Raw genomic sequence first — 55,677 nt, 5'->3', positions numbered from 1 at the left:
GTTCCGCCACAAGGATTTCCGGCTGCTTTGGTCAGCGACGCTGGTCTCGAACTTCGGAGGATTGGTGCAATCCGTCGGCGCCGCGTGGATGATGACCCAGCTGACGGATTCCCCGACGCTGATCGCGCTGGTCCAAGCCTCAAACACCTTGCCGATCATGCTGTTCGCGCTGGCCTCGGGGGCATTGGCGGATAACTTCGATCGCCGGACGCTGCTGCTTGGCGCGCAGATCTTTATGGCAAGCGTGTCGATCCTGCTGGCAATCCTGACATGGCAAGGTTTGACCACGCCGCTGCTGCTGCTGTCGCTGACCTTCCTGATCGGGGTCGGACAAGCCCTTTACAACCCTCCATGGCAAGCCAGCATGGGCGATCTGGTTCCACGCGAAGACCTGCCTGCCGCCGTGACGATGAACTCGGTCGGCTTCAACCTCATGCGCAGCGTTGGTCCGGCAGCGGGCGGGATCATCACTGCCGCCTTTGGCGCCGCCGCAGCCTTTGCCGTCAATGCATTCAGCTATTTGCCCTTGCTTGGCGCATTGGTCAGTTGGCATCCGAAAACGCCCGAGCGGTTGACCACCCGTGAACCCTTTGTCTCTGCCGTGGGCGCGGGCCTGCGTTACGTCTTGCTGTCCCCCAACCTTGTGCGGGTCCTGTCACGCGGAGCACTGTTCGGCTTTTCGGCCATCGCAATTCTGGCACTGCTGCCGCTGGTCGCGAAATCCCACCCCGAGGGCGGCTCGATGTTGTTCGGCCTGCTGCTGGGTTGCTATGGGCTGGGCGCGATTGTCGGGGCGGTCGTGAACCCCCGCATCCGCGAGCGCATGAACAACGAATACATCGTGCGTCTGGCATTCTTGGGCTTCGCGCTGGCTTCGCTGGTGCTGGCCTTCACCGACCACATCTGGCTGCACGCGCTGGCTATGCTGCCCGCAGGCGCAAGCTGGGTTCTGGCGTTGTCGCTATTCAACGTCACCGTCCAGCTTTCCACGCCGCGTTGGGTCGTGGCACGGGCACTGGCGCTTTATCAGACCGCGACCTTCGGCGGCATGGCAGCGGGTAGTTGGTTCTGGGGCGAAATCGCTTCGATCCGCAATATCGACACAGCCTTGGCCTGCGCCGCCATTCCGCTGATCCTGGGCGTCATCGTCGGCTATTGGTTCCGCGTCCCAGAGTTCGGCACACTTGATCTGGACCCGGTGAACCGCTTCCGCGAGCCGCAACTCAAGCTGGATCTGCGCGGTCGGTCGGGACCGATCATGGTCCTGATCGACTACCAGATCGCACAAAGCGACGTCCCCGAATTCCTGCGCGTGATGGCGCAACGACGCGACATCCGCCGCCGCGACGGAGCAAGAAACTGGGCCCTGCTGCGCGACCTCGAACATCCGGAACTCTGGTCGGAAAGCTACCATATCGCGACTTGGGACGAATATGTGCGCCACAACCTGCGCCGCACCAAAGCCGATTTCGAAAGCTACGAAAGGCTGCACAAACTGCATCGCGGCGACAAACCGCCCGTCGTGCATCGCATGATCGAACGCCATTCGGTCGATGCCAGCGATGACCTGCCGATCATCGGCAAGCTGGAACTGCCGTGACACAGCGACAACCCTTTGGCATGAATGGCTTTACCGAATCCGGGACGGCGATTAGCCTGCAGCCATGCGAAGATATCTGCTTCACCGATTGATTGCCTTGGGGCTCAGCCTGGCTGTAGCCTCGGTGCTGATTTTTTCGGTGGTCGAACTGGTTCCGGGCGATCCGGCCAGCTACATGCTCGGCACCGGAGCCCAGCCCGAGACTGTCGCAGCGCTTCGCCAGCAAATGGGTTTGGACCTACCTTTGCCGCTGCGCTACCTGCATTGGGTCGGCGGCGTCCTGACCGGAGACCTTGGCCATAGCTTCACCTACAAGACACCCGTCGCGGGCATGATTCTGGACCGCGTCCAAGTGTCCTTGCCTTTGGCCGTGATGGCACTTGCGTTATCGGTGGCGATTGCCCTGCCCATCGGCATGTTCGCGGCTGCGCGCCTTGGGCGCCCGGGTGACACCATCATGATGGGCGCAACCCAGATCGGGATCTCGTTGCCGAATTTCTGGTTCGCGATGCTGCTGGTGCTGCTTTTCGCGGTCCGCTTGCGCCTGCTGCCTGCTGGCGGCTTTCCCGGCTGGGATCATCCTTTGGCCGCATTGAAATCGCTGATCCTGCCTGCGATCGCCTTGGCGCTGCCACAGGCGGCGATCCTTGCGCGGGTGCTGCGCTCTGCTTTGGCCGAGACTTTAGGGCAGGACTATATCCGCACGGCCCGCGCCAAAGGCCTGAGCCGAAGTCAGGCCCTGCGCCGCCATGCCCTGCGCAATGCGCTTATTCCGGTTGTGACCATTCTTGGAATGCAGTTTTCTTTCCTTCTGGCAGGAGCAATCATTATCGAGAACGTATTCTACCTGCCCGGCCTTGGCCGACTGATTTTTCAGGCAATCACCCAGCGCGATCTGATCGTGGTCCAAAGCGCCGTCCTTGTGCTCGTCGCGGCCGTCATCCTTGTCACATTTCTTGTCGATCTGACCTATGCCGCAATCGACCCAAGGCTGCGGCAAAGATGAGGCTTTCCCTAATTCTCGGGGGCTTGTTTTCTGGTATGGCTGTCCTTGCGGCAATGTTGTCCTTTGTCTGGACTCCGGCCGAGATCACCCAACTGGCAATCCCCGACAAGCTGCTACCACCTTCGGCGGCGCATTGGTTGGGCACGGATCAACTTGGCCGCGACATGCTGTCGATGATTATGGTCGGAGCGCGGACTTCGATCGCCGTGGCTCTGGTCGCCGTGGTCATCGGCATGGGACTGGGCGTGCCATTGGGGCTAGTCGCGGCGGCGCGCAAGGGCAGTTGGCTGGATGAGACAATCATGCGCGGCAACGATCTGATCTTTGCCTTCCCCAGTCTCGTCATCGCCATCCTGATTACGGCGGCCCTTGGCCCTTCGGCGGTGAATGCCATCATCGCCATCGGCATTTTCAACATCCCCGTCTTTGCGCGGGTGACGCGCGGCTCGGCCTTGCCGATCTGGACGCTGGATTACATCCGCGCGGCGCGGGTCGCAGGCAAAGGCATGACGCTTATCAGCCTGCAACATATCCTGCCCAATATCGCCAATATCCTGATCGTTCAGGGCACCATCCAGTTCAGCCTTGGCATTCTGGCCGAAGCGGGCTTGTCCTATGTCGGGCTTGGTGCGCAACCTCCTGTCCCCAGTTGGGGCCGGATGCTGGCCGAGGCGCAGACCATGATCTCGATCGCGCCCCATGTCGCCATTGTCCCCGGCCTTGCCATCGTGGTGACCGTTCTTGGCCTGAACCTTCTGGGCGATGGCTTACGCGATGCGCTGGACCCAAGATTGCGCGGTTCCCGATGATTGAAACCCTTGATCTTGGCGTCACCCTGACCGAACTGCCCCTGCTCAGCCGCGTCAATCTGCAACTCAAGCCGGGGAAGATCACAGCGCTGGTCGGAGAAAGTGGCTCGGGCAAATCGCTAACTGCGCTGGCCATCATGGGGCTCTTGCCGACCGGAATGCGCACCAAGGGTCGCGTCGAGTTGAACGGCGACGACATCCTGACCCTGCCCGAACCCGAGCTTTGTCGCATTCGCGGCAAGCGAATCTCGATGATCTTCCAAGAACCTATGACCGCGCTGAATCCGCTGATGACAATCGGCGAACAGGTGGCCGAATCCCTGCGTTTGCACGAAGGCATGCCGCACGAGGCCGCATTGCAGCGCGCGCGCGAACGTCTTGACCGCGTTGGCCTGCCCGAACCGCGCTTTCCTCTGACGCTGTTCCCGCATGAACTCTCCGGAGGTCAGCGCCAGCGCGTCGCAATTGCGCTTGCCATCGCCGCGCGCCCCGATCTGCTGATCGCGGATGAGCCGACAACCGCGCTGGACGTCACGACGCAGGCGCAGATCCTGCAATTGCTGGCGGGCCTTGTGCGCGACGAAAAGATGTCGCTTTTGCTGATCACCCATGACCTTGCGGTGGTAGCCGGACTCGCCGACGACGTCGCGGTCATGCAGCGCGGTGCGGTGGTCGAATATGCAGCGGCCAATGACGTATTCCGCCGCCCGCAGCACAGCTATACGCGCGAACTACTAGCGGCAGCGGCGCACCAACCGCGTCTGGTGCTGACCAAGGCCGACGCCCCGCCCTTGCTTGAGGTTTCGAATATTTCGCGCAGCTATGCTGTGGCAGGCAAGCGTTCCGAAACCGACCGGTTGATCGCGGTCGACAATGTCAGCCTGACCATCCACGAACACGAGGCAGTCGGACTGGTCGGAGAATCCGGTTGCGGCAAGTCCACCCTGACCCGCGCCATCCTTGGGCTTGATCCGATCCAATCCGGCCAGATCCACCTGTCAGGCCATGACATCCGCGCAGGCTGGCGAATGCCAAAAGCCGTGCGGGCGGGTATGCAGGTGGTGTTTCAAGACCCCTATGGCAGCTTCGATCCACGCTGGACCGTCGAGAAGCTGGTCTCCGAGCCATTCCACCTGACCGGCCGTCCGAAGGATTGGCGCGACCGCGTGGCCGAGGCCCTTTTCGATGTCGGGATGACCGGCAGCGTGATGCGGCGCTATGCGCACGAGTTTTCGGGCGGGCAGCGGCAAAGGATCGCCTTGGCCCGCGCCCTGATCATCCGCCCCAGCCTGATCATTCTGGACGAAGCGGTCAGCGCGCTGGACGTGCGTGTGCGTATGCAGGTGCTGGACCTGTTGGCCAAGCTGCGCGTACGGCATGGCCTGTCCTATCTGTTCATCAGCCATGACCTGTCGGTCGTCCGCCAAATCACCGACCGTGTGCTGATCATGCGTCAGGGCAAGATCGTCGAATCGGGGCCGACGTCCCGCGTATTGGACGAGCCTCAGCACCCTTACACACGGCAGTTGCTTGCCGCGACGCCACGTCTTCCACAAGAAATTGCACTTCCGGCCCCAGAAAAGCTGTCAGACCGCTTGTGAACTCCCAAGTTCACTATTACCTCCTGCACGCTTCAAAGTTCGAGGCTCGGGTTATGAGTAATATGACAGTTCGCATATCAAAGCGCGTGGCACATCAGAACCGCAGCCTTTCGGCTGCCGATAAACTGATTCGTGATTCGCTGGCCGCGCAAACGCAACTGGTCGGAAACGGCGTGACCCATGTGATTCCGGCGATTGCTGAATCGCCGATCCCCGTTCTTGATCTGCGCAATCGCACGCCTGACCCGCGCAGCCGTCTGCCCCAAGCAAAAATACCGCTGGCGAAGCGGGCCTAGAACGTGACGGAAATATAACAGAAATACCGCATTCCAGAGACAGAAGACCCAACCGGAAACCGGACAGATATCCCAAAAACAACAGGCCCCGCGTGCCGCAGGGCCTGTCGCTCCTCCCCTGATACGGCGGCCAAGCCTCCCCGAATGGCCGCCCAGGAATTTCGTCGTGGCTCAGAAGCTGAACAGCTCTGCCTGCCGCACGATCAGTTGTGCCCGACGAATCTACGTTCTGTCAACTGGTCTACGATTGTATACCGATCTTTTCGCATCCTGAATCTTGAATTGCCTGCGGACAGCCCTAAAGCGCAAATCTGCGCGCTGTGCTGCTTGACGCATGCCGGCTTTCGTCGCAGGACCGCTGTCAGGCCGCTTCAAGATAAAGGAGAAGAAGATGACCCGCACCGTCTATCTGAATGGCGATTACCTGCCCGAGGCCGAGGCCAAGGTCTCGATCTTCGACCGCGGTTTCGTCATGGCCGACGGCGTCTACGAAGTGACCAGCGTTCTGCAGGGCAAGCTTCTGGATTTTCCGGGCCATCTGAAACGTCTGGGCCGCTCGTTGAGCGAACTCGGGATGGGCAATCCGCATAGCGACGAGGAATGGCTGGAAATCCATCGCCAGATGGTCGCTTTGAACAATATCGAAGAAGGCATCATCTATCTGCAGGTGACGCGCGGCAATCCGGGCGACCGTGACTTCGCATATCCGCCCGAAGGCACCCCCCAGACGGTCGTGCTGTTCACGCAATCGAAACCCGGTCTGGCCGCCAATCCGCAAGCCAAGACCGGCCTCAAGGTGATCTCGGTCGAGGATCTGCGTTGGTCGCGTCGCGACATCAAGACGGTACAGCTTCTGTTCCCGTCGATGGCCAAGATGGAAGCCAAGCATCGCGGCGCCGATGATGCATGGCTGGTCGAGGACGGGTTCGTGACCGAAGGAACCTCGAACAACACCTATATCGTTAAGGATGGCCGTATCATCACGCGCCAACTGTCGACCGATATCCTGCACGGGATCACGCGGGCCTCGCTGCTGCGCTTCGCCGCCGAAGCCCAGATGCAGATCGAGGAACGCCCTTTCACCATCGCCGAAGCACAGGCTGCTGATGAAGCCTTCTTCACGTCCGCCTCGGCCTTTGTGCTGCCGGTGGTCGAGATCGACGGAGCCAAGGTCAATGGCGGCACGGTCGGCCCGGTCACCACGCGTCTGCGCGAACTTTATCTGGAAGAGTCGCTGAAATCCGCGATCTGACAGCGGAACGACATAAGAAAAGGGCGCGCCGGAGCAATCCCGCGCGCCCTTTTTACATACTAGAGGTCCGTCAGCCGTTCAGGGTTTCCCGAACAAGGTTGATGGTCCCGACTTCAGAAACTTGCGTGTCACGCAACACCGCCAGAGCCTGACCGTCCAGCACGACCGAAACGTCATCGCCGTCCTGCACCAGCTCGTAATCTTCCTCGCCGGTATAATCTGCGGCCAAGGTGATGGTCAGCCGGTCCGAACCGCCCAAGGCGATATCCGCCGCACCGCCAGCGTCACTGCGCAGAACGATCACGTCGGCTCCATCACCGGCATTGACGATGTCATTCGCACCCGCGTGGATAGTGTCGTCACCATCTCCGCCCAACAGCGTATCCGGAGCATCCGGATCCGATGCATCGGCTGACAGGATCAGATCGTCGTCATCCTCTCCATCGATATAGACCGTTCCGCCGTGATCCTCGATCCGGTCATCGCCATGACCACCGGTGATCGAGTGATTGCCGCCATTGGTGATGATAGTGTCGAAACCCTCGCCGCCGTCGATCGTGTCATTGCCTTCATCGGCGCCCAGATCATAAGCGCCGTAGAGGTCATCATCGTAGCCGAGGAAGATTTCGTCATCACCCGCATCGGCAGAAACGCTGTCATCGCCGTAGCCGGTCCAGATGGCGTCGTCGCCCTCGCCACCCGAAACCGTGTCGTCGCCCTCGAACGACTGGATCGCATCATCGCCGGACGTGCCGGCGATGGTGTCGTCTTCATCCGTGCCTTCGATCAGGTCACGACCGCCAAACGGGTCTTCGTTGGGTGCGTCCGGCGCATGGTCGTCGTCATTGCTGGAAATGAGCGAGCCGATGCCGGCAATGCCCAGCACTCCGAGCAACAGGAAAATGGTCTGATTCATCCGCCCCTCCAAGGTCTTCCGCCAAAGATAAACCGGGGGCCATGACTCCGGCAACCTGTGAAAGCATTATGCCCTTAGTGCCCTAGGATCTGGCTCAGGAAAAGCTTGGTCCGCTCGGACTTCGGATTGTTGAAGAACTCTTTGGGCGTGTTCTGTTCGACGATCTGGCCCTGATCCATGAAAATCACCCGATGCGCGACGGCTTGGGCGAAACCCATTTCATGGGTGACGCAAAGCATCGTCATGCCGTCCTCGGCCAGTTCGATCATGGTATCGAGAACTTCCTTGATCATTTCGGGGTCCAGCGCCGAAGTCGGCTCGTCGAACAGCATGATGCGGGGCCGCATGCAAAGCGAACGCGCGATGGCCACCCGCTGCTGCTGCCCCCCCGACAACTGACCGGGAAATTTGTTGGCCTGCTCGGGGATCTTGACCTTTTCAAGGAAATGCATCGCCGTTTCCTCGGCTTCCTTCTTGGGAACCTTGCGGACCCAGATCGGAGCCAAGGTGCAGTTTTCCAGAATGGTCAGATGCGGGAACAGGTTGAAGTGCTGAAACACCATACCGACTTCCGAGCGCACCTTGTCGATGTTTTTCAGATCGTTCGTCAACTCGGTTCCATCGACGATGATACGTCCGGCCTGATGTTCCTCAAGCCGGTTGATGCAGCGGATCAGCGTCGATTTCCCGGAGCCCGAGGGGCCCGCGATGACGATGCGTTCGCCGCGGCTGACATTCAGGTCAATGTCGCGCAGCACATGGAAGGTGCCGTACCATTTGTTCAGCTTGGCGATTTCGATGGCGGTATCGCCGAGCGGATGGGAGGCGGTTTGTGTCGAGGTCATGGAATGCGCTCCTCAGCGATGGTCGCGCTTCAGGCGGCGCTCGAGATACATCGAGTAGCGCGACATGCCGAAGCAGAGGATGAAGAAGATCGAGCCGACGAAAATATAGGGCTCCCAATAGGCGCCTTTCCATTCGAAGCTCGCACGGATTGTGTCAGACATCGCCTTCAGCGGATCGAACAGGCCGACGAAGACGACCAGCGTGGTGTCCTTGAACATACCGATAAAGGTCGAGACGATGCCGGGGATGCTGATCTTCAGGGCTTGCGGCAGGATGATCAGGCGCTGCGCCTTCCAGTAATCCAGCCCCAGCGCGTCGGCCGCCTCGTATTGTCCCTTTGGCAAGGCTGCCAGCCCGCCACGGATGACTTCGGCCATATAGGCCGAGGCAAACAGCGTCACCATGATGATGACCCGCAGGATGATGTCGAAATTCGTCCCCGGCGGCAGGAAGTAGTTCAGCAGCAGCGAGGCCACGAACAGCAGGGTGATCAAAGGAACTCCGCGGATGAACTCGATAAAGATCACGGCCATGATCTTGATGATCGGCAGGTCCGAACGCCGCGCCAGCGCAAGAATGACGCCCAAGGGCAGCGACAGTGCGATGCCCGAGACACCGATGGTGATCGACAGGACAAAGCCGCCGAACTGATCCGAACTGACCGGAGCGAGCCGCATTGGCAGAACGGTCGCAATCCCACGGGAAACGATATCGGACAGAGCCAGCCACCAGAATGCCGCCACGACAACCGCCGCGGCAAAGGCGAACATGCCGTAGGCGGATAGCGCCCGCCAGACGACAAAGCCCAGTACAAAGCCAGCCAGTGCCATCGCCGGTTCCCAGATCGTGCCGCCCCAGAGCAGCCAGACCGCGAAGAACGGATAGATCAGGCTGGCAAGCACGACGGGACCGGTCCGGGTCTCGATCAGATAGACCCATGCCAGCATCAGGATGGCCATTCCGCCAAGCTCGACGACTGTTGCCCCAAGGACCGCCGAGATGACGAAGGTCAAAGCTACGGCCAGTCCAGTGACGATCCGACGCGCTTTCGGGCTATCCGCGAACAGGACAGGGGCGAGGGCCAGAAACAGCGTGCCAAAGGCCAGAACCGGTCGCCAATACAGATCGGATGGGTAGAAACCGAAAACGAACTGGTTCCAGCGGTGTTTGATAATCGCGAAACACGCGCCCGAGGCATCGGGTCCATGCGCGGCAGCGATGATCTTGCGGCAATCGGCCATGCTTTCGGCATTCCAGACCGAGTTCGACAGCCACGGCCAGAGCGTGCTGAAAATCAGCCACAGGATGCCAAGACCGATCAGGGTCAGCAGGATGTTCAGCGGACCCGAGAACAGGTTCTCGCGCAGCCACAGGACCGCACCCGAGGCCCGCGCCGGTGGCGGTTCGGGGGGCAGCATGGTCTTGCGCACGAAGGCGACGGATCGGGGATCGGGATTGCTCATCTTACCGCTCCTTCAGTCTGACGCTGTTGTTGAAGACGTTCATCCCGGCGGAAATGACCAGACACAGCACCAGATAGATCCCCATCATCAGGACCATGCACTCCATCTCGCGGCCCGTTTGGTTAAGCGTCGTACCCCCCAATGTGCCACGCAGATCCATGAAGCCGACCGCAATGGCCAGCGAACTGTTCTTTGTCAGGTTCAGGTATTGCGAGATCAGCGGCGGAATGATGACCCGCAACGCTTGCGGCAACACGACCAGCCGCATGGTACGGCGCGGACGCAGGCCAAGGGCAAAGGCCGCCTCGGACTGCCCCTTGCTGACGGCAAGAATGCCGGCGCGGACGATCTCGGCGATGAAGGCTCCGGTATACAGCGTCAGGGCGAGCCACAGCACGACGAAGGCGTTGTCCAGATTGGTGCCCTCGGCAAAGTTGAAGCCGCGCAGGACCGGCGGAATCAGGTGCAGGCCGAAATACCAGGTCAGGAACAGGACCGGCAGCACGTACATTGCCAGAATGATCCACCAGGTGGTCGGGCGATTACCGGTCTCGTCCTGAATGCGCTGAGCGCGTTCTTTCAGGAAACGATGGCCCAGATATGCCAGAAGCAGCACGGTGACATAAGCGATAAAGGCCCAGCTGATGCCCTCGCGACCGATGGCTATGACGCCGGGCGGGTTCGACATCCCGATCGAGGGCACGGCGGTATAGCGGTTCGTCGGCGCGATCATGTCGAACATGATCATGCTCGCCGCCGGATTCTCGCCACGATAGGCGTTAGGGGCGGGCATCACCTCGGTAAAGATCGCAAGGATCACAAGGATCCACAGCAGCAAGGGAATATTGCGGAAGATCTCGACATAGACGGTCATCAACCGCGCGATCAGCCAGTTCGAGGAAAGTCGCAGCACCCCGACGATCACCCCCACGATCGTCGCTGAAATACAGCCGAGGATCGCGACCTGCAGCGTGTTCAGCAGTCCGACCGTCGTAGCGCGGAGGTGGGTGTCATCCGAATTGTAGGGGATAAGCTGCTGGGGGATGTCATATCCAGCCCGCCTGAAAAGAAAGTCAAAGCTGAGCGTCTTGCCCATGATGGCAAGGTTTTTCAGCGTGTTGTCGATGAGCCAGCTTGCGAAAAGCATGACCAGAATGAAAACGACAGCCTGAATCGTCAACGAACGATAACGACGGTCGTAAATCAACATCGACAGGCGGAAAGGCGGATTTGCCGCGCCTGGATAATCAACCATATTCTAACCCCTGTTGGCCGGCGGTCGGGTCTTGTGCCCGTGTTCTTTCCGGCTCGGTGCAGAACGGGCGGGGTATTGCCCCGCCCGTTCAGTTTCTTCTGCGCTTAGCGGAAGGGGATGGCGTAAAGCAGGCCACCCTGGGTCCATTGCGCGTTCAGACCGCGCGCCAGACCGATCGGAGTCTGCTCGCCGATCGTCGCAGCGAAGATCTCGCCGTAGTTGCCCTGCACCTTGATGGCGCGTTTGGCCCATTCGGCGTCCAGACCCATCATCTTGCCCAGATCGTCCGAAGTGCCCAGAAGGCGCTGGACTTCAGGATTCTGCGACGACTTCGACAGCTCGTCGATATTGGCCGAGGTCACACCGTATTCTTCGGCCGCGACCAGCGCGAACAGGGTCCAGCGGGCGATGTCGCCCCAGTTGTTGTCACCGTGACGCACGGCCGGTCCCAGCGGTTCCTTCGAGATGATCTCGGGCAGGATGATGTGGTTTTCCGGATCGGCGAAAGCAGCGCGGGTCGCAGCAAGACCCGAGGCGTCCGTGGTATAGGCATCGCAAGCGCCAGCCATGTATTGCTGCTCGCCCTCGGCGTTCGAATCGATGTTGACCGGCTGATAGGTCATGTTGTTGGCCTTGAAGTAATCGGCCAGGTTCAACTCGGTCGTGGTGCCGGTCTGGATACAGATCGTCGCGCCGTCCAGTTCCTTGGCCGAGGACACGCCAAGATCCTTGCGGACCATGAAGCCCTGACCGTCGTAATAGTTCACGCCGACGAAATCGAGCTTGAGGTCGGTGTCACGCTGGAAGGTCCAGGTCGAGTTGCGTGCCAGCACGTCGATCTCGCCCGAGGACAAGGCGGTAAAGCGCGTCTGACCGGTCGTCGGGACGTATTTGACCTTTGTCGCATCGCCCAGAACAGCCGCAGCCAATGCCTTGCAATAGGCGACGTCGAAGCCGGTCCAGTTGCCATTTGCGTCCGGGGCCGCGAAGCCGACCAGACCTGTATTCACACCGCAATTCAGCACGCCGCGGGCTTTTACCTCTTTCAGCGTGTCGCCTTCAGCGGCCATGGCACCCGACGCCGCAAGGGCGAAGACAGTGACCGAGCCGAAGAGTGCAGATTTCTTCATGGGGTTCCTCTCTGTTGGTCTTCCGACCCTTGAACGGGCCGTCTGGAAGCTAGGGCCGTAGGCTAGCCCGTTTGAGCCAAGGGACAACTTCACTGCCCCCATAAGCGGCATTGTGCCGATGAAGTTCCTTCCGTCAAGAATAAGGCAAGAATCGGTCAGACAGTTCTGCTGAGAGACCAGAACCGTTCCGCATTGTTCATCTGGGTCAAGCGGGCCGCTGCTGCCTCGTCAGCCTCATCGTCACGACCCCAGCTTTCCGATTGAAATTCCTCATCAATCCGTGAAAGCGCGTGTGAATCCGCCGCGTTCAAGCGTCCGCGAATGACCGCCAATCCAAGGATCAGAGAGCCCGGAAGCGTGACCAGATCGTGCAACGCCGTCAGGCCGAAAGCGTCGAGACCCATGACCTCTGCACGCAAATTGTGCAAAACCGAGTCGTCCTGTGCGATGGGAATCACACCATGGGTAATCCGAAGCGGAGCCTTCAACCGCGTCGCGGCCCAGTCGACCAAGGGATCCCAGCCCTCGGCCTGAGCGTGGACCAGCCGCTCGGGTTCGACCGCGCGATAGGACAGCAGATCCGTGCCGCCATAATCGGCAAGCATGTTGGCAACTGCGTCAAATTGCGGTGTCACGCGTTCGACCGCCGAATTTGCCGCGCGGGTCAGCGGCATGGTGTTGGGATCGATGATTTCGATCTGCGCGTCCCATTCGGCGGCAATAGCCTTAGCCAGCGCGACCGTCGGCAGGATCAAAGGCAGTTTGCCGGGTGTACGAACCGGACGCTCGTCCAGGGTGACCTCGGCTCCGCCTTCGACCTCGCGCACCGATGCGGCCTTCCAGAACCGCCGCGCTTTCCATTCGCTGCTCATGCAACCTGCTCCTGCTTCGTCCATTCCAACAGCGACTGCGTCAGGGACGGGTAATCCGGCGCAACCAGCGCGGCCCCAGCTCCGTGCAGATCCACTGTCGGGTGATAGCCCCAATCGACGCCAAATCCGGTAACGCCGGCAGCGCGGGCCATCTCGATATCAAACACCGTGTCTCCGACCATCGCGGTACGACTGGCGGCAACGCCCGTCTCGGACAATGCGCTTTCCAGCATCGCCGGATGCGGCTTCGAGGGGTGGCCGTCCGCCGTTTGCCGCGTGACAAACCGCTGGGTCAGCCCATGCGCCTCTAGCACGGCCATCAGCCCGCGCATCGGCTTTCCGGTGGCGATGCCCAGTAGCACATCGTCTTGCGCAGCCAACGCGTCCAGACAGTCCAACGCCCCCGCATAAAGCGGAGGCACCACGCCCTTGGCCCGCGCGGCGACGAATGCCTCGCGGTAGCCCAGCACGACCCGCTCGTGCAGATCAGGCGTCGCGCCGGGCAGCAATCGGGCGATGGCAACGGGCAGCGAAAGACCGACGATGGACAAGATTTCCTGCGGCTGCATCTCGGGCAAACCGACGCCGCGAAGACCGTAGTTCATCGCCTCGACGATCTCGTGCTGGCTATTCACCAGCGTTCCATCGACGTCGAATACAACCAGACGCATCATGCTTCCTCGAAGGGATCTTCCGGCACGTCGTTTTCATGCCAGCCCAGCGTCTTCCACGTCCGCTCCATATGTTCGGGCAAGGGCGCGGTGATGGTGATCAGCTTCTTGGTGATAGGATGCTCGAACCGGATCACGCGGGCATGCAGATGCAGCTTGCGGCTGATCTCGCCGCCAAGCTGTGCGCCCCAGCCATCGCCAAGGTTTTCCTGCCCCGAGCCGCCATATTTGCCGTCACCGACGATCGGGTGGCCCATCTCAGACATATGGGCGCGAAGCTGATGGGTGCGGCCCGTGACCGGAATCATGGCGACCCAGCTGACGCGGCTGCCCAAGGCATCCAGCACGGCGTAATCGGTATGGGCGCGCTTGGCGCCCTCGGTTTCGGCGACCTGCGAGGGATGCACCGCGACCATCTTCTCGCCCTCGCCCATGCGACCGCGACCCGGTGCCTTGACCAGACCGTACTTGATCGAGCCCATGCGCGGATGCGGCACGCCGGCAACGGCGGCCCAATAGATCTTGCGCGTCAGGCGGTGGCGGAACGCCTCGGACAGCGAGCGCGCGATCCGGTCGGTACGGGCCAGCAGCAACACGCCCGAGGTATCCTTATCCAGACGGTGGACCAGCTTGGGACGGTCCTTATAGCCAAACATCAGCGCCTCGGTCAGGCCGTCGACATGGCGGTCACCCTGCCCCGAGCCCCCCTGCGACGGCAGCCCCGGCGGCTTGTTCAGCGCGATGATATGCTCGTCACGCCACAAGACGCAGGACTGGATCATCTCGGCATCGGATTGCTTGACCCGCGCCTTGGCCGTGGGCGGCGGCGGCGCGCTGTCGGGCAGCGGCGGTACGCGGACCTCTTGGCCCACCTCGATCCGGCTGTTGGCCTTGACCCGTCCGCCGTCAACGCGCAGCTGACCGGTCCGGCACATCTTTTCGACCGCGCCTTGGGTAAGCTGCGGAAACTTCTTTTTCAGCCAGCGGTCGATGCGCTGGTCGCCCTCGTCCTCGCCGATGCGGATGGTTTGAACAGTCGTCATGCGAAAATCCCCCGGCCTGCGGCCAAACCCGCAAAGACCGCAACAAGTGAAATCATAACTGAGGCCAGCACGTAACCGACCGCCAGAAAGCTGGCGCCGCGTTCCCACAGCGTCATCGTATCCAAGGCGAAGGCCGAAAAGGTGGTGAACCCGCCCAGCATTCCGGTCAGCAGCAAGGGCGCCAGATGCTGCCCGCCGCGCTGCGCCAGCGCCGCTGCCAGAATGCCCATGGCAAAGCAACCGACGATATTGACCGTCAGCGTGCCTAAGGGAAAACCGGCGCTTAGTCGAGCGGCCAAAATATTGACGCCGTAACGCGCCATCGACCCCAGAGCGCCGCCAAGTGCGACCTGAAGGAATGCATGGTTCATGTCTTGCCCTCTGTGCGCCGCTTTTGACGGAGGCTGGCGAACCATTCAACGCGCTTTTTCAGATCCCGTTCGAATCCGCGCTCGACCGGCTGGTAAAGGACGGGACGTTTCATGCCATCGGGGAAATAGTTCTGCCCCGAGAAACTGTCCTCGGCATCGTGATCGTATTGATAGCCCGCGCCGTAGCCCTGTTCCTTCATTAAACCCGTCGGCGCGTTCAGGATATGGGCGGGCGGAATCTGGCTGCCCGAGCGCCGCGCCAGATCACGCGCGCCCTTATAGGCGACATAGCCCGCGTTGGATTTCGGCGCGAGCGCCAGGTAGATCACCGCCTGCGCCAACGCGAGTTCGCCCTCGGGGCTGCCCAGCCGCTCGTAGAGCGCCCATGCGTCCAGACAATGCCGCTGGGCCGCGGGATCGGCCAGACCGATATCCTCGACGGCCATGCGGGTGATGCGGCGGGCCAGATAGCGCGGGTCCTCGCCGCCTTCCAGCATGCGCGAGAACCAGTACAGCGCCGCGTCTGGATCGCTGCCCCGCACCGATTTGTGCAAAGCCGAGATCAGGTTGTAATGCTCGTCGCCCGATTTGTCGTATTTCGCGGCCCGCCGCATCAGGCGCTGGGACAGCTGCTCGGTATCCAGCTTGCCCGTCACGCGCCACGCCATCACCTGCTCGATCAGGTTCAAAGCGGCACGACCATCGCCATCCGCCATCTCGAGCAGCCGGTCCCGAGCCTGCGGAATGAGCGGCAAAGCGCGTTTCATGTCCTGCTCGGCCCGCTGGGCCAGCAATTCCAGTTCAACAAGACTGAGACGCTCGAGCACGATGACCTGCGCCCGAGACAAAAGCGCGGCGTTCAGTTCGAAACTGGGATTTTCGGTGGTGGCGCCGACCAAGGTGATCGTGCCGTCCTCCATATGCGGCAGGAAACTGTCCTGCTGCGCCTTGTTGAAGCGGTGGATCTCGTCCACGAAAAGCAGCGTTCCGCGTCCCTGCTGATGGCGCAAGCGGGCGGCATCGAAAACCTTCCGCAATTCGGGAACACCGGAAAAGATCGCGGATATCTGGACAAATGCCAGATCGGTCTCAAGCGCGAGCAAACGGGCAATTGTGGTTTTTCCGACCCCCGGAGGCCCCCACAGGATCAGCGAGGACAAGCTGCCCGCAGCAAGCATCGCGCCCAGCGGCCCGTCAGGGCCCATGACCTTGCCTTGCCCGATGACATCAGACAGCCGGGCCGGCCGGATACGGTCAGCCAGAGGACGATTGGCCTCTCGGGCGGGGGCACCTTGCTCGGGCGCGTTGTCGAAAAGATCTGCCATTTAGGGGGCAGTTTACGCTGCGCGAATTGCGTGCGAAAGGCCCCCTTCGCTGGCTGATGCTCTCAATGCATCTTGGCAGCCAGATTGATCGAAACACATTGGAAATATGCATCATCAATCCAGATCACCGGACCCATGGCATGGGCATCCAGACCGATCGCACGCAGCCAGCGCGGCCAGGTAGCGGCAACCAGACAGACCAGCTTCGTCGCCCCAAGTTCGCGGGCCGAGTGGGTCATCTCGCGCAGAAGGCTCATGTGGACACGGCGGCGGCCGGATTGGGGAGTGCTGTGATCGACGAACAGCCGGCTGGCTTCCCATGTCGTGGCTTCGACCGGCGCCGGTTCGTCCAGCAGGTTTTGCGGAATCGAGCCGCCAAGCAGATCCTGCTGCGCATCGCGGATCATGTATGTGTACATGCCGCAGCGGGCCGTCGTGGGTGTCAAACGAACCCCGGCAAGGACCGTGCCCTTTTCATGGATCGCGACCCAGCGGCTCATCGGGGTGTCGTACTGATCGAACTCCATGTCGTCGGTCTGGGGCAGATCCCAGCGTTTCTGGATGATGAAACTTTGTTTCCTGGCGCGAAAGATGTTTGCAAAAAGCTCGCCATGGTTGTGGAGGTTGGCGAACGAAAGCGTGGTGGTCTGCATTGGTCTTCTCCTGGGGTTGTGGTGGGTGATGGCCCCCAGGGTGATAACCGCGTCTAAGGCGAACCGTTTCCGTTACAGCAAGCGGTAGTCCTTGGCCCTTTGTAACGCCTCGGCCGTGGTGCGCGCCATGAGACGTTCGCGCGCCGAGATGAGACGAGCCTTGAATGCGCTCTCCGTTATACCAAGTTTGGCAGCCGCCGCTGCGTGCCGATCTCCTTCCGCGATACACCGAAGGGCCTCCTGCTGAGCCTTGGTCAGGCTCTCCGGCGGTTCCGTTATATCGTGGAGACGCCGAATCGTTGCCGAGATCACTTCGATCTCGTCATCCTTGAATTCCCGCTTGTCATGGGCAAAGCAGCAAATTGTGCGGGACTTGATCGGGCCGTAGGCGACGGCAAGGCCGTAACTTAGCCCGTGATCAGCAGCATCCTGGAGGATCGAGAACGGATCCGGGATGGGAAGCACACTCCACCGGCAGGCACCGGTTGTCGAAAAACCCCAGGCGATCGTCGGATCGCGCAGCGCATAGGCCCGCTCGGAATAGCGGGTGGCCCATTCTTTATTATAGGTCTGGAACTGCATAAGAGGTGCAGCAAACCGAATATGCAGCGCGACAAAATAGCCGGCCGGTGCAAGCTTTTTAAGCTTGGCGAGTGCTGCATTGATATCCGCGCGAGATGACATGAGTATTTCTGACTAATTCGACAGATTGCGATTTCTACGAGTTTCGACTGAAATTGGCACGTGGCCCAATCTATTCAAGCAAAACCGCTATTGCTACCGGTGTTTTTGTAGATCCGCTTTTCAGCGCCAGATTGTTCAATGGCTTTGGGGGCGGTCGGCGCAGCACAGGCGCGACCGCCTTCAGGGTTTAATTAAACCCGATAATACAATTACCTATGCGGGAAACTTGTTGCGCCGGCAAAAATTGGCGCATGGCAGTTCCCATGCGAATTTTCCGCTAGGCGGTGTTGCAGAAAGCCCGCAACCCATTGACTGGATTGCGGGCTTAAATGTTTGATAATCCTTGGAAAGGATTAGCGAATCTTATGCTTCTTCAGCGGCCGATTCGGCTTCAAGGCGAGCGCGGTCGCTTGCACCTTTGGCATTCGGGTCGCGGTCGACCAGTTCGATGATCGCCATCGGAGCCATGTCGCCATAGCGGAAGCCGGCTTTCAGGATGCGGACATAGCCACCCTGACGGTCCTTGTAGCGGGCGCCGAGCACTTCGAACAGCTTCGCGACGTGCTGGTCTTGCTTCAGCTGGGCGTCAGCCTGACGACGGGCGTGCAGATCGCCGCGTTTCGCCAGCGTGATCAGCTTTTCAACGATCGGGCGAAGTTCTTTGGCTTTCGGCAGGGTCGTCTTGATCTGCTCGTGCTCGATCAGCGAGCCAGCCATGTTGGCGAACAGCGCTTTGCGGTGTTCGTGGGTACGGTTGAGGCGGCGGTAGCCACGTGCGTGACGCATGATAATCTCCTATGACGTCTTTTGCTTTGTCCGGTGACCCTGCGTTGGGGCCACTCTCCTTGGGGCGGAATGCCCAGGTGCCTTGCGGCGGTTTTCGGGGGCACCATGCGTACACCGCGCGTACACAGGCTGCACACAGGGCGTATGACGCCCCCGAATTCGATCAGAACTGGTCGTCGAAGCGTTTTGCAACGTCTTCGATGTTTTCCGGTGGCCAGTCCACGACGTCCATGCCAAGATGCAGGCCCATGCCCGAAAGCACTTCCTTGATCTCGTTCAGCGACTTGCGGCCGAAGTTCGGGGTGCGGAGCATCTCGGCTTCGGTTTTCTGGATCAGGTCGCCGATATAGACGATATTGTCGTTCTTCAGGCAGTTCGCCGAACGGACCGACAGTTCCAGCTCGTCGACCTTCTTGAGAAGGCGCGGGTCGAATTCCAGACCGTCTTCGGCATCCGAACGGGTCGCGGCTTCCGGCTCGTCGAAGTTGACGAAAACGGAAAGCTGGTCCTGAACGATGCGCGCAGCATAGGCCACGGCGTCTTCCGGCGTCAGCGAGCCGTCGGTTTCAACCTTCATGGTCAGCTTGTCATAGTCCAGAACCTGACCTTCGCGGGTCGGGGTGACTTCGTAGCTGACGCGCTTCACCGGCGAGAAGATCGCGTCGATCGGGATCAGGCCAATCGGCGCATCCTCGGGACGGTTCTTGTCGGCGGCGACATAGCCCTTGCCGTTCGCGACGGTCAGTTCCATGTGCAGTTCGGCACCGTCATCAAGGTGGCAGATGACGTGGTCGCGGTTCAGGATGGTGATCCCGGCCGTTTCCTGGATATCGCCAGCCTTGACCTCGCCCGGGCCCTTGGCAGCGAGCGTCAGGCGCTTGGGCGCATCGACGTCCATCTTCAGCGTCACGCCCTTGAGGTTCAGGACGATGTCCGTCACGTCTTCGCGCACGCCGGGAACCGACGAGAACTCGTGCAGGACGTTGTCGATCTGCACCGACGTGATGGCCGCGCCTTGCAGCGAGGACAGCAGCACGCGACGCAGCGCGTTGCCCAGCGTCAGGCCAAAGCCACGCTCGAGCGGCTCGGCGATAACGGTAGCGACGCGGGTCGAATCAGCGCCCGGCTTGATTTCAAGCTGGGTGGGCTTGATCAATTCAGCCCAATTCTTGTGGATCATGCGTGTGCCTCCATACCTGTTTCCAGCCCATGACCGGTGGCCGGAAACGCCCGAGGTTGAATGCGAAAATCGCGTCCGCGCCGAGAACCGGCGCGGAACGCGTTATCACAAGTCCGAATTAGACCCGGCGACGTTTCGGCGGGCGGCAGCCGTTATGCGCAATCGGGGTCACGTCACGGATCGCCGTGATGTTGAAGCCGACAGCAGCCAGAGCGCGCAGAGCCGATTCGCGGCCCGAACCCGGACCTTGAACTTCGACTTCCAGCGTGCGGACGCCGTGTTCCTGCGCTTTTTTGCCTGCATCTTCTGCAGCCATCTGAGCAGCGTAGGGGGTCGATTTGCGCGAGCCCTTGAAGCCCATGGTGCCAGCCGACGACCAGGAGATCGCGTTGCCTTGCACGTCCGAGATCAGGATCTTGGTGTTGTTGAAGGACGAGTTCACATGCGCCACACCAGTGGCGATGTTTTTGCGTTCCTTACGCTTAATGCGGGTTTTATCGCGTGCCATTACCTCAGCCCCCTCTTACTTCTTCTTGCCGGCGATCGGTTTCGCCGGGCCCTTGCGGGTGCGGGCGTTGGTGTGGGTGCGCTGACCGCGGACCGGAAGGCCACGACGGTGACGCAGACCACGGTACGAACCCAGGTCCATCATGCGTTTGATGTTCATCTGCGTCTCGCGGCGAAGGTCGCCCTCGACGGTCAGGTTGGCATCGATGTATTCGCGGATCGACAGAACTTCGGCATCCGACAGTTCATTGACGCGACGGGTCGCATCGATACCGACAGCTGCGATGATCTCGTCAGCGAATTTCGGGCCAATGCCGTGGATATAGGTCAGTGCGATCGGGACGCGTTTCCCGGTCGGAATGTTTACGCCAGCAATACGAGCCACGCGCTTTCCTTCTCATGTTGCGGTTCCGTAGCCCCGGAACCTTTTTTCACAACCAAAGACCCGAAAGCTGTGCCTTCGGGCCTTCAACTGACACCTGAAAATCAGGTGATTCTCATTCGAGATGTTGCGAATTACGGGATTCGCAAGCTCTCGTCAAGTCTTAGAGCCCGTGCCGTTCAGCACTGCCGAGACGGCCGAGGCCACCTGATCGATTTCAGCAAGGCCATCAACCGGATGCAGGTTCCCTTTGGCGTAATAGTAACCGATCAGCGGCGAGGTTTTCTTGTAATATTCCATCAGCCGCGTCTTGAGGCTTTCCGCATTATCATCAGCGCGGCGACGCAGATCGGTCGAGCCGCAGACATCGCAGACACCTTCGGCTTTCGTCGGCTTGGTCACATCGTGATAGACCTCGCCGCAATTACCGCAGGTGAAGCGCCCCGAGATCCGCGAGACCAGCGCCGTGTCATCGACACGCATCTCGACCACCGCATCGATCTGCTGGCCTTCGTCCTTCATCAACCCTTCCAACGCATCGGCCTGCGCCAGAGTCCGCGGGAAGCCATCAAAGATGAAACCGTTGCCGCCCTGATCCAGCTTCTCGCGGATCAGGCCGATGACGATCTCGTCGGTGACCAGCTCGCCGCGATCCATGACCTTCGCCACCAGCTGACCCATCTCGGTTCCCGAACTGCGGGCCTCGCGCAGCATGTCACCGGTCGAAAGCTGAACCAGCCCCCGCTCTTCGATCAGGCGACGGGCCTGAGTGCCTTTGCCGGCCCCCGGGGGGCCAAGCAGAATGATATTGGTCGCCATTATTCGTCCCTCTTTCGCCCTTCAGGGCTGCTCCCTATCAGCGACGCGCAGGTGCCTTGCGAGGACGCGGTGTCCCCGGCTTCCGTTTGCCCCGCAGCTGTGATTTTTCGATCAAACCTTCGTACTGATGCGCAAGCAAGTGGCTTTGCACCTGATTGATCGTATCCATGACAACGCTGACCACGATCAGGACCGACGTCCCGCCGAAGTAGAACGGTATCGCCAGCTGGTGACGGATCACTTCGGGCAACATACAGACTGCCGCAAGATAGGCCGAGCCGATGACCAGAACGCGGCTGACCACATAGGCCAGATAGTCCTCGGTCCGTTTGCCGGGGCGGATACCCGGAATGAAGCCGCCCTGATTCTTCAGGTTCTCGGCAACTTCATCGGTCTTGAAGCTTACGTTGAAGGTATAGAAATAGGCGAAGAACACGATCATCGCGCAGAAGAAGATCAGATACAGCGGCTGTCCCGGCCCGAAATAGGCAAGGATCGTCGACATGACGGGGCCGGTCTGGTTGCCCGAGAAGGTCGAGATCGTGATCGGCAGAAGCAGCAGCGAGCTGGCAAAGATCGCCGGAATGACGCCTGCCGGGTTGACCTTGATCGGCAGGTGCGAGGACTGCCCATCATAGACCTTCATCCCGACCTGACGGCGCGGATACTGGATATGGATCTTGCGCAGCGCGCGCTCCATGAACACGACAAAGGCGATCACGGCGATCACCATCACGATCACCCCAAGGATCACCGGAGTCGAGACAGCGCCCGAACGGCCCTGCGCCAGGAACTGCGCGAGGTGGCCGGGGATCTCGGCGACGATGCCGACGAAAATGATCAGCGAGATGCCGTTGCCGATACCGCGGGCGGTGATCTGCTCGCCCAGCCACATCAGGAACATGGTGCCGCCGACCAGCGTGATGACCACCGAGGCGCGGAAGAACATGCCCGGCTCGTGTGCGAGGTTGCCGTGCTCGAGGCTGACGGCCAGACCCCAGGCTTGGAACAGCGCCAGCGCGACCGTGCCGTAGCGGGTATATTGGTTGATTTTCTTGCGGCCTGCCTCGCCTTCTTTCTTGATCTGCTCAAGAGCGGGCACCATCGAGGCCAGAAGCTGCACGATGATCGAGGCCGAGATATAGGGCATGATGCCAAGCGCGAACACACCCATCCGCCCCAGCGCGCCGCCGGTGAACATCGACAGGATGCCCCCGATACCGGCCTGAGCGTCGGTCATGAAGTTGCGCAGCGCCGCGCCGTCGATACCGGGCACCGGAATATAGGTGCCAAGGCGGTAGATGATAAGAAGTCCGAGGGTGAACCAGATCCTCTGGCGAAGCTCGGTCGCCTTGCCAAGCGCACCCCAGGAAAGGTTCGCGGCCATCTGTTCTGCGGCTGACGCCATACGTGTGCCCCTTCATGGCAGCGCCGCCGGATCGTTTCCCGATCCCGCGGCGCCTGGAAAACTTGACAGCTATGTATTAGGCGCGGGTGCGCCCTTCAACAGCTTATTCGGCAGCCGCTTCTTCTTTGGCCGGACGAGTGACGGTGACTTTGCCGCCAGCCTTCTCGATTGCCTCGATCGCGGTTTTGGATGCGCCCGAAACGGTCAGGTTCAGAGCGGCTTTCAGCTCGCCTTTGGCCAGAACGCGAACGCCGTCCAGTTTGCGGCGGATGACGCCCGATGCGACCAGCACTTCGGCGGTCACGTCAGCTTTGGCGTCCAGCTTGCCTGCGTCGACGAAGGCTTGCAGTTGGCCCAGGTTGACCACGGCGAATTCCAGACGATTCGGCTTGCTGAAGCCACGCTTCGGCAGGCGGCGGTACAGCGGCATTTGGCCGCCTTCGTAACCGTTCAGCGCGACGCCCGAACGCGAGGTCTGACCTTTGATACCACGGCCGGCGGTTTTACCCTTGCCCGAGCCCGGACCACGAGCAACGCGTTTCTTCTTGCGCGATGCGCCTTCGTTGTCGCGAATTTCATGCAGTTTCATGTTGCTTCTCCTAGAGCCGGAAACGTCCCGCGAAGCAAATGGGACGAACACGGCGTTTTTTGCTTGTTGAGTCGGTGCCTGTGAAAGCACCGGCGGTTCGTATACGAAGGTGATCCGCCGGTCAAGTTCCATAGCCTGGTCTTGCAGCTACATTTGGGTGGCGTTCCACTACCGCACTGGGCGGGAACGCGCGCCGATATCCAAACGAGGCGAGGCCCGAAGCCAGTCTTTCATCCGATTGGTCAATGGTTTTTCAACCAGTGCACAAGCCAAGCCGCCGGCCACCAAGGTGACTGCGGCGGCAAGAAGCGCCGTGAGGTCGCTCGGCAAAACAAAGAGCTTGCCGATCAAGCGAAACACCACCGGGATGGTGAACACTTGTATCAGATAGATGTCATAGGATGCGGCCCCCAGAAAAAGCGCGGCCTTGCCCTTTACCTGTGGCAGGCAAACAAGCGCTGCGACAATCAGAAGCGCCGGAACACCGTATGAGATCTGGCGAGGAAGCTGCCCCGCCGGAAGTTGCGCAAACGCCGCAAGTAACAGCACCCCGCCGGCAACGAACAAGGCCGGCTTTGGAAGCCTTTTCCCGCGAAGGTAAAGCAGCCCTATCACCATGCCATAGACAAACTCGAGGCTGACCAGTTCGACAGGCCCTGCCCAATTCAAGGCGAGAAATACGGCAAGCACCGCGATCCACGTAAAGCCGATAGGAAAAAGCATGAAGCTGAGCGAGATAATCAGGTAAAACAACCACTCATATTCCAGCGTCCATCCGACATAGAGCACTGGGTATCCCTGCCCTAACCAACTGTTGACAAAAAACAGCGAGGTCAAAGTCTTCTGCACCGAAAAGCTGCTGCTGCTGAAAAGCCCCGGTAGCAACAGCAGCAGCGCGGTCGAAAGCAGCGTCAAGATCCAGTACATCGGCACGATTCGCAGGGCGCGTTCGATCAGGAACTGATCCACGCGTCGTGGGCTGCGGGCTTGGGACAGCACCATGACGAATCCGGAAATAACGAAGAAGATGTCGACTCCGGCCTCGCCCCATTTGATGAACCCCGCGAGAAATCTCGTGGGGTTTCCCTCGTTCTGCGCGGTCCAGGCGACGTGGAATAAAACAACGAGCAACGCGGCGGCGAATCGAAGAATCTGGATATTCCCAAGCACGCCCTGCTCCTTTCGGAAACCCAAAATGTTTCCATTATGTTGGCCGACGGAATCGATGCCCGTCGTTGAGAGCTATGATGGCCATGCCGAAATCGGTTGGGAAAGCTATCCAAATGATCAATCTCCCGGAAGGGGCGAACTTCAGAACTCGAGCCAGGTGCCCAGCTTGACTGCTGATTCATCAGGCCCCGACAGCGGTGTGATCAATCCAAGCTCGATCTTGCTTGGCCCCCACAGGTCATGGACCACTGTCGTGGCAAGCTTGCTGGTGAAGCCTGCCTCGTCGGTCTGCTCGAAGCGGAACTGGTTGATGATCATCATCGCGTCGGTCGCGTGCAGCCCCACCGTAAAATCCGCCTTCACTGTGACCTCCGAGGTCAGGTAATTGAAAGCGCTATCCGAGAGATCAGCAAAATCAGCCTGATCCTTCATCGCACCGGCGACCTTCAGGCGGGTCTCAAGCGACAGCCAGCCGCCCTGCATGAAGCCTTGGAAGCCCCTGCCCCAATTCGCGGACGCCTGCGCCAGCGGCAGGAACATACCATCACGCGCCACCATGCCAATCCCAAGCCCGACCGAGAGTTGATTCTCTCCCCAAGGCTCAAGCGCGTGCTGCAGGCCAAACAGCGCGCTCGTCTCACCGACATTGGTATAGCCCAGCTCAAAGCCCAGCGTCTCGCGCCCGGTCAGGCCATATTCGCCATAAAGGCTGGTATAGCTGTTGCCGTCGGAATCCCGCTCATCCGAAAGCGACAGGAAGGTCGCCTTCTCGGCGCGCGGCCAAGCCCCGGCATATGCAATGCTGGGCAGCGCGGCGAGCAGAACAAGGCCAAGGGCAATCCGTTGGGGCATCTCGGGCTTCCTTCAAGGGAATGCCAGAAATTTGCCAAAAACCGGTTAGCGAAAGGTTAACGGGGCAGGTTCGCATAAACGAAAACGCCCCGGAGGATCTCCGGGGCGTTTCCAATCTGTAAGCGGGGGCTGAAATCAGCCGCGCTCTTCGATGATGACAACCAGATGCGGGATCTTGTTGACCATGCCGCGCACGGCCGGGGTATCTTCCAGCTCGCGGGTGCGGTTCATCTTGTTCAGGCCCAGGCCTTTCAGCGTTTCGCGCTGAACGGCCGGACGGCGGATCGGCGAGCCGATCTGCTTGACGACGATGGTTTTAGCCATTGTGCCTCTCCTTACGCTTCGACAGCGGCGTCAGCCGGCTTGTCGTTCGACGGCAGGATCTCGGCCACTTTCTTGCCACGACGCTGAGCGACGTTGCGTGGCGACGATTCCTTTTTCAGGCCGTCGATGGTGGCGCGGATCATGTTGTAGGGGTTCTGCGAGCCTTGCGACTTCGCAACAACGTCCTGAACGCCCAGCATCTCGAAGACGGCGCGCATCGGACCACCGGCGATGATACCGGTACCCGGAACGGCAGTCCGCATGATCACTTTACCGGCGCCGTGACGGCCTTCGATATCGTGGTGCAGGGTGCGGCCGTCGCGCAGCGGGACGCGAACCAGCGAGCGTTTCGCTTGTTCGGTGGCCTTGCGGATCGCCTCGGGCACTTCTTTCGCTTTGCCCTTGCCGAAGCCAACGCGGCCACGCTGGTCGCCGACAACCACGAGAGCGGCGAAGCCGAAGCGCTTACCACCCTTGACGGTTTTCGACACACGGTTGATCGCGACCAAGCGATCGGCGAATTCCGGGGTTTCTTCGCGCTCTTCGCGGCGACCCCGACGGTTTTCACGTTCTGCCATGAGGCATTCCTTTTTCAACTGGCGCGATCAGCGCCGTTAAATCCGATCCTGGTGGGCCAAAGGCAAGCCAATGGCCCCCGGATCATCGGGGTGGCGAAAACGCCACCCGCAGTCCTTAGAACTTCAGACCGCCTTCGCGGGCTGCGTCCGCAAGGGCCTTGATCTTGCCGTGGAACAGGAAGCCACCGCGGTCGAAGATGACTTCTTCGACACCGGCTGCTTTCGCACGCTCTGCAATCGCGGCGCCAATCTTGGCCGCGACTTCCACGTTGTTCTTGCCGACAACGCCAAAGTCTTTCTCGAGCGACGATGCCGAGGCCAGGGTGACCCCTTTCACGTCGTCGATGACTTGAACGCTGATGTTCTTGGAAGAACGGTGAACGGACAGACGCGGACGGCCGTCCGTGATCGCCCGCAATTTGTTCCGCACGCGCAGGCGGCGCTTGAGGAACAGCTCTCGTTTGTTCAGTGCCATTTTCGCGCCCCTTACTTCTTCTTGCCTTCCTTGCGGAAGACGACCTCACCCTTGTAGCGGATGCCTTTGCCCTTGTAGGGCTCGGGCTGACGCCACTCACGGATGTTCGCGGCGACTTGGCCGACCAGTTGCTGGTCGATGCCTTCCACCACGATTTCGGTCTGCTTCGGCGAGGTGATGGTGACGCCAGCAGGCGCCTCGAAGTTCACGTCGTGCGAATAGCCCAGAGCCAGTTTCAGGACATTGCCCTGCATCGAGGCGCGGTAACCCACACCTTGAATTTCCAGCTCTTTTTTGAAGCCTTGGCTCACGCCAACGGTCAGGTTCTCGACCATCGAGCGGGTCATACCCCACTGCTGGCGAGCGCGTTTCGACAGGCCACGCGGGGTGACCTTGACGGCGCCGTCCTCAAGCGAGAGCGTCACATCATCGGTCGCGGTGAAGGAACGGACGCCTTTCGGGCCTTTCACTTCGATCGTTTGACCTTTGATTTCCGCAGTCACGCCATTCGGGAGGGCGACCGGTTTTTTACCAATCCGAGACATCTCTGCCCTCCTTTAGAACACGGTGCAGAGGACTTCGCCGCCAACATTGGCGTTGCGAGCCGCTGCGTCCGACATAACACCTTTCGGCGTCGAGACGATGGAAACGCCCAGGCCGTTACGGACCGACGGGATTTCCTTGACCGAGGCATAAACCCGGCGACCGGGTTTGGACACGCGCGCGAGTTCGCGAATGACCGGAGTGCCTTCGTAGTATTTCAGGCTGATTTCCAGTTCGGCATGGCCCGACGCAGAGGTCGTGGCTTCATAGCCGCGGATGTAGCCTTCCGCTTTCAGCACGTCCAGAACCCAAGCGCGCAGCTTGGAGGCCGGAGTGCGAACGGTCGATTTGCCGCGCATCTGAGCATTGCGGATGCGGGTCAGCATATCGCCGAGAGGATCGTTCATCGACATAATGCCCCCTTACCAGCTCGATTTGACCATGCCAGGGATCTGACCGAACGAGCCGAGCTCGCGCAGCATGATCCGCGACAGTTTCAGTTTACGGTAATACGCGTGCGGACGGCCGGTCAGTTGGCACCGGTTATGCAGACGCGTAGCCGAGGAATTGCGCGGCAGTTCAGCCAGTTTCAGGCTGGCCTTGAAGCGCTCTTCCATCGGCAGGGATTGATCGTGGACGACTTCGTTCAGAGCAGCGCGCTTGGCGGCGTATTTCTGAACCAGTTTCTCGCGCTTTTTCTCGCGCTCGATCATGGATTTTTTAGCCATATCTATCTTACCTCCGCGATCAGCTGTTGAACGGCATGTTGAAATGCTTCAACAGCGCCTTCGCTTCCGCATCGGTCGGCGCGGTGGTGCAAATGATGATGTCCATCCCCAGCACTTCGTCGACCTTGTCGAAGTTGATTTCCGGGAACACGATGTGCTCTTTCAGGCCCATGGCGTAGTTGCCACGACCGTCGAAAGACGTGCCTTTCACGCCGCGGAAGTCGCGGACGCGCGGCAGCGCGATGTTGATCAGGCGGTCCAGGAATTCATACATCCGGTCGCCACGCAGGGTCACTTTGCAGCCCAGCGGCATTTCTTCACGGACGCGGAAGCCGGCGATCGACTGTTTCGCGTGGGTGATGACTGCTTTTTGGCCTGCGATCAGCGAGAGCTCTTCAGCGCCTTGCTTGACCTTTTTCGTGTCTTTCACGGCTTCGCCGATGCCCATGTTCAGGACGATCTTGTCCAGACGCGGGATCTGCATGTCGTTTTTGTAGCCGAACTCTTCTTTCAGCGCAGCGCGAATAGCTTCGCGGTACTGCGACTTAAGACGCGGCGTGTAGTTGGCTTGGTCCAGCATCAGATCACGTCTCCCGTGGTCTTGGCGAAGCGGACTTTCTTGCCGTCTTCCACGCGGAAGCCGACGCGGGTCGCTTTGCCGTTTTTGTCCATGAGGGCCAGATTCGACAGGTCGATCGGCATGGCTTTCGCCAAGCGGCCACCTTGCGAGGTCTGAGTCTGACGGGTGTGGCGGATCGCGATGTTGACGCCGTCAACAACAGCCTTGTTCTCTTTGGGAAGAACGGCCGAGATCTCGCCCTGCTTGCCTTTGTCCTTGCCGGCAAGGACGACGACCTTGTCGCCTTTTTTCAGCTTGGCAGCCATTACAGCACCTCCGGAGCGAGCGAGATGATCTTCATGAAGTTCTTCGCACGCAGTTCACGAACGACCGGCCCGAAGATACGGGTACCGACCGGCTCACCCTGGTTGTTCAGGATGACGGCGGCGTTGCGGTCGAAACGGATCGAGGTGCCGTCTTCACGGTTCACTTCTTTCGCGGTGCGCACGACGACGGCCTTGCGGACGTCACCTTTCTTCACGCGGCCGCGCGGAATGGCTTCCTTGACGGAAACGACAATGATGTCGCCCACCGACGCATAGCGACGGTGCGAACCACCCAGGACCTTGATGCACTGAACTCGGCGAGCGCCGGAGTTGTCAGCGACATCCAGATTGGTCTGCATCTGGATCATTGGGTTACTCCCGACCTTTGGGGACCGGCATCACCCGGCCCCAGGGTTTCGATTAAGACTGGACTCACGCCTGTGCTTCGACAGCGTCGACGAGAACCGTCCAGCGCTTGGTTTTCGAGATCGGGGCACATTCGACGATGCGAACGGTGTCACCGACCTTGAACTGGTTCAGCGCGTCATGCGCGCGGTATTTCTTCGACGACCGCACGGTTTTGTGCAGCAGCGGGTGCTTGAAGCGACGCTCGACCAGAACGGTGACGGTCTGTTCGTTCTTGTCACTGACGACCTTGCCTTGCAGGATGCGTTTGGGCATGGACCGGGCTCCTTAGTTCGACGCCGCGGCTTCCGCCGCTTTCTGGTTCAGAATGGTTTTCACACGAGCAACGTCGCGACGGACGGAGCGCATGCGGGCGGTCGATTCGAGCTGGCCGGTGGCCTGCTGGAAGCGCAGGTTGAACGCTTCCTTTTTCAGCGAGAGCAGCTGTTCTTTCAGCTGATCCGGCGTCTTATCTTTCAGTTCCAGCGCTTTCATACGCCATTTCCTTTCAACATCACCGGCGAGCCCCTGCAAGCAGGGCCACCCTGATTCCGGTGGAGTTTCATGATGAAGGCTTGCCCATACAGGCGTAGGCCATTTTATGCAAGTCCCATTGTGGAAAACTCGCATATGAAACGCCCCGCCGGTTTCCCGACGGGGCGTCACTTTTACTTGCGGACCGGGATTACCAGTCTTCGCGAGCGACGATGCGGGTCAGCACCGGCAGCTTGTTCGCGCCGAGGCGCAGCGCTTCACGTGCGATTTCGTCGGACACGCCGTCGATTTCGAACATGATGCGGCCGGGATGGACGCGGGCCGCCCAGTAATCCACCGAACCTTTACCTTTACCCATCCGCACTTCCGTCGGTTTCGACGAAACCGGAACATCCGGGAAAATCCGGATCCAGACGCGACCCTGACGTTTCATGTGGCGGGTGATCGCGCGGCGGGCCGCTTCGATCTGGCGGGCGGTGACGCGCTCGGGCTCAGTAGCCTTCAGGGCGAACGAGCCGAAGTTCAGGGCAAAACCGCCCTTTGCTTCGCCGTGGATCCGGCCCTTGTGCTGTTTGCGGAACTTGGTCCGTTTCGGTTGCAGCATTCTACTTCTCCTTAGCGCGCGTCGCGGTCACGACGCGGACCGCGCGGAGCCGGACCGTCTTGCGCTTCAGTAGCGCGGCGGTCGCGAGCCTGCGGGTCATGCTCCATGATCTCGCCTTTGAAGATCCAGGTCTTCACACCGATGATGCCGTAGGGCGTGGTGGCTTCCGACAGCGCATAGTCGATGTCGGCGCGCAGGGTGTGCAGCGGCACACGGCCTTCGCGGTACCACTCGGTCCGGGCGATTTCGGCGCCGCCAAGACGGCCAGCAACGTTCACACGAATACCCAGTGCACCCATTCGCATAGCGTTCTGCACGGCGCGCTTCATGGCGCGACGGAACGAAACGCGGCGCTCGAGCTGCTGAGCGATCGATTCGGCGACCAACTGGGCGTCCAGCTCGGGCTTGCGGACTTCAACGATGTTGAGGTGCAGTTCCGAGGCGGTGAAGTTCGTCAGCTTCTTGCGCAGGGTTTCGATATCGGCGCCTTTTTTGCCGATGATGACACCCGGACGCGCGGCATAGATCGTGACGCGGCACTTTTTGTGCGGACGCTCGATGATGACGCGGCTGACGCCTGCCTGTTTGGCTTCGGTATGAACGAAGTCACGGATTTTCAGGTCTTCCAGCAGAAGATTGCCGTAATCCTTGTCATCCGCATACCAGCGGCTGTCCCAGGTACGGTTGACCTGAAGACGCATACCAATCGGGTTAACCTTCTGACCCATTACGCACGCTCCCCGGCTTCGATGGCTTCGACCTGACGGACCTTGATGGTGATTTCCGAGAACGGCTTCATGATCTTGCCGTAGCGGCCACGGGCACGCGGACGGCCACGTTTCATGACGAGGTTCTTGCCAACCCAAGCTTCGGCGACGATCAGATTGTCGACGTCGAGGTTGTGGTTGTTCTCAGCGTTGGCGATGGCCGACTGAAGGCATTTCTTCACGTCGCCAGCGACACGCTTGTGCGAGAACGTCAGGTCAGCCAAGGCTTTCTCGACTTTCTTGCCACGGATCAGCTGAGCAACCAGGTTCAGCTTTTGCGGCGAGGTGCGAAGCATTTTCGTTTTTGCAAACGCCTCGTTATCCGCCACGCGGCGCGGATTCTGTTCCTTACCCATGACGATTACTTCCTCTTCGCTTTCTTGTCGGCGGCGTGACCGTAATAGGTCCGCGTCGGCGAGTATTCACCAAACTTCTGGCCGATCATCTCTTCGCTGACAGCGACCGGAATGTGCTTCTGGCCATTGTAAACGCCGAAAGTCAGGCCGACAAACTGCGGCAGAATGGTCGAACGACGCGACCAGATCTTGATGACGTCGGACTTGCCAGCCTCGCGGGCTTTCTCGGCCTTGCGAAGCACGTATGCGTCGACAAAGGGGCCCTTCCAGATAGAACGTGCCATGGATTAGCGCCCCTTCTTCGCGTTACGCGACCGCAGGATGTATTTGTCGGTCGCTTTGTTCGTGCGGGTCTTGTTACCCTTGGTGCCTTTGCCCCACGGGGTAACCGGGTGACGGCCGCCCGAAGTCCGACCTTCACCACCACCATGCGGGTGGTCGATCGGGTTCATTGCAACGCCGCGAACGCTCGGGCGGATGCCCTTGTGACGGTTACGGCCTGCTTTGCCCAGGTTCTGGTTCGAGTGGTCCGAGTTGGACACGGCACCGATGGTGGCCATGCACTCTTGACGCACCAGACGCAGCTCGCCCGAGGACAGGCGGATCTGAGCGTAGCCGCCATCGCGACCGACGAACTGAGCGTAGGTACCGGCCGAACGTGCCAACTGACCACCTTTGCCGGGCTTCAGCTCGACGTTGTGGACGATGGTACCGATCGGCATACCCGAGAACGGCATCGCGTTGCCGGGTTTGACGTCGACTTTGGCGCCAGCGATCACCTTGTCACCAACAGCAAGACGCTGCGGAGCGATGATGTAGGCCTGTTCGCCGTCTTCGTATTTGATGAGCGCGATGAAAGCGGTGCGGTTGGGATCGTATTCGATCCGCTCGACCGTCGCCGAAACGTCGAACTTAGTGCGTTTGAAATCGACGATGCGGTAGAGACGCTTCGCCCCGCCGCCTTTGCGGCGCATCGTGATCCGTCCGGTGTTGTTCCGGCCGCCGTTCTTGGTCAAACCCTCGGTGAGGGATTTAACCGGGCGCCCTTTCCAAAGCTCCGAACGGTCGATCAGAACCAGCCCACGCTGGCCAGGCGTAGTCGGTTTATACGACTTAAGTGCCATGCTTTCTGTCTTCCGTTGCTTTGGACCTTAGGTGGTCCGTTTCAGTCAAAATACGACGGCCCCGCAGGGGGGGCCGTCGATTCGGTGGCTCTATATCAGAGGCCGGTCGACACGTCGATGGTGTTGCCGGCTTCCAGCGTGACATAGGCTTTCTTGACATCCGAACGGACGCCGGGACGGCCTTTGAAACGCTTGGTCTTGCCTTTGGTGATGGTGGTGTTGACCGCCTTCACCTTGACGTTGAACAGAGCTTCCACTGCTTCCTTGATGACCGGCTTGCTCGCGGTTTTGCTCACCTGGAAAACGAACGCGTTGGCTTCACCAACCAGCGTCGCTTTCTCGGTGATCAGCGGCTTGACGATCACGTCGTAATGTTCGGGCTTCGTGGTCATTTCAGACGAGCCTCCAGAGCTTCGACGCCAGCGCGCGTCAGCACGAGCGTGTCGCGACGCAGGATGTCATAGACGTTGGCACCCATCGACGGCAGGACGTCCACGCCTTCGAGGTTGCGGGCGGCACGGGCGAAGTTTTCGTTCACTTCGGCACCGTCGATCACCAGAACGCGCTTCCAGCCGTTTTCCTTGACCGCTTTAGCAACGGCCGCAGTTTTGGCATCGGCAATGTTCAAGCTCTCAACGATGACCAGCTCGCCTGCAGCGAATTTCGCCGACAGAGCGTGCTTCAGGCCAAGTGCGCGAACTTTCTTCGGCAGGTCGAAAGCGTGCGAACGCGGGGTCGGGCCCTTGTACACACCACCGTGACGGAAGGTCGGCGCCTTGCGGGAACCGTGACGAGCGCCACCGGTGCCTTTTTGGCGGTAGATCTTCTTGGTCGAGTAGCTGACGTCCGACTTGCCCAGCACCGAGTGGGTACCTTGCTGCGCTTTCGCACGCTGCCAGCGAACGACGCGGTGCAGCAGGTCCGCACGCGGCTCGAGCCCGAAGATGTCATCGCTCAGGTCGATGTCACCGGCTTTGCCGGCTTCGAGCGTGATCACATCGAGTTTCATCAGTTGTCTCCTTCGGGCGCAACGGCCTCGGCAGAGACCTGAGCCTCAGCGGCAGCCTTCGAACGGATCGCAGCCGGGAAGACCGTGGTTTCGGCCAGCGGCTTTTTCACGGCGTCCTTGATGGTGACCCATCCACCTTTCGAGCCTGGAACCGAACCCTTGACCATGATCAGGCCACGGTCGGAATCGGTGCGAACGACTTGCAGGTTCTGCGTGGTGACGCGAACGGCACCCATGTGACCTGCCATCTTCTTGCCTTTGAACACCTTACCGGGGTCCTGGCACTGGCCGGTCGAACCGTGCGAGCGGTGGCTGACGGACACGCCGTGCGAGGCGCGCAGACCACCGAAGTTGTGACGCTTCATCGCACCGGCAAAGCCTTTACCGATCGAGGTACCGGCGATGTCGACGAACTGACCCGCGAAGTAGTGATCGGCGATGATTTCTTCGCCCACTTCGATCAGGTTTTCGGCGGCAACGCGGAATTCCGCGATCTTGCGCTTCGGAGCGACATTGGCCTTCGCGAAGTGACCGCGCAGAGCAGCGGTGGTGCGCTTGGCTTTCGCCTCGCCAGCACCCAGCTGCAGCGCAACGTAGCCGTCTTTTTCGACGGTGCGCTGAGCAACAACCTGCAGGTTGTCAACGTGAAGAACAGTGACGGGAACTTGACGCCCGTCTTCGAGGAACAGCCGGGTCATGCCCAGCTTCTTGGCGATTACACCAGTCCGCAGCATAATGGCCTCCTTACACCTTGATTTCGACATCAACGCCAGCGGCGAGGTCGAGCTTCATCAGGGCGTCAACGGTCTGGGGGGTCGGATCGACGATGTCCAGCAGACGCTTGTGCGTGCGGATTTCCCACTGGTCGCGGGATTTTTTGTCGATGTGCGGACCGCGCAGAACGGTGAATTTCTCGATTTTGTTGGGCAGCGGAATCGGACCGCGGACCGTGGCGCCGGTGCGCTTGGCGGTGTTCACGATTTCCTGCGTGCTGGCATCCAGAACGCGATAATCGAACGCCTTGAGCCGGATGCGGATATTCTGGCTTTGCATTATCGTCCCTCTTGCGGGGGTATTCGGTTGAGAGGCAGACGTCACACCACGTGGCGCCTGCTTCGAACCGGTATTCAAATTGGCAAGCAGGCGGCATAGCCGCCGGTTGACCATTTGGCAACCCCCGAATCGGAAGGTCGCCCAGTTTTTTGAGCCGGGGGCGTTACCGCCCCCTGCCCGACCCGAATTACTTCAGGATTTTCGAGACGACGCCTGCGCCGACGGTACGGCCGCCTTCACGGATAGCGAAGCGCAGCTTCTCTTCCATGGCGATCGGAGCGATCAGTTCGACTTCGAACTTCAGGTTGTCGCCCGGCATCACCATCTCGGTGCCTTCCGGCAGCTTCACGGTGCCGGTGACGTCCGTGGTGCGGAAGTAGAATTGCGGACGGTAGTTCGCGAAGAACGGAGTGTGGCGGCCGCCCTCTTCCTTGGTCAGGATGTAGGCTTCGGCTTCGAAGGTGGTGTGCGGGGTCACCGATTTCGGCTTCACCAGAACCTGGCCACGCTCGACGCCGTCACGGTCGATGCCGCGCAGCAGAACGCCGACGTTGTCGCCAGCCTCCCCGCGATCCAGCAGTTTGCGGAACATTTCCACGCCGGTGCAGGTGGTTTTCTTGGTGTCGCGGATACCCACGATTTCCAGTTCGTCGCCGACGTTGACAGCGCCGCGCTCGATACGGCCGGTGACCACGGTGCCGCGGCCCGAGATCGAGAACACGTCTTCGATCGGCAGCAGGAACGGCTGGTCGACAGCGCGCTCGGGGGTCGGGATGTAGCTATCGACAGCCGCGATCAGTTCGCGGATCGAGTTCTCGCCGATCTCGGGATCGCGGCCTTCCATCGCGGCCAGAGCCGAGCCTTTGATGATCGGAATGTCATCGCCGGGGTAGTCGTAGGACGACAGGAGCTCGCGCACTTCCATCTCGACCAGTTCCAGCAGCTCGGCGTCGTCAACCTGGTCGACCTTGTTCAGGTAGACGACCATGTAGGGGATGCCGACCTGACGGCCCAGCAGGATGTGCTCGCGGGTCTGCGGCATCGGGCCGTCAGCAGCGTTCACAACCAGGATCGCGCCGTCCATCTGGGCAGCACCGGTGATCATGTTCTTGACGTAGTCGGCGTGGCCGGGGCAGTCGACGTGGGCGTAGTGACGCGATTCCGACTCGTACTCGACGTGCGCGGTCGAGATCGTGATGCCGCGAGCGCGCTCTTCCGGAGCGCCGTCGATCTGGTCATAGGCCTTGAAGTCACCAAAATATTTGGTGATCGCAGCCGTCAGCGTCGTCTTGCCGTGGTCAACGTGACCAATGGTCCCGATGTTGACGTGCGGCTTATTCCGTTCAAACTTTGCCTTTGCCATAAGCAGGGCTCCTTAAACTGTCATGTTCTGTATGGAGAGGCGGGGCCGTGGCCCCGCCGTCCCGATTAGGCGTATTTCTTCTGGATCTCGTCCGAGATGTTCTGCGGCACGGCTTCGTAATGGTCGAACTGCATCGAGAACACTGCACGGCCCGAGGACATCGAGCGCAGGTTGTTGATGTAGCCGAACATGTTGGCAAGCGGCACGAACGCGTCGATGACGTTGGCGTTGCCACGCGAGTCCTGACCACGGACCATGCCACGACGGCTGGTCAGGTCGCCGATGATCGAACCGGTATATTCTTCCGGCGTCACGACTTCCACTTTCATGATCGGCTCGAGCAGTTTCGCACCGGCCTTCTTCAGACCTTCACGCATCGCGGCACGGGCAGCGATTTCGAAAGCCAGAACCGACGAGTCGACGTCATGGAAAGCACCGTCGGTCAGAGCGACTTTGAAGTCGATAACCGGGAAGCCTGCCAGCGGGCCCGAGTCCATGACGGACTTGATGCCTTTTTCGACGCCGGGGATGTATTCCTTCGGAACCGCACCACCAACGATTTTCGACTCGAACGAGTAGCCTTCGCCGGGCTCGGTCGGGGTGATCGTCAGCTTCACGCGCGCGAACTGGCCGGTACCACCGGTCTGTTTCTTGTGCGTGTAGTCGATATCGGCCGAGGTCGAGATCGTCTCACGGTAAGCCACCTGCGGCGCACCGATGTTGGCTTCGACCTTGAACTCGCGCTTCATCCGGTCGACCAGAATGTCGAGGTGAAGTTCGCCCATGCCCTTCATGATGGTCTGGCCCGACTCGAGGTCGGTTTCGACGCGGAAGGACGGGTCTTCTGCCGAAAGGCGCTGAAGGGCGAGGCCCATCTTTTCCTGGTCAGCTTTCGACTTCGGCTCGACGGCGATCTCGATCACCGGCTCGGGGAAGGTCATGGTTTCCAGAACAACCGGGTTGCTCGGATCGCACAGCGTGTCGCCCGTGGTAGTGTCTTTCAGACCGGCCAGCGCGATGATGTCGCCTGCAAAGGCTTCTTCGATCTCCTCGCGGTTGATCGAGTGCATCATCATCATCCGGCCAACGCGTTCGCGCTTGCCTTTGGTCGAGTTCATCATCTGATCGCCCTTCTTCAGCACGCCCGAGTACAGGCGGGTGAAGGTCAGCGAGCCGACGAAGGGGTCGTTCATGATTTTGAACGCGAGGCCCGAGAAGGGCTGCGTGTCATCAGCACGACGCTCGATGTTGCGGGTCTCGGTCTCGTCGCCCGGCAGGAAGCCCATGTAGGCGGGGACGTCCAGCGGCGAGGGCAGGAAGTCGATGACCGAGTTGAGCAGAGGCTGAACGCCTTTGTTCTTGAACGCCGAGCCAGCGGTGACCGGGAAGAACGAGAGCGACAGCGTGCCTTTGCGGATCAGACCGCGCAGGGTGGCTTCGTCGGGCTCGTTGCCTTCGAGATAGGCTTCCATGGCATCATCGTCTTGCTCGACGGCAAGCTCGATCATGTTGGCGCGCCATTCATCGGCCAGATCCTGAAGTTCTTCGCGGATCGGTTGACGGACCCAGCTCGCGCCGAGGTCTTCGCCTTTATAGACCCACTCTTCCATCTTGATCAGGTCGACGATGCCTTCCAGCTTGTCCTCGGCACCGATCGGGAAAGCGATCGGGCACGGGATGCCGCCGGTACGGTCCTTGATCATCTTCACGCAGTTGAAGAAGTCAGCGCCGATCTTGTCCATCTTGTTGACGAACACGATCCGCGGAACCTTGTAACGGTCAGCCTGGCGCCACACGGTCTCGGTCTGCGGTTCAACGCCGGCGTTGGCGTCGAGAAGGCAGATCGCACCGTCAAGCACGGCCAGCGAACGTTCGACTTCGATGGTGAAGTCAACGTGGCCGGGGGTGTCGATGATGTTGAAGCGGTACTTCGTGTCCGAAGTGCCTTCGGTGGTCGGATCTTCCTGACGCTGCCAGAAAGTGGTCGTCGCAGCCGAGGTGATCGTGATGCCCCGCTCCTGCTCCTGCTCCATCCAGTCCATGGTCGCGGCGCCGTCGTGGACTTCGCCGATCTTATGGGACTTGCCGGTGTAGTAGAGGATGCGTTCCGTGGTCGTGGTCTTGCCCGCGTCGATGTGGGCCATGATCCCGAAGTTACGGTAGCGCTGGAGCGGATATTCCCGTGCCATGATGCTATTCCCTTACCAACGGTAGTGGCTGAACGCTTTGTTCGCGTCGGCCATCTTGTGGGTGTCTTCGCGTTTCTTGACAGCGGTGCCGCGGCCGTTGACGGCATCGGCCAGCTCGCCCGCGAGACGCTCTTCCATGGTGTGCTCGTTGCGGTTTTTCGCAGCGGTGATCAGCCAACGGATAGCCAGAGCTTCGCGGCGGGTCGGACGGACTTCAACCGGAACCTGGTAGGTCGCACCACCGACGCGGCGCGAACGCACTTCGACGGAAGGTTTGACGTTGTCGAGGGCTTCGTGGAAGACTTCGATCGGCTCGCGCTTCAGTTTGCCCTGAACGCGATCAAGCGCCGAGTAAACGATGCGTTCGGCGGTCGATTTCTTACCGTCAACCATCAGGTTGTTCATGAATTTGGTCAGGACGCGATCGCCGAACTTGGCATCCGGCAGGACTTCGCGCTTCTCAGCAGCGTGACGACGTGACATTGATGCCTCTCCTTATTTCGGACGCTTCGCGCCGTATTTCGAACGACGCTGACGACGATCTTTGACGCCCTGGGTATCCAGCACACCGCGCAGGATGTGGTAACGGACACCCGGAAGGTCTTTTACACGGCCGCCGCGGATCAGCACGACGCTGTGTTCCTGCAGGTTGTGCTTTTCGCCCGGGATGTAGGAGATGACCTCGAAGCCATTCGTCAGACGCACTTTGGCGACTTTACGCATAGCGGAGTTCGGTTTCTTCGGCGTGGTGGTGTACACACGCGTGCATACGCCGCGTTTCTGCGGGCACCCTTGAAGGTGCTGCGACTTCGAGCGCTGCACTTTGGGCTGCCGCGGTTTGCGGATCAGCTGTTGGATCGTCGGCATTCGGTTCCCCGTCTTGCTTTCGTCAATACTCGCAGCGAATTGCTGCGCCACTTCTCGACGGCGTAACGCGCCCATCGCGAAACGCCAGAACCCATCCAGTCCCTCGCGGGAGGACGGGTTAGTTCCAGAGGATCGGAGCTTGCGCCCGGATCTTGACCAATAATTAGGTTCTGGGCACCAGGCAGGATTCTGCTAGGTGTGCGGCGTATAGGGGGAATCGCCAGGTGAGTCAACAGCGGCAGGTCGAAGCCGCGCCGGTCACTTTCCCCAACGCGGGCGATCGGCGCCGGGCAGTCCGAACTGGCGTGCCGCGTCGTCCAGCGTGGCCAAATCGACCCTGAAACGATCAGCCAGAATTGCCGCCCAATCCTCTGATCCGGTTTCCAACGGAAAACCCGCCCCGATCATGCCTGAGTCGTTATCGTGGTTCAGAAAACGCACATACATCAACCGCTCGGCCATCGTGACCCCCGGCATCGACAAAGCGATGCGCCAATGCGGAAAATGGATGGCCGTGCTTTGGACGTCGGGAGGCAGATAGACCGTCAGCCCCACGCTCGCATTATGGATCACGCGGGGCTGGACCTGTACGCCGTTGCGGTTTGCCTTCAACACCAACCCGCGTGAGTAATCGCAGTAAAGCCGCCGCTGCTGCTGCCACAAGGGCTCCATCGCCGCAAAATCTTGGCGCGCATGATGGATATAATCGATTGCGACCGCATCATCGTCGTCCTGACGGAAATGCCCGACGACATCGGCTTTCGGATCCACATGCGGAGCAACTGCCGCAAGACATGCGGCCCAGTGCTGCTCCATCGGCGGAACCAATGCCAGCTTGAGTTGCGGGGCGAGCGTGGTCAGTTCATGCAGGCGCGACAGATAGGGTTCGGGCAGATCCGGCCCCGTCATCATGACCAACGTGTAATCAGGATCGGTCTGCGCCAGAATCCCCGGCAGGGTGATGTTCTCGAACCAGAACCAACGGCGCTCCAGACGCGCCGGATCATACAGGAACGCCCGCCGTTCTTCGATGCTGTCATGGGTCACCTGAAATCCGCGCCCGCCCAGATAGGAAAACCGGCAAAGCCCCAGCATCTGCACGTGCATCAGTAAACCCTCCGCAACTGCCGCTCGCGCAGGATCGCGTAGATCCCTGCCCCGACGACCAGAGCCGATCCTGCCCATGTCCACAGATCCGGCCAGTCACCGAACATCAGCAGCCCCAGAACGATTGCCCAGATCAGCGACGTGTAGCGGAACGGTGCGACGAACGAGACCTCGCCGACCCGCATCGAGGCGACCGCGGACAGATAGCCCACCGTCAGCAACGCCCCTGCCATTACCAGCAAGCCGACCTCGCTCGGCAGCGGCATCCGCCAATCCTCACCCGTACCCATGACAAGCGCCCCCAGCGTCACGGCAAGTGCGGCATGAAACGCGATGGTCGAGGAATCGACCTGCGGCGAGAACAATCGGGTTGCGATGTCGCGGACCACGATCAACCCCATCGCTGCCAGCGCAACCAGCGACCAGACGTCGAACGCGCTGCTGCCCGGTCTCAGGATCAGCAGAACGCCCACGAATCCGACGCCGATCGCACTCAACCGCCGCCAGCCCAGTTTTTCTCGAAACACCACCGCCGCCGCGAGCGTCACCGCAAGCGGCAGGGCCTGCATGACCGCCGAAATATCGGCCAAAGCCATCTGCCGCAGCGCCGCAAGATACAGCAGGGTCGAGACGATATCCGAAACGCCCCGCAGCACCAGCGGACCGACATCCCGACGCGGAACCAGCAAATGGATCGGCTTTCCCTTGAACCAGGCCAGCGCGACCATGAACAGCATGACGATCCCGCCCCGGATCGAGATCGACTGATACAGCGGCAGATCATGCGTAACCGCCTTCATCAACGAATCGTTGCAGGTAAAGGCCGCCATGCACAACACCATCCACATGGCCCCGCGCAGATTGTCCGCCATATCGACCGGTACTCTTTGGCTGACCGACGACGGCTTGACCCGGCGATTGGGCGAAATAAGAGGTGCGCGCATGCTGTCTCCGAATGGTCAAGCATAGGGGTAAGCAAGCCGCGCGAGGATTGCCAGAACTGCATCGCCTCTCACGAAAACTTATCCGTGCGCGATACCCGACAGCCTCCCCACCCTGCCTATTGCCTGATGACCGCCGGACCTGACTCTGCACAAACAAAAAGGCCCGACGCAATGCCGGGCCTTTTCAATAGTCGTTTCAGTCGGATCAGTTTCCGTCTGCAGCTTCGGCCGGAGCTTCGGGCGCGATCAGCGCGGCAGCAGCTTCGGCCTCGGCCTTGCGGGCCTCGATCACGTCATTGTCGCGGTCGTTGGCGATGCGGCGCACGCGAGCGGTCGCACCACCAGTACCGGCCGGGATCAGACGGCCGACGATGACGTTCTCTTTCAGACCAACCAGCTTATCGCGCTTGCCCTGAACAGCAGCCTCGGTCAGCACCCGGGTCGTTTCCTGGAACGATGCGGCCGAGATGAAGCTGCGGGTCTGCAACGATGCCTTGGTAATACCCAACAGCACCGGCTCGCCCGTGGCCGGACGGCCACCTCTGGCTTGGATCTTGGCGTTTTCTTCCTCGAACTCGTCGCGGTCGACATTCTCGCCCTTCAGCAGCGTGGTATCGCCACTGTCGAGGATCTCGATCTTCTGCAGCATCTGGCGAACGATCACCTCGATGTGCTTGTCGTTGATCTTCACGCCCTGCAGTCGATAGACGTCCTGCACTTCGTCGATGAGGTAGTCGGCCAGAGCCTCAATCCCCATGATGCGCAGGATGTCGTGCGGCGCCGGGTTGCCGTCCATGATGTAGTCACCCTTCTGCACGAAGTCGCCTTCGTGAACCGGGATGTGTTTGCCTTTCGGCACCATGTACTCAACCGCGGACAGGGTATCGTCTGCCGGCTCGATGCTGATGCGACGCTTGTTCTTGTAGTCTTTGCCAAAGCGCACATAGCCGTCGAGTTCGGCGATGATCGCGTGATCCTTGGGACGACGGGCTTCGAACAGTTCCGCCACGCGGGGAAGACCCCCGGTGATGTCCTTGGTCTTGGCACCCTCGCGCGGGATACGCGCAACCACGTCACCGGCTTTGATTTCCTGACCTTCTTCGACCGACAGAACAGCGTCGACCGACATCGGATAGGTGACCGGATTGCCCTGCTCGTTGCGGACGGGCTCACCATCGGCATCGACGATGATGATTTCAGGCTTCAGCTCGTTGCCTTTCGGGGCCGAGCGCCAATCCGTGACGATCTTCTGCGTCATGCCGGTCGCGTCATCGGTCTCGTCGCGCACCGAAATGCCCGAGAGAAGATCGACGAATTTCGCAACACCGGCCTTTTCGGCGATGATCGGCAGGGTATAGGGGTCCCATTCGAACATCTTCTGGCCGCGAGCGACGGCATCGCCTTCACGCACGAACAGCTTCGAGCCGTAGAACAGCTTGTGGTTGGCCAGAACCTCGCCCTGAGCATTCTTGATGTTCAGCTGCATGTTCCGGCTCATGACGATCAGCTCGCCATTCGCGTTCTCAAGCGTGCTCTCGTTCTCGTAGGTGATCGTGCCTTCCTGCGAGGCAGCCGTGAAGGATTGCTGGCCACCCTGAGCAATGCCGCCGATGTGGAAGGTCCGCATCGTCAGCTGGGTGCCGGGCTCACCGATCGACTGCGCGGCGATGATGCCGACAGCTTCGCCGATGTTCACCAGCGTACCACGGGCCAGATCGCGGCCGTAGCAGAGTGCGCAGATGCCGTCATCCGACTCACAGGTCAGGGCCGAGCGGATGCGGACAGTCTGAACACCAGCCTGTTCGATCTCGTCTGCCTTGCGCTCGTCGATCAGCTCGTTCTTGCGAACGATCACAACGTCTTCGCCCGGAACCAGAACATCCTCGGCCGCGGTGCGGCCCAGCACGCGCTCCGAAAGCGGGCTGACGACTTCGCCATCGTTGACCGCGGCCGAGGCCGTGATCGCCTGTTCGGAACCACAGTCATGCTCACGGATGATGCAATCCTGCGCAACGTCAACCAGACGACGGGTCAGGTAACCCGAGTTCGCGGTTTTCAGAGCGGTATCCGACAGCCCCTTACGGGCGCCGTGGGTCGAGTTGAAGTATTCAAGAACGGTCAGACCTTCCTTGAAGTTCGAGATGATCGGCGTCTCGATGATCTCGCCGTTCGGCTTGGCCATCAGGCCGCGCATACCGCCCAGCTGTTTCATCTGGCTGACCGAGCCACGAGCGCCCGAGTGGGCCATCATGTAGACCGAGTTCGGCTCCATTTCGGAACCCTTCTCGTCCTTCTTGGTCGCCGAGATGGCTTTCATCATCGCGTCGGTGACCTTGTCGTTACATTTCGACCAGGCATCGACCACTTTGTTGTACTTCTCGCCCTGAGTGATCAGGCCGTCGAGATACTGCTGCTCGAACTGCTTCACGTGGTCCTGGGTCTCTTCGACCAGTTCCCATTTAGCACCCGGAATGACCATGTCGTCCTTGCCGAACGAGATGCCGGCGCGGAATGCTTCGCGGAAGCCCAGACCCATGATCTGGTCGCAGAAGATGACCGACTCTTTCTGGCCGCAATAGCGGTAGACGGTGTCGATGACGTTCTGGATGTCTTTCTTCCGCAGCAGGCGGTTGACCAGCTCGAAGGGCGCTTTCGCGTTCTTCGGCAGCAACGAACCCAGACGCAGACGGCCGGGGGTGGTGTCGAAGCGAACGATCACTTCGTTGCCGTTCTCGTCGATCTGCGGCAGGCGGGCCTTGATCTTGGCATGCAGATGCACCGAGCCGGAAGCCAGAGCGTGCTCGACCTCTTCAAGGCTGGTGAAGGCCATGCCTTCGCCCAGCATGCCTTCGCGTTCCATGGTCGTGTAGTACAGACCAAGGACCATGTCCTGCGACGGAACGATGATCGGCGCGCCGTTGGCGGGCGACAGAACGTTGTTCGTCGACATCATCAACACGCGTGCTTCCAGCTGGGCTTCAAGGCTCAGCGGGACGTGAACGGCCATCTGGTCGCCGTCGAAGTCGGCGTTGAAGGCCGAGCAGACCAGCGGGTGTAGCTGGATCGCCTTACCTTCGATCAGGATCGGCTCAAACGCCTGGATGCCCAGACGGTGCAGCGTCGGCGCACGGTTCAGCAGAACCGGATGCTCGCGGATGACCTCGTCAAGGATATCCCAGACCTCGGGACGCTCTTTTTCGACCAGCTTCTTGGCCTGCTTGACCGTCGAGGACAGACCTTTGGCTTCAAGACGCGAATAGATGAACGGCTTGAACAGCTCCAAGGCCATCTTCTTCGGCAGACCACACTGGTGCAGCTTCAGCTCCGGACCGGTCACGATGACCGAACGGCCCGAGAAGTCGACGCGCTTACCCAAAAGGTTCTGACGGAAGCGACCTTGCTTACCCTTCAGCATGTCGGACAGCGACTTCAGCGGGCGCTTGTTGTTCCCGGTGATGACGCGACCGCGACGGCCGTTGTCGAACAGGGCATCGACCGACTCTTGCAGCATCCGCTTTTCGTTGCGGACGATGATGTCGGGCGCGCGCAGTTCGATCAGGCGCTTCAAACGGTTGTTCCGGTTGATAACGCGGCGATACAGATCGTTCAGATCCGAGGTCGCGAAACGGCCGCCATCCAGCGGAACCAGCGGACGCAGTTCCGGCGGAATGACCGGAATCACGGTCAGGACCATCCATTCCGGACGGTTGCCTGATTCCAGGAACGACTCGACGATCTTCAGGCGCTTGATGATCTTTTTCGGCTTCAGTTCGCCGGTTGCCTCTTTCAGATCCTCGCGGAGCTGGTCGGCAGTGGCAGCCAGATCGATATTGGCCAGCATCGCGCGGATCGCCTCGGCACCGATATCGGCCGAGAATGCGTCAGCGCCGTACTGGTCCTGCGCGTCGAGGAACTCTTCCTCGGTCAGCAATTGACCATAGGTCAGGTCCGTCAGACCCGGCTCGATGACGACGTAGTTCTCGAAATACAGGATGCGTTCGAGATCACGCAGCGTCATGTCCAGCATCAGGCCGATGCGGCTCGGCAGCGACTTCAGGAACCAGATATGCGCGACCGGAGCGGCCAGCTCGATATGGCCCATGCGCTCGCGGCGGACCTTTTGCAGCGTGACTTCCACGCCGCATTTCTCGCAGACGAGGCCGCGATATTTCATGCGTTTGTATTTGCCGCACAGACATTCGTAGTCCTTGATCGGACCAAAGATGCGCGCGCAGAACAGGCCGTCACGCTCAGGTTTGAACGTGCGGTAGTTGATCGTTTCGGGCTTTTTGACCTCGCCGTAGGACCAGGCGAGGATTTCCTCCGGAGAGGCGAGCGAGATCTTGATCTCGTCGAACTGCCGCGGCTGGGCCAGCGGGTTCAGGGAATTGGTGGCAAGTTCCTGGTTCATTTTCAAATCCTAATGAGGGGCGCGGAGAAGGGAGTAGTGGGGCGCTGGCGCGCCCTCACTCTTCGTCTTCCGCATCCAGGAGTTCCATATTGAGGCCCAGACCCCGGACCTCCTTGACCAGAACGTTGAACGATTCCGGCACGCCGGCTTCGAAGTTGTCCTCGCCCTTCACGATGCTTTCATAGACCTTGGTCCGGCCTGCGACGTCATCCGACTTCACCGTCAGCATCTCTTGCAGGGTATAGGCAGCGCCGTAGGCTTCCAGAGCCCAGACCTCCATCTCACCCAGACGCTGACCACCGAACTGCGCCTTACCACCCAGCGGCTGCTGCGTGACCAGCGAGTACGGACCAGTCGAGCGGGCGTGCATCTTGTCGTCGACAAGGTGGTGCAGCTTCAGGAAGTACTTCGTGCCGACCGTCACCTTACGGGCGAACTGCTCACCGGTGCGACCGTCGAAGGCGACCGATTGCCCCGAGGAATCGAAACCGGCACGCTTCAGCGCGTCGTTCACGTCAGCCTCTTTGGCGCCGTCGAAGACGGGCGTGGCGATCGGAACGCCGTTGCGAACCGCATCGGCATGTTCGACCAGCGTGTCGTCATCAAGGTTCTCGAACCGCGTGGCGTACATATCCTCGCCATAGCCGTTCTTCATCGCTTCGCGCACCGGAGTCATATCGCCATTGCGACGATAGTCCTGCAGCGCCTCGTCGATCTTGATGCCCAGACCGCGCGATGCCCAGCCCATATGGGTTTCAAGGATCTGACCGACGTTCATCCGCGAAGGCACGCCCAGCGGGTTCAGAACGAGGTCGACGGCGGTCCCGTCAGCAAGGAACGGCATGTCCTCGATCGCAACGACCTTCGACACGACGCCTTTGTTGCCGTGACGACCGGCCATCTTGTCGCCCGCTTGCAGCTTGCGCTTCACGGCGACAAAGACCTTGACCATTTTCATCACGCCCGGAGGCAGATCGTCACCCTGACGGACCTTCTCGACCTTGTCGTCGAAACGGTTGTCCAGTGCGCGCTTCAGCGTGTCGAACTGCTGGTTCAGCGCTTCGACTTCCTTGGCGGTTTCCTCGTCGGCAACGGCAAGCTGCCACCACTGGCCACGGCTCAGTTGACCCAGCAGATCGTCATTGACGATCGCGCCGGACTTGATGCCTTTCGGACCTTTGACGACTTCTTTGTCAGCGATCAGCGACTTGAGACGCGCGTAGATGTTACGCTCAAGAATGACCAACTCGTCGTCCCGGTCACGGGCCAGACGTTCGACTTCCTCGCGCTCGATCTGCAGCGCACGTTCGTCCTTGTCGACGCCGTGACGGTTGAAGACGCGAACCTCGACGATCGTGCCATAAGCACCCGGGGGCAGACGCAGCGAGGTATCGCGCACGTCCGAAGCTTTCTCGCCGAAGATGGCGCGAAGCAGCTTCTCTTCCGGCGTCATCGGCGATTCACCTTTCGGGGTGATCTTGCCGACCAGAATGTCGCCCGGACCCACTTCCGCACCGATATAGACAATACCGGCTTCGTCGAGGTTGCGCAGCGCTTCCTCGCCGACGTTCGGGATGTCGCGGGTGATCTCTTCCGGCCCCAGCTTGGTGTCGCGGGCCGCCACTTCGTATTCGTCGATATGGATCGAGGTGAACACGTCGTCGCGGTGGATGCGCTCCGAGATCAGGATCGAGTCTTCGTAGTTGTAGCCGTTCCACGGCATGAACGCGACGACCACGTTCCGGCCGATGGCCAGTTCACCCTGATCGGTCGAGGGACCATCAGCGATGACCTGATTCTTGACGACCTTTTCGCCCACCTTGACCAGCGGACGCTGGTTGATGGTCGAGGACTGGTTCGAACGCTTGAACTTGCGCAGACGGTAGATGTCCACACCGGCGTCGCCCGCGCCCAGATCCTCGGTCGCACGCACAACGATACGCTGCGCATCGACCTGGTCGATGACGCCGCCGCGACGGGCCATGATGGCCGCGCCCGAGTCGCGCGCCACGGTCGCTTCCATGCCGGTGCCCACAAGCGGAGCCTCGGCACGCAGAAGCGGAACCGCCTGACGTTGCATGTTCGAGCCCATCAGAGCGCGGTTGGCGTCGTCGTTTTCAAGGAACGGAATCAGCGCCGCAGCGACCGAGACCAGCTGTTTCGGCGACACGTCGATCAGATCGACGGCATCGACCGGGTTCAGCATGAAGTCGCCCGCCTGACGGGTCGAGATCAGTTCATCGACAAACTTGCCGTTCTCGTCCAGCACGGCGTTGGCCTGCGCCACGGTGTGACGCATTTCCTCGGTCGCGGACATGTAGACCACGTCATCGGTGACGTGACCTTCAATGACCTTGCGGTACGGGGTCTCGATGAAGCCGTATTTGTTCACGCGGGCGAAGGTGGCCAGCGAGTTGATCAGACCGATGTTCTGACCTTCCGGCGTTTCAATCGGGCACATCCGGCCATAGTGGGTCGGGTGAACGTCGCGAACCTCGAAGCCTGCACGCTCACGCGTCAGACCGCCCGGCCCAAGCGCCGACAGACGACGCTTATGCGTCACTTCCGACAGCGGGTTGGTCTGGTCCATGAACTGCGACAGCTGCGACGAGCCGAAGAATTCGCGGACGGCAGCCGCCGCCGGTTTCGCGTTGATCAGGTCCTGCGGCATGACGGTGTCGATCTCGACGCCGGACATGCGTTCGCGGATGGCACGCTCCATGCGAAGCAGACCGATGCGGTACTGGTTCTCCATCAGCTCGCCGACCGAACGCACCCGGCGGTTGCCGAGGTGGTCGATGTCGTCGATCTCGCCCTTGCCGTCGCGCAGTTCCACGAGGCCACGGATACAGGCCTTGATGTCATCCTTGCGCAGGGTGCGCTGGGTATCCGGCGCATCCAGATCAAGGCGCATGTTCATCTTGACGCGACCCACGGCCGAAAGGTCGTAGCGCTCGCTGTCGAAGAACAGACTGTCGAACAGGGCCGAGGCGGCCTCGACGGTCGGCGGCTCGCCCGGACGCATGACGCGGTAGATGTCCATGAGCGCGCCTTCGCGACCCATGTTCTTGTCCGCCGCCATCGTGTTGCGGATATAGGGACCGACATTGACGTGGTCGATGTCGAGAACCGGAATCTCGGTGATGTCGTTGTCCAGCAGGACTTTCAGCAGACCGCCCGAGACTTCGCCGTCACGGTCGTATTCCAGCGTGATCTCGTCACCGGCTTCGGCATAGATCAGACCAGTCTGCTCGTTGATGATGTCTTTCGCGACGAAGCGGCCGACGATCTTGTCGAACGGCATCAGCAAGTTGATCTCGCCTTTTTCGGCAAGCTGCTTCACCAGACGCGGAGTGACCTTCTCACCGGCTTTGGTGATGACTTCACCGGTATCGGCATTCACCAGATCATAGGTCGGGCGGGTGCCGCGCACACGCTCGGGGAAGAACTTGGTGACCCAGCCCGCATCCTGGCCCCGGCCAGCGCGCTGCAATTTGTAGTCAACGGTGTCATAGAAAGCATCCATGATGCCTTCCTGATCCATGCCGAGCGCATAAAGCAGCGTTGTCACCGGCAGTTTGCGGCGACGGTCGATGCGCGAGAACACCAGATCCTTGGCGTCGAATTCGAAGTCTAGCCACGAGCCGCGATAGGGAATAATGCGGCATGCGAACAGAAGTTTGCCCGAGGAATGCGTCTTGCCGCGGTCATGGTCGAAGAACACGCCGGGGCTGCGGTGCATCTGGCTGACAACCACGCGCTCGGTGCCGTTCACGATGAACGTCCCGTTCTGGGTCATCAGGGGCATGTCGCCCATGTAGACGTCTTGTTCCTTGATGTCCTTGACCGACTTGGCGCCGGTGTTTTCGTCGACATCGAACACGATCAGACGCAGGGTGACCTTCAGCGGCGCGGCATAGGTCATGTCGCGGGCCTGGCACTCGTCAACGTCGTATTTCGGGCGTTCGAGTTCGTATTTCACGAATTCGAGCGTCGCGGTCTCGTTGAAGTCCTTGATCGGGAATACCGACTGGAAGACACCGTTGATGCCTTCGCCGTCCTGGTGGCCCTCAGCCTCGCCCGACCGCAGGAAAAGGTCATACGAGGACTTCTGAACCTCGATGAGGTTCGGCATTTCCAGGACTTCGCGGATATTGCCATAGTAACGCCGGATGCGTTTCTGGCCGACATAAGCTTGCGCCATAGAGGGTCTAACCTTTCGTCTTTCGCTTGCAGCGGTCGTCGGGGCCCGACCGGCGCAAGGCGGCGAATGAGGGGCGGGGTTCCATTCGTGCCTCGCGTCCCACCGCGCGGCTCCCGAACCCCGAACATGCCCTGAAGGAAGGTTCCCGTTGGTTTCTGACGAAACCGCCCTTCAAGACAGGTTCGGCAGGGACCGGGGGAACCCCCGGACCCTGCCTAATTCTTCCGAAATCAATCGGCCACTCGGGCCAATTACTTCAGCTCGACCTTGGCGCCAGCCGCTTCGAGTTTTTTCTTGATGTCTTCGGCGTCGGCTTTCGAAGCGCCTTCTTTGACTTTGCCACCGGCTTCGACCAGGTCCTTGGCTTCTTTCAGGCCCAGACCGGTGATGCCGCGAACTTCTTTGATCACGTTGATCTTGTTCGCGCCGGCGTCGGTCAGAACGACGTCGAATTCGGTTTTCTCTTCAGCGGCTTCAGCAGCTGCAGCCGGACCAGCAACCATGACGGCGCCACCAGCAGCCGGCTCAATGCCGTATTCGTCTTTCAGGATCGTTTTCAGTTCCTGGGCTTCCAGCAGGGTCAGGCCCACGATTTCTTCGGCGAGTTTTTTCAGATCAGCCATTTTTCCGTTCTTTCACTAAATGTTTCCAACGATGGGTCGATGCCCTACGAGGAAATGGGGTTTGCCTCAAGCGGCCTCGCGCTCTTCCAGAGTCGTGAGGATGCCCGCGATGTTGGAAGCAGGTGCGCCAATCGCGCCCGCGATGTTCGAGGCAGGGGCGCCGATGCAAGCCACGATCGAAGCGATAAGCTCCTCGCGCGACGGCATCTGTGCCACGGCTTTCACACCGGCAGGGTCAAGCGCCGTGTCGCCCATCGCACCGCCCAGGATAACGAACTTGTCGTTGGCCTTGGCGTACTTGTCCGCGACCTTGGCAGCAGCCACCGGGTCCTCGGAGTAAGCGAGCACGGTCATACCCGTCAGATAGTCGGCGATGCTTGCGCAAGGCTTTCCATCCAGGGCGATCTTGGCGAGCCTGTTCTTGGCAACGCGAACGGACCCACCGACTTCACGCATTTGCGCGCGCAGGTCCTGCATTTGGGCAACCGTCATTCCTTCGTAGTGTGCAACCACCACGACGCCAGAGGCTTCGAAGATCTGGCCGAGTTCCTCGACCAACTGCTCTTTCTGCGCTCTTTCCACGGTTTCACTCCAAGTGTGGGGGTTTCCCCCCGGCTCTCACTTTCCTGTCGCCCGAACAGCGACAGGACGGGTCCATGACAGTCCCAAGATCCCCCGAACTAAGTTCGGAAAATGGTCTTGTTCCCATCTCAGGAAGGAAATTAAGCGGGTTACCCCGCACCCTCCGTCTCGGACAGGACGGGGCATGAATGCCCCGCCATTCACCGGGTTTCCCCGGCGAAATTTCTCGCGCTTACTGCGCGACCGCCGAAGAAACGTCCAGCGACACGCCCGGACCCATGGTCGAGCTGATCGAGACTTTCTTGACGTAGGTGCCTTTGGCGCCCGACGGCTTCGCGCGGTTGACTGCATCCACGAAAGCGCGGATGTTTTCGACCAGTTTCGCTTCGTCGAACGAGGCTTTGCCAACACCGGCGTGAACGACGCCAGCTTTTTCGGCTTTGAACTGGACCTCGCCGCCTTTGGCTGCTTCCACGGCCGATTTCACGTCCATGGTCACCGTGCCGACTTTCGGGTTCGGCATCAGGTTGCGCGGGCCCAGGATCTTGCCCAGACGGCCAACCAGCGGCATCATGTCCGGAGTAGCGATGCAGCGATCGAATTCGATCTTGCCCGACTGGATGGTTTCCATCAGGTCTTCTGCACCAACGATCTCGGCGCCAGCGGCTTTCGCCTCGTCGGCTTTCGGGCCACGAGCGAAAACGGCGACGCGGACGTGCTTGCCCGTGCCATTCGGCAGGGTGACAACGCCACGAACCATTTGGTCGGCGTGACGCGGGTCAACGCCCAGGTTCATCGCGATTTCAACGGTCTCGTCGAATTTCGCTTTGAGGTTGCCTTTGACCAGCGCAACGGCTTCTTCAACCGTCAGGTTGGCTTTGCCTTCGAATGCAGCGCGGGCAGCGGCTTTGTTTTTCGAGATTTTCGCCATGATTTAGCCTTTCACCTCGATGCCGATCGAACGGGCCGAGCCGAGGATGATCTGCATCGCGGCATCGACGTCGTTCGCGTTCAGGTCTTTCATCTTGGCTTCAGCGATCTCGCGAACTTGCTTCGCGGTCACGGTGCCAGCGACGACACGACCGGGCTTTTCCGAACCTTTGGCGCGGTTGCGCTTGCCGACCGGCTTCAGGCCAGCAGCTTTCTTCAGCAGGAACGAAGCCGGCGAAGTCTTGGTTTCGAAGGTGAAGGATTTATCGGCGTAATAGGTGATCACGACCGGAACCGGCGAGCCGGCTTCCATTTCCTGCGTCTTGGCGTTGAACGCCTTGCAGAATTCCATGATGTTGATGCCGCGCTGACCCAGTGCGGGACCAACCGGCGGGGACGGGTTTGCTTGACCCGCCTTGATTTGCAGCTTCAGGCTGCCGACGACTTTCTTGGCCATGTGGCCCTCTCCTTATCATCACGCCCGCAAGCGGGCCGACTTAGCGGTACGGCACATCCCCCGAAGGATCAGCGCCTCCCGCGACACCTCACACGGTTTTGGAAACCTGCGTGAATTCCAGTTCGACCGGCGTCGGCCGACCAAAGATCGAAACGGTGACCTTGATGCGGCTCGAAACCTCATCCACCTCTTCGACCATCCCCGAGAAGCCCTCGAAGGGCCCGTCGGTCACGTTTACCTTCTCGCCCACGTCGAACCTGATCAGGTTGCGCGGAGCGACCTCGACCCCGCCCTCGCCGGTGCGATGCAGAATCGAATTCACTTCGTCGTCGCGCATCGGCATCGGCTTGCCATGCGCCCCGAGGAAACCGGTCACCCGATTGATCGAGTTGACCAGATGATAGGTGCGGTCCGACAGATCCATATGGACCAGCACATAGCCGGGCATAAAGCGACGCTCGGAGGTCACTTTCTTGCCGCGGCGGATCTCGATCACCTCTTCGGTGGGGACCCGAACCTCGTCGATCTCGTCTTCGAGACCCTTCTCGGTCGCAGCAAGACGAATCGCCTCGGCAACCTTCTTTTCAAAGTTCGACAGGACGCTGACCGAATACCAACGCTTTGCCATGTCTCGATCGACCCCTGTTTCTTCCGGGCTGGCTTACACCAAACCCTTGAATTCATTTGCCACCCACTGACCGGACGTCCCAATCGATCGACACGTTCCGGCCAAATTGAAATCGGCGCGCACGACCGAATCGATGCACGCCGCGTCTCGGGCAGGTCGCAAGGACATAGCGCCCCCTGCCCTTCTTTGCAAGACCTCAGCTGCCGACGACGTTCAGGATGCCGGAGAGGCCGGTCTTGATCACCAGATCGACGAGGAAGAAAAAGATCGAAGCCAACGTCGCCATGATGAAAACCATGATCGTGGTCGTCACCACCTCGCGGCGGGTGGGCCAGCTGATCTTGCCGACTTCGGCGCGCACCTGGCTGATGAACTGGACGGGGTTGGCCATCTTGATCCCTCTGGTCATGCAGCGCGTCAGATAGACTGCGCTGTTCGGATTTTCAAGCCGGAACTGGAACAACGGTCACGGGTCGAGGAATTCGACCTTGGATTGCCGGCGGATGCGCGTGATTTCCGTCGCGTAGTTGACGGCCGAGCGCGCGTAGACATCGTCCTCGAACAACCGCAACGGCGGATGCCCGTCGGCACGGCTGAACCGCCGCTGGGCCCGCCGCACCAGCACACGACGCTCGAGATCGGTTCCCGCCTGTAACTTGGCGAGAAACCATTCATATCCCGGCTGCGTCATGCTGACATTCGATGGCGGGGGCTCGGGGACAAGCGCGGCAAGATCCTCCGACAACAGATAGTTCAGCAGCAGCGGCCGCAGCGCGCGGTAATCCTCGTATCGCCAGACAACGATTTTTTCGACTGCGGGAATGAAGGACAGCCGCCTGACCAGACCGGACCAACGGATCCGCGACGGGTCGCGCCCGCGCAGGTAATGTCCGATATCCACCTCGTTGCCCTGCTGCACCTGGAGCGCAAAGGCCGAGACGTTATACGCCGCCGGATCGCGTACCGACAGGAACAGCGTCGCTGGCCCGCCCCCTGCCAGATCAATGACGCGGCGGATACGCGGTCCCGCATTCGGATATAACATCCCCCATTTCGAGATCAGATTGTTGCGGTGCGTGCCGCCCAGAATATTTTCTTCGGACAGCAGCAGCGTCTCGTGCGATTCGCGCAGGCCGGTCAGTTGGCGACGGCACTCGGCTGCTTCCTTTGACCGCGAGCCTTTCGCCAATGCGTCCGACAGGGGCATCTCTTTGCGCAGCGTTCTAGGATCGGCATAGGCCAAGCCCCGCTCGCGCAGTTGTTCCTCTACCTGTCGCAGAGAGAATTGCAGATGTGTCGAGGCAGTCTTGTGCGCCCCCAGATGGATGCTCAGCAACGGTTCGGCAGTCCTTCAGAATTGAATCGAATGCCAATTGGAATCCCAACATCGTGGCACGCGCACCTAAGTCTTCCTGCACCTCTTTTGGTCAAAGGCGGTCACCGTTGTCAAATCCGCGGGGATTTATGGAAGCTCACATTTTCAGGATTGCGACCATCTGCCCGATGGTTCGGCTGCATTCCGCTTGTCATGACCCGCGCAAACCAGCAGCGCCAAGGATTGCGCCATCGGGACCGTTGATCCTGAACGCAAAAACCCGGGCGTCGATACGTCCGGGTTTTTTGAAATCGCGATTTGGTCTGGCAGGGGCAGAGGGACTCGAACCCGCGACCCTCGGTTTTGGAGACCGATGCTCTACCAACTGAGCTATACCCCTAAGACCGCTGCATCCAATATGACCTGCGCAGATGGTCGTCAAGGCGATTTCGGCACAGCCTTACAGGAAATGCATGGCGCGGATTAACGCTTCCCACCCTCTTTCGCGAACAATTCGTTGAAACGGTCCAGCAAGCTGTCAAACGAGCCGGTGGCATTTGCACCCTCGGCCTTGTCACCAAACAGATTCTCCCGTTCGGGAAACCAGCGATCCCGGACCAGCCGGTTCGATTCGGCGTAGCGGTCGCGAATGTCGCGAGCCTGTTGCGGCGACAACAGATCGCCGCGACCCGAGGCTGCGGCTCCCAACTCATTCATCAACTGCCGGTTAGCCCGACGCAAGGCGCGCGATTGCGATGAAGGTATCGAATTGTAATGCGAAATCAGATCCGCGCAGGGCGTGACATTGCGGCGATGACCGGCGCTTTCAACTGGGACCAGTTCCGGACGTTCCATGGCAGAAAGGATCGAGGCAATGCTGTCGGGTACGGTATCGGCGTCCAGTTCCTCGTAGATCCGGGGCAATAGCCGCGCCTTGGGAAAGCTGCGCTGCCAGCTATCTAGAAGACGGTTATAGTCCATATGGCGCGAATAGCTTCGCAGTGCCTTGCCAAGCTCGACGCCCTGACCGTTCCACTTTATCATCTGCTTATAGACCGCCTCCGCATACCGGTCCTGACGGCGCAGCCAGACGAGAATGCGCAGATCATGTTCCGGCAACGCTTTCACAAGCCTGATGGCCAGCTTCGGACTATGAAGCGAGAACGCCTCGGCCGAAATCAGCACGTCATCAGCAGGTGACTCGTTGATCCGCTCGCTGATCGCC

General features: G+C 60.3%; 63 protein-coding genes and 1 tRNA gene (2 of these 64 running past the window's edge). 6 read left to right on the top strand and 58 right to left on the bottom strand.

From position 1 onward, the window contains the following. The 6 genes from GL286_RS08645 to GL286_RS08620 all read left to right on the top strand — a co-directional run. A protein-coding gene (locus tag GL286_RS08645) for an MFS transporter (protein ID WP_155095151.1) crosses the window boundary here: on the top strand, positions 1-1,600 show its 3' portion. The gene continues 35 nt to the left of window position 1, outside the view; 1,600 of the gene's 1,635 nt are visible here — the last part of the coding sequence; its start codon lies beyond the left edge, outside the window; the stop codon is at positions 1,598-1,600. A 64-nt stretch (positions 1,601-1,664) separates the two neighbouring features. Beyond that, positions 1,665-2,606, top strand: a complete 942-nt coding sequence (locus tag GL286_RS08640) for an ABC transporter permease (protein ID WP_155095150.1) — start codon at positions 1,665-1,667, stop codon at positions 2,604-2,606. Continuing rightward, complete coding sequence (locus GL286_RS08635) at positions 2,603-3,415, top strand: ABC transporter permease (RefSeq protein WP_155095149.1); 813 nt, start codon at positions 2,603-2,605, stop codon at positions 3,413-3,415. Before GL286_RS08640 ends, GL286_RS08635 begins: the two co-directional genes overlap by 4 nt. Continuing rightward, positions 3,412-5,016, top strand: a complete 1,605-nt coding sequence (locus tag GL286_RS08630; protein WP_155095148.1) for an ABC transporter ATP-binding protein — start codon at positions 3,412-3,414, stop codon at positions 5,014-5,016. The genes GL286_RS08635 and GL286_RS08630 overlap by 4 nt, the downstream gene beginning before the upstream one ends. Beyond that, positions 5,013-5,312 carry a hypothetical protein gene (locus GL286_RS08625; protein WP_155095147.1) on the top strand — a complete coding sequence of 100 codons (300 nt, stop codon included), beginning with the start codon at positions 5,013-5,015 and terminating at the stop codon, positions 5,310-5,312. The genes GL286_RS08630 and GL286_RS08625 overlap by 4 nt, the downstream gene beginning before the upstream one ends. A gap of 391 nt (positions 5,313-5,703) precedes the next feature. Beyond that, positions 5,704-6,564 carry a D-amino-acid transaminase gene (locus GL286_RS08620; RefSeq protein ID WP_155095146.1) on the top strand — a complete coding sequence of 287 codons (861 nt, stop codon included), beginning with the start codon at positions 5,704-5,706 and terminating at the stop codon, positions 6,562-6,564. Positions 6,565-6,634: 70 nt separating this feature from the next. Here GL286_RS08620 and GL286_RS08615 read toward each other — a convergent pair whose 3' ends face one another. From GL286_RS08615 to GL286_RS08330, 58 genes are all read right to left on the bottom strand, one after another. Then, positions 6,635-7,480, bottom strand: a complete 846-nt coding sequence (locus GL286_RS08615; RefSeq protein ID WP_155095145.1) for a calcium-binding protein — start codon at positions 7,478-7,480, stop codon at positions 6,635-6,637. A gap of 74 nt (positions 7,481-7,554) precedes the next feature. After that, positions 7,555-8,325, bottom strand: coding sequence for an amino acid ABC transporter ATP-binding protein (locus tag GL286_RS08610; RefSeq protein WP_155095144.1), 771 nt, complete (start codon positions 8,323-8,325; stop codon positions 7,555-7,557). Between the two features lie 12 nt (positions 8,326-8,337). Further along, positions 8,338-9,789 carry an amino acid ABC transporter permease gene (locus GL286_RS08605; RefSeq protein WP_155095143.1) on the bottom strand — a complete coding sequence of 484 codons (1,452 nt, stop codon included), beginning with the start codon at positions 9,787-9,789 and terminating at the stop codon, positions 8,338-8,340. Position 9,790: 1 nt separating this feature from the next. Next, positions 9,791-11,044: an amino acid ABC transporter permease gene (locus GL286_RS08600; RefSeq protein ID WP_155095142.1), complete on the bottom strand. Its 1,254-nt coding sequence runs from the start codon at positions 11,042-11,044 to the stop codon at positions 9,791-9,793. Between the two features lie 104 nt (positions 11,045-11,148). Further along, positions 11,149-12,174 carry an amino acid ABC transporter substrate-binding protein gene (locus GL286_RS08595; RefSeq protein WP_155095141.1) on the bottom strand — a complete coding sequence of 342 codons (1,026 nt, stop codon included), beginning with the start codon at positions 12,172-12,174 and terminating at the stop codon, positions 11,149-11,151. A gap of 155 nt (positions 12,175-12,329) precedes the next feature. After that, entirely contained in the window at positions 12,330-13,046 is a 717-nt protein-coding gene (locus tag GL286_RS08590; RefSeq protein ID WP_155095140.1) for an ATP12 family chaperone protein, read from the bottom strand. Next, positions 13,043-13,717 (bottom strand): HAD-IA family hydrolase, encoded by a 675-nt coding sequence (locus tag GL286_RS08585; RefSeq protein ID WP_155095139.1) that lies wholly within the window; start codon positions 13,715-13,717, stop codon positions 13,043-13,045. The genes GL286_RS08590 and GL286_RS08585 overlap by 4 nt, the downstream gene beginning before the upstream one ends. Beyond that, the gene (locus GL286_RS08580; RefSeq protein WP_155095138.1) at positions 13,717-14,760 is read right to left on the bottom strand and encodes an RluA family pseudouridine synthase; all 1,044 of its coding nucleotides are present in this window, start codon (positions 14,758-14,760) and stop codon (positions 13,717-13,719) included. The genes GL286_RS08585 and GL286_RS08580 overlap by 1 nt, the downstream gene beginning before the upstream one ends. Next, positions 14,757-15,131: a fluoride efflux transporter CrcB gene (gene crcB, locus GL286_RS08575; RefSeq protein ID WP_155095137.1), complete on the bottom strand. Its 375-nt coding sequence runs from the start codon at positions 15,129-15,131 to the stop codon at positions 14,757-14,759. Before crcB ends, GL286_RS08580 begins: the two co-directional genes overlap by 4 nt. Further along, positions 15,128-16,456, bottom strand: a complete 1,329-nt coding sequence (locus GL286_RS08570; RefSeq protein WP_155095136.1) for a replication-associated recombination protein A — start codon at positions 16,454-16,456, stop codon at positions 15,128-15,130. The genes crcB and GL286_RS08570 overlap by 4 nt, the downstream gene beginning before the upstream one ends. A gap of 62 nt (positions 16,457-16,518) precedes the next feature. After that, positions 16,519-17,109 (bottom strand): acyl-homoserine-lactone synthase, encoded by a 591-nt coding sequence (locus GL286_RS08565; protein WP_155095135.1) that lies wholly within the window; start codon positions 17,107-17,109, stop codon positions 16,519-16,521. Between the two features lie 72 nt (positions 17,110-17,181). Continuing rightward, the gene (locus tag GL286_RS08560; protein WP_155095134.1) at positions 17,182-17,793 is read right to left on the bottom strand and encodes an autoinducer binding domain-containing protein; all 612 of its coding nucleotides are present in this window, start codon (positions 17,791-17,793) and stop codon (positions 17,182-17,184) included. Between the two features lie 363 nt (positions 17,794-18,156). Then, a complete protein-coding gene (rplQ, locus tag GL286_RS08555; RefSeq protein ID WP_155095133.1) occupies positions 18,157-18,579 on the bottom strand; it encodes a 50S ribosomal protein L17 in 423 nt (140 codons plus the stop codon). Between the two features lie 163 nt (positions 18,580-18,742). Further along, complete coding sequence (locus tag GL286_RS08550; RefSeq protein ID WP_155095132.1) at positions 18,743-19,759, bottom strand: DNA-directed RNA polymerase subunit alpha; 1,017 nt, start codon at positions 19,757-19,759, stop codon at positions 18,743-18,745. 118 nt (positions 19,760-19,877) lie between these two features. Then, positions 19,878-20,267 carry a 30S ribosomal protein S11 gene (gene rpsK, locus GL286_RS08545; RefSeq protein WP_011747123.1) on the bottom strand — a complete coding sequence of 130 codons (390 nt, stop codon included), beginning with the start codon at positions 20,265-20,267 and terminating at the stop codon, positions 19,878-19,880. 15 nt (positions 20,268-20,282) lie between these two features. Continuing rightward, on the bottom strand, positions 20,283-20,651 hold the full coding sequence (gene rpsM, locus GL286_RS08540) for a 30S ribosomal protein S13 (protein WP_134680226.1): 369 nt from the start codon (positions 20,649-20,651) through the stop codon (positions 20,283-20,285). A 153-nt stretch (positions 20,652-20,804) separates the two neighbouring features. Next, positions 20,805-21,467, bottom strand: a complete 663-nt coding sequence (locus GL286_RS08535) for an adenylate kinase (protein ID WP_155095131.1) — start codon at positions 21,465-21,467, stop codon at positions 20,805-20,807. 37 nt (positions 21,468-21,504) lie between these two features. Continuing rightward, positions 21,505-22,875, bottom strand: coding sequence for a preprotein translocase subunit SecY (gene secY, locus GL286_RS08530; protein WP_155095130.1), 1,371 nt, complete (start codon positions 22,873-22,875; stop codon positions 21,505-21,507). A 103-nt stretch (positions 22,876-22,978) separates the two neighbouring features. Then, on the bottom strand, positions 22,979-23,464 hold the full coding sequence (rplO, locus tag GL286_RS08525) for a 50S ribosomal protein L15 (RefSeq protein ID WP_155095129.1): 486 nt from the start codon (positions 23,462-23,464) through the stop codon (positions 22,979-22,981). A gap of 168 nt (positions 23,465-23,632) precedes the next feature. Beyond that, the gene (locus tag GL286_RS08520) at positions 23,633-24,634 is read right to left on the bottom strand and encodes an acyltransferase family protein (protein ID WP_170295106.1); all 1,002 of its coding nucleotides are present in this window, start codon (positions 24,632-24,634) and stop codon (positions 23,633-23,635) included. A 141-nt stretch (positions 24,635-24,775) separates the two neighbouring features. Further along, the gene (locus GL286_RS08515; protein WP_155095127.1) at positions 24,776-25,486 is read right to left on the bottom strand and encodes a hypothetical protein; all 711 of its coding nucleotides are present in this window, start codon (positions 25,484-25,486) and stop codon (positions 24,776-24,778) included. 135 nt (positions 25,487-25,621) lie between these two features. After that, positions 25,622-25,810: a 50S ribosomal protein L30 gene (rpmD, locus tag GL286_RS08510; protein ID WP_134680220.1), complete on the bottom strand. Its 189-nt coding sequence runs from the start codon at positions 25,808-25,810 to the stop codon at positions 25,622-25,624. An 11-nt stretch (positions 25,811-25,821) separates the two neighbouring features. Next, positions 25,822-26,388, bottom strand: coding sequence for a 30S ribosomal protein S5 (gene rpsE, locus GL286_RS08505; RefSeq protein WP_134680219.1), 567 nt, complete (start codon positions 26,386-26,388; stop codon positions 25,822-25,824). 115 nt (positions 26,389-26,503) lie between these two features. Then, the gene (gene rplR / locus GL286_RS08500; protein ID WP_155095126.1) at positions 26,504-26,863 is read right to left on the bottom strand and encodes a 50S ribosomal protein L18; all 360 of its coding nucleotides are present in this window, start codon (positions 26,861-26,863) and stop codon (positions 26,504-26,506) included. Between the two features lie 11 nt (positions 26,864-26,874). Next, entirely contained in the window at positions 26,875-27,408 is a 534-nt protein-coding gene (gene rplF / locus GL286_RS08495) for a 50S ribosomal protein L6 (RefSeq protein ID WP_155095125.1), read from the bottom strand. Between the two features lie 12 nt (positions 27,409-27,420). Continuing rightward, entirely contained in the window at positions 27,421-27,819 is a 399-nt protein-coding gene (rpsH, locus tag GL286_RS08490; RefSeq protein WP_155095124.1) for a 30S ribosomal protein S8, read from the bottom strand. 9 nt (positions 27,820-27,828) lie between these two features. Then, positions 27,829-28,134, bottom strand: a complete 306-nt coding sequence (rpsN, locus tag GL286_RS08485; protein ID WP_155095123.1) for a 30S ribosomal protein S14 — start codon at positions 28,132-28,134, stop codon at positions 27,829-27,831. Between the two features lie 19 nt (positions 28,135-28,153). Continuing rightward, positions 28,154-28,714 (bottom strand): 50S ribosomal protein L5, encoded by a 561-nt coding sequence (gene rplE / locus GL286_RS08480; RefSeq protein ID WP_155095122.1) that lies wholly within the window; start codon positions 28,712-28,714, stop codon positions 28,154-28,156. Continuing rightward, positions 28,714-29,019, bottom strand: coding sequence for a 50S ribosomal protein L24 (gene rplX / locus GL286_RS08475; protein ID WP_155095121.1), 306 nt, complete (start codon positions 29,017-29,019; stop codon positions 28,714-28,716). Before rplX ends, rplE begins: the two co-directional genes overlap by 1 nt. Beyond that, the gene (gene rplN, locus GL286_RS08470; protein WP_022708219.1) at positions 29,019-29,387 is read right to left on the bottom strand and encodes a 50S ribosomal protein L14; all 369 of its coding nucleotides are present in this window, start codon (positions 29,385-29,387) and stop codon (positions 29,019-29,021) included. The genes rplX and rplN overlap by 1 nt, the downstream gene beginning before the upstream one ends. A 64-nt stretch (positions 29,388-29,451) precedes the next feature. Next, positions 29,452-29,700: a 30S ribosomal protein S17 gene (gene rpsQ / locus GL286_RS08465; protein WP_155095120.1), complete on the bottom strand. Its 249-nt coding sequence runs from the start codon at positions 29,698-29,700 to the stop codon at positions 29,452-29,454. Positions 29,701-29,712: 12 nt separating this feature from the next. Further along, entirely contained in the window at positions 29,713-29,919 is a 207-nt protein-coding gene (gene rpmC, locus GL286_RS08460; RefSeq protein ID WP_155095119.1) for a 50S ribosomal protein L29, read from the bottom strand. A gap of 190 nt (positions 29,920-30,109) precedes the next feature. Beyond that, entirely contained in the window at positions 30,110-30,523 is a 414-nt protein-coding gene (rplP, locus tag GL286_RS08455; RefSeq protein WP_134680210.1) for a 50S ribosomal protein L16, read from the bottom strand. An 11-nt stretch (positions 30,524-30,534) separates the two neighbouring features. Then, positions 30,535-31,251: a 30S ribosomal protein S3 gene (gene rpsC, locus GL286_RS08450; protein ID WP_155095118.1), complete on the bottom strand. Its 717-nt coding sequence runs from the start codon at positions 31,249-31,251 to the stop codon at positions 30,535-30,537. Beyond that, positions 31,251-31,646 carry a 50S ribosomal protein L22 gene (rplV, locus tag GL286_RS08445; protein ID WP_155095117.1) on the bottom strand — a complete coding sequence of 132 codons (396 nt, stop codon included), beginning with the start codon at positions 31,644-31,646 and terminating at the stop codon, positions 31,251-31,253. Before rplV ends, rpsC begins: the two co-directional genes overlap by 1 nt. A 5-nt stretch (positions 31,647-31,651) precedes the next feature. Then, positions 31,652-31,930: a 30S ribosomal protein S19 gene (rpsS, locus tag GL286_RS08440; RefSeq protein WP_155095116.1), complete on the bottom strand. Its 279-nt coding sequence runs from the start codon at positions 31,928-31,930 to the stop codon at positions 31,652-31,654. Between the two features lie 3 nt (positions 31,931-31,933). Continuing rightward, positions 31,934-32,770: a 50S ribosomal protein L2 gene (gene rplB / locus GL286_RS08435; RefSeq protein ID WP_134680206.1), complete on the bottom strand. Its 837-nt coding sequence runs from the start codon at positions 32,768-32,770 to the stop codon at positions 31,934-31,936. A 95-nt stretch (positions 32,771-32,865) separates the two neighbouring features. Then, entirely contained in the window at positions 32,866-33,162 is a 297-nt protein-coding gene (locus tag GL286_RS08430) for a 50S ribosomal protein L23 (protein ID WP_155095115.1), read from the bottom strand. Then, positions 33,159-33,779 (bottom strand): 50S ribosomal protein L4, encoded by a 621-nt coding sequence (rplD, locus tag GL286_RS08425; RefSeq protein WP_155095114.1) that lies wholly within the window; start codon positions 33,777-33,779, stop codon positions 33,159-33,161. The genes GL286_RS08430 and rplD overlap by 4 nt, the downstream gene beginning before the upstream one ends. After that, complete coding sequence (rplC, locus tag GL286_RS08420; protein WP_155095205.1) at positions 33,779-34,510, bottom strand: 50S ribosomal protein L3; 732 nt, start codon at positions 34,508-34,510, stop codon at positions 33,779-33,781. The genes rplD and rplC overlap by 1 nt, the downstream gene beginning before the upstream one ends. A gap of 13 nt (positions 34,511-34,523) precedes the next feature. After that, complete coding sequence (rpsJ, locus tag GL286_RS08415) at positions 34,524-34,832, bottom strand: 30S ribosomal protein S10 (RefSeq protein WP_042247848.1); 309 nt, start codon at positions 34,830-34,832, stop codon at positions 34,524-34,526. 187 nt (positions 34,833-35,019) lie between these two features. Then, positions 35,020-36,195, bottom strand: a complete 1,176-nt coding sequence (gene tuf, locus GL286_RS08410; protein WP_155095098.1) for an elongation factor Tu — start codon at positions 36,193-36,195, stop codon at positions 35,020-35,022. 65 nt (positions 36,196-36,260) lie between these two features. Next, positions 36,261-38,384, bottom strand: coding sequence for an elongation factor G (fusA, locus tag GL286_RS08405; RefSeq protein WP_155095113.1), 2,124 nt, complete (start codon positions 38,382-38,384; stop codon positions 36,261-36,263). Positions 38,385-38,396: 12 nt separating this feature from the next. Then, positions 38,397-38,867, bottom strand: coding sequence for a 30S ribosomal protein S7 (gene rpsG, locus GL286_RS08400; protein WP_134680200.1), 471 nt, complete (start codon positions 38,865-38,867; stop codon positions 38,397-38,399). Between the two features lie 12 nt (positions 38,868-38,879). After that, positions 38,880-39,251 (bottom strand): 30S ribosomal protein S12, encoded by a 372-nt coding sequence (gene rpsL / locus GL286_RS08395; protein WP_022705687.1) that lies wholly within the window; start codon positions 39,249-39,251, stop codon positions 38,880-38,882. A gap of 258 nt (positions 39,252-39,509) precedes the next feature. Beyond that, on the bottom strand, positions 39,510-40,358 hold the full coding sequence (locus GL286_RS08390) for a putative rhamnosyl transferase (protein WP_155095112.1): 849 nt from the start codon (positions 40,356-40,358) through the stop codon (positions 39,510-39,512). Then, positions 40,358-41,302 (bottom strand): DMT family transporter, encoded by a 945-nt coding sequence (locus GL286_RS08385; protein WP_155095111.1) that lies wholly within the window; start codon positions 41,300-41,302, stop codon positions 40,358-40,360. The genes GL286_RS08390 and GL286_RS08385 overlap by 1 nt, the downstream gene beginning before the upstream one ends. A 205-nt stretch (positions 41,303-41,507) precedes the next feature. Next, the gene (rpoC, locus tag GL286_RS08380) at positions 41,508-45,713 is read right to left on the bottom strand and encodes a DNA-directed RNA polymerase subunit beta' (RefSeq protein WP_155095110.1); all 4,206 of its coding nucleotides are present in this window, start codon (positions 45,711-45,713) and stop codon (positions 41,508-41,510) included. A gap of 55 nt (positions 45,714-45,768) precedes the next feature. Further along, a complete protein-coding gene (gene rpoB / locus GL286_RS08375; RefSeq protein WP_155095109.1) occupies positions 45,769-49,917 on the bottom strand; it encodes a DNA-directed RNA polymerase subunit beta in 4,149 nt (1,382 codons plus the stop codon). Between the two features lie 251 nt (positions 49,918-50,168). Continuing rightward, positions 50,169-50,540 (bottom strand): 50S ribosomal protein L7/L12, encoded by a 372-nt coding sequence (gene rplL, locus GL286_RS08370; RefSeq protein WP_155095108.1) that lies wholly within the window; start codon positions 50,538-50,540, stop codon positions 50,169-50,171. Between the two features lie 66 nt (positions 50,541-50,606). After that, positions 50,607-51,122 (bottom strand): 50S ribosomal protein L10, encoded by a 516-nt coding sequence (gene rplJ, locus GL286_RS08365; protein ID WP_170295103.1) that lies wholly within the window; start codon positions 51,120-51,122, stop codon positions 50,607-50,609. A gap of 232 nt (positions 51,123-51,354) precedes the next feature. Next, positions 51,355-52,053: a 50S ribosomal protein L1 gene (rplA, locus tag GL286_RS08360; RefSeq protein WP_155095107.1), complete on the bottom strand. Its 699-nt coding sequence runs from the start codon at positions 52,051-52,053 to the stop codon at positions 51,355-51,357. Positions 52,054-52,056: 3 nt separating this feature from the next. After that, complete coding sequence (gene rplK / locus GL286_RS08355) at positions 52,057-52,509, bottom strand: 50S ribosomal protein L11 (protein WP_155095106.1); 453 nt, start codon at positions 52,507-52,509, stop codon at positions 52,057-52,059. Positions 52,510-52,597: 88 nt separating this feature from the next. Continuing rightward, a complete protein-coding gene (gene nusG, locus GL286_RS08350; RefSeq protein WP_155095105.1) occupies positions 52,598-53,137 on the bottom strand; it encodes a transcription termination/antitermination protein NusG in 540 nt (179 codons plus the stop codon). Between the two features lie 196 nt (positions 53,138-53,333). Next, the gene (gene secE, locus GL286_RS08345; protein WP_246184880.1) at positions 53,334-53,546 is read right to left on the bottom strand and encodes a preprotein translocase subunit SecE; all 213 of its coding nucleotides are present in this window, start codon (positions 53,544-53,546) and stop codon (positions 53,334-53,336) included. A gap of 57 nt (positions 53,547-53,603) precedes the next feature. Beyond that, positions 53,604-54,473: a hypothetical protein gene (locus tag GL286_RS08340; RefSeq protein ID WP_155095103.1), complete on the bottom strand. Its 870-nt coding sequence runs from the start codon at positions 54,471-54,473 to the stop codon at positions 53,604-53,606. Between the two features lie 303 nt (positions 54,474-54,776). Further along, positions 54,777-54,852: transfer RNA gene (locus GL286_RS08335), tRNA-Trp, on the bottom strand. Positions 54,853-54,935: 83 nt separating this feature from the next. Continuing rightward, positions 54,936-55,677, bottom strand: partial view of a hypothetical protein gene (locus GL286_RS08330; protein WP_155095102.1) — the 3' portion only. 194 nt of this gene lie beyond the right edge of the window; only the last 742 of its 936 coding nucleotides appear in the window; its start codon lies beyond the right edge, outside the window; its stop codon occupies positions 54,936-54,938.

The sequence above is a fragment of the Paracoccus aestuariivivens genome (genome assembly GCF_009711225.1).
GTDB lineage: Bacteria > Pseudomonadota > Alphaproteobacteria > Rhodobacterales > Rhodobacteraceae > Paracoccus > Paracoccus aestuariivivens.
The sequence above is the reverse complement of the archived record's forward strand: the minus strand, read 5'-3'. Positions and strand labels throughout refer to the sequence as shown.

What these genes read in the sequence shown, in the direction of transcription:
- GL286_RS08640 (WP_155095150.1), top strand. Translation starts at nt 1,665, where the DNA reads ATGCGAAGATATCTGCTTCACCGATTGATTGCCTTGGGGCTCAGCCTG.
- GL286_RS08635 (WP_155095149.1), top strand. Translation starts at nt 2,603, where the DNA reads ATGAGGCTTTCCCTAATTCTCGGGGGCTTGTTTTCTGGTATGGCTGTC.
- GL286_RS08630 (WP_155095148.1), top strand. Translation starts at nt 3,412, where the DNA reads ATGATTGAAACCCTTGATCTTGGCGTCACCCTGACCGAACTGCCCCTG.
- GL286_RS08620 (WP_155095146.1), top strand. Translation starts at nt 5,704, where the DNA reads ATGACCCGCACCGTCTATCTGAATGGCGATTACCTGCCCGAGGCCGAG.
- GL286_RS08615 (WP_155095145.1), bottom strand. Translation starts at nt 7,480, where the DNA reads ATGAATCAGACCATTTTCCTGTTGCTCGGAGTGCTGGGCATTGCCGGC.
- GL286_RS08610 (WP_155095144.1), bottom strand. Translation starts at nt 8,325, where the DNA reads ATGACCTCGACACAAACCGCCTCCCATCCGCTCGGCGATACCGCCATC.
- GL286_RS08605 (WP_155095143.1), bottom strand. Translation starts at nt 9,789, where the DNA reads ATGAGCAATCCCGATCCCCGATCCGTCGCCTTCGTGCGCAAGACCATG.
- GL286_RS08600 (WP_155095142.1), bottom strand. Translation starts at nt 11,044, where the DNA reads ATGGTTGATTATCCAGGCGCGGCAAATCCGCCTTTCCGCCTGTCGATG.
- GL286_RS08595 (WP_155095141.1), bottom strand. Translation starts at nt 12,174, where the DNA reads ATGAAGAAATCTGCACTCTTCGGCTCGGTCACTGTCTTCGCCCTTGCG.
- GL286_RS08590 (WP_155095140.1), bottom strand. Translation starts at nt 13,046, where the DNA reads ATGAGCAGCGAATGGAAAGCGCGGCGGTTCTGGAAGGCCGCATCGGTG.
- GL286_RS08585 (WP_155095139.1), bottom strand. Translation starts at nt 13,717, where the DNA reads ATGCGTCTGGTTGTATTCGACGTCGATGGAACGCTGGTGAATAGCCAG.
- GL286_RS08580 (WP_155095138.1), bottom strand. Translation starts at nt 14,760, where the DNA reads ATGACGACTGTTCAAACCATCCGCATCGGCGAGGACGAGGGCGACCAG.
- crcB (WP_155095137.1), bottom strand. Translation starts at nt 15,131, where the DNA reads ATGAACCATGCATTCCTTCAGGTCGCACTTGGCGGCGCTCTGGGGTCG.
- GL286_RS08570 (WP_155095136.1), bottom strand. Translation starts at nt 16,456, where the DNA reads ATGGCAGATCTTTTCGACAACGCGCCCGAGCAAGGTGCCCCCGCCCGA.
- GL286_RS08565 (WP_155095135.1), bottom strand. Translation starts at nt 17,109, where the DNA reads ATGCAGACCACCACGCTTTCGTTCGCCAACCTCCACAACCATGGCGAG.
- GL286_RS08560 (WP_155095134.1), bottom strand. Translation starts at nt 17,793, where the DNA reads ATGTCATCTCGCGCGGATATCAATGCAGCACTCGCCAAGCTTAAAAAG.
- rplQ (WP_155095133.1), bottom strand. Translation starts at nt 18,579, where the DNA reads ATGCGTCACGCACGTGGCTACCGCCGCCTCAACCGTACCCACGAACAC.
- GL286_RS08550 (WP_155095132.1), bottom strand. Translation starts at nt 19,759, where the DNA reads ATGATCCACAAGAATTGGGCTGAATTGATCAAGCCCACCCAGCTTGAA.
- rpsK (WP_011747123.1), bottom strand. Translation starts at nt 20,267, where the DNA reads ATGGCACGCGATAAAACCCGCATTAAGCGTAAGGAACGCAAAAACATC.
- GL286_RS08535 (WP_155095131.1), bottom strand. Translation starts at nt 21,467, where the DNA reads ATGGCGACCAATATCATTCTGCTTGGCCCCCCGGGGGCCGGCAAAGGC.
- secY (WP_155095130.1), bottom strand. Translation starts at nt 22,875, where the DNA reads ATGGCGTCAGCCGCAGAACAGATGGCCGCGAACCTTTCCTGGGGTGCG.
- rplO (WP_155095129.1), bottom strand. Translation starts at nt 23,464, where the DNA reads ATGAAACTGCATGAAATTCGCGACAACGAAGGCGCATCGCGCAAGAAG.
- GL286_RS08515 (WP_155095127.1), bottom strand. Translation starts at nt 25,486, where the DNA reads ATGCCCCAACGGATTGCCCTTGGCCTTGTTCTGCTCGCCGCGCTGCCC.
- rpmD (WP_134680220.1), bottom strand. Translation starts at nt 25,810, where the DNA reads ATGGCTAAAACCATCGTCGTCAAGCAGATCGGCTCGCCGATCCGCCGT.
- rpsE (WP_134680219.1), bottom strand. Translation starts at nt 26,388, where the DNA reads ATGGCAGAACGTGAAAACCGTCGGGGTCGCCGCGAAGAGCGCGAAGAA.
- rplR (WP_155095126.1), bottom strand. Translation starts at nt 26,863, where the DNA reads ATGGCACTGAACAAACGAGAGCTGTTCCTCAAGCGCCGCCTGCGCGTG.
- rplF (WP_155095125.1), bottom strand. Translation starts at nt 27,408, where the DNA reads ATGTCTCGGATTGGTAAAAAACCGGTCGCCCTCCCGAATGGCGTGACT.
- rpsH (WP_155095124.1), bottom strand. Translation starts at nt 27,819, where the DNA reads ATGTCGATGAACGATCCTCTCGGCGATATGCTGACCCGCATCCGCAAT.
- rpsN (WP_155095123.1), bottom strand. Translation starts at nt 28,134, where the DNA reads ATGGCTAAAAAATCCATGATCGAGCGCGAGAAAAAGCGCGAGAAACTG.
- rplE (WP_155095122.1), bottom strand. Translation starts at nt 28,714, where the DNA reads ATGCTGGACCAAGCCAACTACACGCCGCGTCTTAAGTCGCAGTACCGC.
- rplX (WP_155095121.1), bottom strand. Translation starts at nt 29,019, where the DNA reads ATGGCTGCCAAGCTGAAAAAAGGCGACAAGGTCGTCGTCCTTGCCGGC.
- rplN (WP_022708219.1), bottom strand. Translation starts at nt 29,387, where the DNA reads ATGATCCAGATGCAGACCAATCTGGATGTCGCTGACAACTCCGGCGCT.
- rpsQ (WP_155095120.1), bottom strand. Translation starts at nt 29,700, where the DNA reads ATGCCCAAACGCATCCTGCAAGGCAAGGTCGTCAGTGACAAGAACGAA.
- rpmC (WP_155095119.1), bottom strand. Translation starts at nt 29,919, where the DNA reads ATGAAAGCGCTGGAACTGAAAGATAAGACGCCGGATCAGCTGAAAGAA.
- rplP (WP_134680210.1), bottom strand. Translation starts at nt 30,523, where the DNA reads ATGCTGCAACCGAAACGGACCAAGTTCCGCAAACAGCACAAGGGCCGG.
- rpsC (WP_155095118.1), bottom strand. Translation starts at nt 31,251, where the DNA reads ATGGGTCAGAAGGTTAACCCGATTGGTATGCGTCTTCAGGTCAACCGT.
- rplV (WP_155095117.1), bottom strand. Translation starts at nt 31,646, where the DNA reads ATGGGTAAGGAACAGAATCCGCGCCGCGTGGCGGATAACGAGGCGTTT.
- rpsS (WP_155095116.1), bottom strand. Translation starts at nt 31,930, where the DNA reads ATGGCACGTTCTATCTGGAAGGGCCCCTTTGTCGACGCATACGTGCTT.
- rplB (WP_134680206.1), bottom strand. Translation starts at nt 32,770, where the DNA reads ATGGCACTTAAGTCGTATAAACCGACTACGCCTGGCCAGCGTGGGCTG.
- GL286_RS08430 (WP_155095115.1), bottom strand. Translation starts at nt 33,162, where the DNA reads ATGACCACGAAGCCCGAACATTACGACGTGATCGTCAAGCCGCTGATC.
- rplD (WP_155095114.1), bottom strand. Translation starts at nt 33,779, where the DNA reads ATGAAACTCGATGTGATCACGCTCGAAGCCGGCAAAGCCGGTGACATC.
- rpsJ (WP_042247848.1), bottom strand. Translation starts at nt 34,832, where the DNA reads ATGCAAAGCCAGAATATCCGCATCCGGCTCAAGGCGTTCGATTATCGC.
- tuf (WP_155095098.1), bottom strand. Translation starts at nt 36,195, where the DNA reads ATGGCAAAGGCAAAGTTTGAACGGAATAAGCCGCACGTCAACATCGGG.
- fusA (WP_155095113.1), bottom strand. Translation starts at nt 38,384, where the DNA reads ATGGCACGGGAATATCCGCTCCAGCGCTACCGTAACTTCGGGATCATG.
- rpsG (WP_134680200.1), bottom strand. Translation starts at nt 38,867, where the DNA reads ATGTCACGTCGTCACGCTGCTGAGAAGCGCGAAGTCCTGCCGGATGCC.
- rpsL (WP_022705687.1), bottom strand. Translation starts at nt 39,251, where the DNA reads ATGCCGACGATCCAACAGCTGATCCGCAAACCGCGGCAGCCCAAAGTG.
- GL286_RS08390 (WP_155095112.1), bottom strand. Translation starts at nt 40,358, where the DNA reads ATGCACGTGCAGATGCTGGGGCTTTGCCGGTTTTCCTATCTGGGCGGG.
- GL286_RS08385 (WP_155095111.1), bottom strand. Translation starts at nt 41,302, where the DNA reads ATGCGCGCACCTCTTATTTCGCCCAATCGCCGGGTCAAGCCGTCGTCG.
- rpoC (WP_155095110.1), bottom strand. Translation starts at nt 45,713, where the DNA reads ATGAACCAGGAACTTGCCACCAATTCCCTGAACCCGCTGGCCCAGCCG.
- rpoB (WP_155095109.1), bottom strand. Translation starts at nt 49,917, where the DNA reads ATGGCGCAAGCTTATGTCGGCCAGAAACGCATCCGGCGTTACTATGGC.
- rplL (WP_155095108.1), bottom strand. Translation starts at nt 50,540, where the DNA reads ATGGCTGATCTGAAAAAACTCGCCGAAGAAATCGTGGGCCTGACCCTG.
- rplA (WP_155095107.1), bottom strand. Translation starts at nt 52,053, where the DNA reads ATGGCGAAAATCTCGAAAAACAAAGCCGCTGCCCGCGCTGCATTCGAA.
- rplK (WP_155095106.1), bottom strand. Translation starts at nt 52,509, where the DNA reads ATGGCCAAGAAAGTCGTCGGCAGCCTGAAGCTGCAAATCAAGGCGGGT.
- nusG (WP_155095105.1), bottom strand. Translation starts at nt 53,137, where the DNA reads ATGGCAAAGCGTTGGTATTCGGTCAGCGTCCTGTCGAACTTTGAAAAG.
- secE (WP_246184880.1), bottom strand. Translation starts at nt 53,546, where the DNA reads ATGACCAGAGGGATCAAGATGGCCAACCCCGTCCAGTTCATCAGCCAG.